54 protein-coding genes and 1 pseudogene (2 of these 55 cut by a window edge) are annotated in these 54,915 nt (G+C 71.8%); 32 read left to right on the forward strand and 23 right to left on the reverse strand.

Annotated features, from left to right (window positions below; all coding sequences use genetic code 11):
* On the forward strand, positions 1-32 hold the final stretch of the coding sequence (locus AB0E02_RS20105) for a metalloregulator ArsR/SmtB family transcription factor (RefSeq protein ID WP_362141171.1). The gene continues 376 nt to the left of window position 1, outside the view; 32 of the gene's 408 nt are visible here — the last part of the coding sequence; the start codon falls outside the window, past its left edge; the stop codon is at positions 30-32.
* Here the strand turns inward: AB0E02_RS20105 and AB0E02_RS20110 are convergent.
* The 5 genes from AB0E02_RS20110 to AB0E02_RS20130 all read right to left on the reverse strand — a co-directional run bounded on the left by AB0E02_RS20110 (position 25) and on the right by AB0E02_RS20130 (position 6,988).
* The gene (locus AB0E02_RS20110) at positions 25-903 is read right to left on the reverse strand and encodes a carbohydrate ABC transporter permease (protein WP_362141173.1); all 879 of its coding nucleotides are present in this window, start codon (positions 901-903) and stop codon (positions 25-27) included. The two genes, AB0E02_RS20105 and AB0E02_RS20110, sit on opposite strands and share 8 nt — an antisense overlap.
* Positions 900-2,306, reverse strand: a complete 1,407-nt coding sequence (locus tag AB0E02_RS20115; protein ID WP_362141175.1) for an ABC transporter permease subunit — start codon at positions 2,304-2,306, stop codon at positions 900-902. Before AB0E02_RS20115 ends, AB0E02_RS20110 begins: the two co-directional genes overlap by 4 nt.
* A gap of 17 nt (positions 2,307-2,323) precedes the next feature.
* Positions 2,324-3,658 carry an ABC transporter substrate-binding protein gene (locus tag AB0E02_RS20120; protein ID WP_362141177.1) on the reverse strand — a complete coding sequence of 445 codons (1,335 nt, stop codon included), beginning with the start codon at positions 3,656-3,658 and terminating at the stop codon, positions 2,324-2,326.
* A 53-nt stretch (positions 3,659-3,711) separates the two neighbouring features.
* The gene (locus AB0E02_RS20125; RefSeq protein ID WP_362141179.1) at positions 3,712-5,502 is read right to left on the reverse strand and encodes a glycoside hydrolase family 13 protein; all 1,791 of its coding nucleotides are present in this window, start codon (positions 5,500-5,502) and stop codon (positions 3,712-3,714) included.
* Between the two features lie 214 nt (positions 5,503-5,716).
* On the reverse strand, positions 5,717-6,988 hold the full coding sequence (locus tag AB0E02_RS20130; protein ID WP_362141181.1) for an ABC transporter substrate-binding protein: 1,272 nt from the start codon (positions 6,986-6,988) through the stop codon (positions 5,717-5,719).
* A gap of 172 nt (positions 6,989-7,160) precedes the next feature.
* Here AB0E02_RS20130 and AB0E02_RS20135 point away from each other — a divergent pair.
* Positions 7,161-7,382, forward strand: a pseudogene (locus tag AB0E02_RS20135) (PadR family transcriptional regulator); the annotation flags it as partial.
* Here AB0E02_RS20135 and AB0E02_RS20140 read toward each other — a convergent pair.
* On the reverse strand, positions 7,361-7,450 hold the full coding sequence (locus AB0E02_RS20140; RefSeq protein WP_362141304.1) for a hypothetical protein: 90 nt from the start codon (positions 7,448-7,450) through the stop codon (positions 7,361-7,363). The pseudogene AB0E02_RS20135 and the gene AB0E02_RS20140 overlap by 22 nt on opposite strands.
* Between AB0E02_RS20140 and AB0E02_RS20145 the strand changes: the two genes are divergently transcribed.
* From AB0E02_RS20145 to AB0E02_RS20160, 4 genes are all read left to right on the forward strand, one after another.
* Positions 7,449-7,667, forward strand: a complete 219-nt coding sequence (locus AB0E02_RS20145; RefSeq protein ID WP_362141306.1) for a hypothetical protein — start codon at positions 7,449-7,451, stop codon at positions 7,665-7,667. The genes AB0E02_RS20140 and AB0E02_RS20145 overlap by 2 nt on opposite strands.
* Positions 7,664-8,425, forward strand: a complete 762-nt coding sequence (locus AB0E02_RS20150; RefSeq protein WP_362141183.1) for an ABC transporter ATP-binding protein — start codon at positions 7,664-7,666, stop codon at positions 8,423-8,425. Before AB0E02_RS20145 ends, AB0E02_RS20150 begins: the two co-directional genes overlap by 4 nt.
* A 3-nt stretch (positions 8,426-8,428) precedes the next feature.
* Positions 8,429-10,750: an FtsX-like permease family protein gene (locus tag AB0E02_RS20155; RefSeq protein ID WP_362141185.1), complete on the forward strand. Its 2,322-nt coding sequence runs from the start codon at positions 8,429-8,431 to the stop codon at positions 10,748-10,750.
* 78 nt (positions 10,751-10,828) lie between these two features.
* Complete coding sequence (locus tag AB0E02_RS20160; RefSeq protein WP_362141187.1) at positions 10,829-11,734, forward strand: CPBP family intramembrane glutamic endopeptidase; 906 nt, start codon at positions 10,829-10,831, stop codon at positions 11,732-11,734.
* Between the two features lie 41 nt (positions 11,735-11,775).
* On the opposite strand, the gene AB0E02_RS20165 is transcribed toward AB0E02_RS20160, so the two are convergent.
* Positions 11,776-12,498, reverse strand: coding sequence for a transcriptional regulator (locus AB0E02_RS20165; RefSeq protein WP_362141189.1), 723 nt, complete (start codon positions 12,496-12,498; stop codon positions 11,776-11,778).
* Positions 12,499-12,627: 129 nt separating this feature from the next.
* Between AB0E02_RS20165 and AB0E02_RS20170 the strand changes: the two genes are divergently transcribed.
* From AB0E02_RS20170 to AB0E02_RS20190, 5 genes are all read left to right on the forward strand, one after another.
* Positions 12,628-13,173, forward strand: a complete 546-nt coding sequence (locus AB0E02_RS20170) for a DUF2231 domain-containing protein (protein ID WP_362141191.1) — start codon at positions 12,628-12,630, stop codon at positions 13,171-13,173.
* A 79-nt stretch (positions 13,174-13,252) separates the two neighbouring features.
* Positions 13,253-13,681 carry a hypothetical protein gene (locus AB0E02_RS20175; protein ID WP_362141193.1) on the forward strand — a complete coding sequence of 143 codons (429 nt, stop codon included), beginning with the start codon at positions 13,253-13,255 and terminating at the stop codon, positions 13,679-13,681.
* Between the two features lie 25 nt (positions 13,682-13,706).
* Positions 13,707-14,339, forward strand: coding sequence for a GTP cyclohydrolase I FolE (folE, locus tag AB0E02_RS20180; RefSeq protein WP_199812490.1), 633 nt, complete (start codon positions 13,707-13,709; stop codon positions 14,337-14,339).
* A gap of 68 nt (positions 14,340-14,407) precedes the next feature.
* A complete protein-coding gene (locus AB0E02_RS20185; RefSeq protein ID WP_362141195.1) occupies positions 14,408-14,764 on the forward strand; it encodes an ArsC/Spx/MgsR family protein in 357 nt (118 codons plus the stop codon).
* Between the two features lie 34 nt (positions 14,765-14,798).
* Positions 14,799-15,536 carry a nucleotidyltransferase domain-containing protein gene (locus tag AB0E02_RS20190; protein ID WP_362141197.1) on the forward strand — a complete coding sequence of 246 codons (738 nt, stop codon included), beginning with the start codon at positions 14,799-14,801 and terminating at the stop codon, positions 15,534-15,536.
* Between the two features lie 19 nt (positions 15,537-15,555).
* Here AB0E02_RS20190 and AB0E02_RS20195 read toward each other — a convergent pair whose 3' ends face one another.
* Positions 15,556-16,137, reverse strand: coding sequence for a TetR family transcriptional regulator (locus AB0E02_RS20195; protein ID WP_362141199.1), 582 nt, complete (start codon positions 16,135-16,137; stop codon positions 15,556-15,558).
* Between the two features lie 162 nt (positions 16,138-16,299).
* On the opposite strand from AB0E02_RS20195, the gene AB0E02_RS20200 reads away from it, so the two are divergent.
* Positions 16,300-16,524, forward strand: a complete 225-nt coding sequence (locus AB0E02_RS20200) for a hypothetical protein (protein ID WP_362141201.1) — start codon at positions 16,300-16,302, stop codon at positions 16,522-16,524.
* 22 nt (positions 16,525-16,546) lie between these two features.
* Here AB0E02_RS20200 and AB0E02_RS20205 read toward each other — a convergent pair whose 3' ends face one another.
* From AB0E02_RS20205 to AB0E02_RS20235, 7 genes are all read right to left on the reverse strand, one after another.
* A complete protein-coding gene (locus tag AB0E02_RS20205) occupies positions 16,547-17,980 on the reverse strand; it encodes an aminobutyraldehyde dehydrogenase (RefSeq protein WP_362141203.1) in 1,434 nt (477 codons plus the stop codon).
* Complete coding sequence (locus tag AB0E02_RS20210) at positions 17,973-19,292, reverse strand: NAD(P)/FAD-dependent oxidoreductase (protein WP_362141205.1); 1,320 nt, start codon at positions 19,290-19,292, stop codon at positions 17,973-17,975. The genes AB0E02_RS20205 and AB0E02_RS20210 overlap by 8 nt, the downstream gene beginning before the upstream one ends.
* A gap of 25 nt (positions 19,293-19,317) precedes the next feature.
* Positions 19,318-20,388 (reverse strand): ABC transporter ATP-binding protein, encoded by a 1,071-nt coding sequence (locus AB0E02_RS20215; protein ID WP_362141207.1) that lies wholly within the window; start codon positions 20,386-20,388, stop codon positions 19,318-19,320.
* Positions 20,389-20,392: 4 nt separating this feature from the next.
* Positions 20,393-21,274, reverse strand: coding sequence for an ABC transporter permease (locus tag AB0E02_RS20220; RefSeq protein ID WP_362141209.1), 882 nt, complete (start codon positions 21,272-21,274; stop codon positions 20,393-20,395).
* The gene (locus tag AB0E02_RS20225) at positions 21,271-22,161 is read right to left on the reverse strand and encodes an ABC transporter permease (protein ID WP_362141211.1); all 891 of its coding nucleotides are present in this window, start codon (positions 22,159-22,161) and stop codon (positions 21,271-21,273) included. Before AB0E02_RS20225 ends, AB0E02_RS20220 begins: the two co-directional genes overlap by 4 nt.
* Positions 22,162-22,164: 3 nt before the next feature.
* Positions 22,165-23,289 carry a spermidine/putrescine ABC transporter substrate-binding protein gene (locus tag AB0E02_RS20230; RefSeq protein ID WP_362141213.1) on the reverse strand — a complete coding sequence of 375 codons (1,125 nt, stop codon included), beginning with the start codon at positions 23,287-23,289 and terminating at the stop codon, positions 22,165-22,167.
* Between the two features lie 180 nt (positions 23,290-23,469).
* Positions 23,470-24,663, reverse strand: a complete 1,194-nt coding sequence (locus AB0E02_RS20235; protein WP_362141215.1) for an aromatic ring-hydroxylating dioxygenase subunit alpha — start codon at positions 24,661-24,663, stop codon at positions 23,470-23,472.
* Between the two features lie 421 nt (positions 24,664-25,084).
* On the opposite strand from AB0E02_RS20235, the gene AB0E02_RS20240 reads away from it, so the two are divergent.
* From AB0E02_RS20240 to AB0E02_RS20305, 14 genes are all read left to right on the forward strand, one after another.
* Positions 25,085-25,513 (forward strand): hypothetical protein, encoded by a 429-nt coding sequence (locus tag AB0E02_RS20240; RefSeq protein ID WP_362141217.1) that lies wholly within the window; start codon positions 25,085-25,087, stop codon positions 25,511-25,513.
* Complete coding sequence (locus tag AB0E02_RS20245) at positions 25,510-26,745, forward strand: NADH-ubiquinone oxidoreductase-F iron-sulfur binding region domain-containing protein (RefSeq protein ID WP_362141219.1); 1,236 nt, start codon at positions 25,510-25,512, stop codon at positions 26,743-26,745. Before AB0E02_RS20240 ends, AB0E02_RS20245 begins: the two co-directional genes overlap by 4 nt.
* A gap of 48 nt (positions 26,746-26,793) precedes the next feature.
* Positions 26,794-26,985, forward strand: coding sequence for a ferredoxin (locus AB0E02_RS20250; protein WP_362141221.1), 192 nt, complete (start codon positions 26,794-26,796; stop codon positions 26,983-26,985).
* Position 26,986: 1 nt separating this feature from the next.
* Positions 26,987-29,041 carry an acetate--CoA ligase family protein gene (locus AB0E02_RS20255; protein ID WP_362141223.1) on the forward strand — a complete coding sequence of 685 codons (2,055 nt, stop codon included), beginning with the start codon at positions 26,987-26,989 and terminating at the stop codon, positions 29,039-29,041.
* 20 nt (positions 29,042-29,061) lie between these two features.
* Entirely contained in the window at positions 29,062-30,234 is a 1,173-nt protein-coding gene (locus AB0E02_RS20260) for an acyl-CoA dehydrogenase family protein (protein ID WP_362141225.1), read from the forward strand.
* A gap of 34 nt (positions 30,235-30,268) precedes the next feature.
* Positions 30,269-31,441: an acyl-CoA dehydrogenase gene (locus AB0E02_RS20265; RefSeq protein ID WP_362141227.1), complete on the forward strand. Its 1,173-nt coding sequence runs from the start codon at positions 30,269-30,271 to the stop codon at positions 31,439-31,441.
* A 117-nt stretch (positions 31,442-31,558) separates the two neighbouring features.
* Positions 31,559-32,461 carry a 3-hydroxybutyryl-CoA dehydrogenase gene (locus AB0E02_RS20270; RefSeq protein ID WP_362141229.1) on the forward strand — a complete coding sequence of 301 codons (903 nt, stop codon included), beginning with the start codon at positions 31,559-31,561 and terminating at the stop codon, positions 32,459-32,461.
* 47 nt (positions 32,462-32,508) lie between these two features.
* Entirely contained in the window at positions 32,509-33,192 is a 684-nt protein-coding gene (locus AB0E02_RS20275; RefSeq protein ID WP_362141231.1) for a TetR/AcrR family transcriptional regulator, read from the forward strand.
* A 225-nt stretch (positions 33,193-33,417) separates the two neighbouring features.
* Positions 33,418-34,317 carry an oxidoreductase gene (locus AB0E02_RS20280; protein ID WP_362141308.1) on the forward strand — a complete coding sequence of 300 codons (900 nt, stop codon included), beginning with the start codon at positions 33,418-33,420 and terminating at the stop codon, positions 34,315-34,317.
* A gap of 331 nt (positions 34,318-34,648) precedes the next feature.
* A complete protein-coding gene (locus AB0E02_RS20285; protein ID WP_362141310.1) occupies positions 34,649-35,536 on the forward strand; it encodes an alkaline phosphatase family protein in 888 nt (295 codons plus the stop codon).
* A 5-nt stretch (positions 35,537-35,541) separates the two neighbouring features.
* Entirely contained in the window at positions 35,542-36,936 is a 1,395-nt protein-coding gene (locus AB0E02_RS20290; RefSeq protein WP_362141233.1) for an MFS transporter, read from the forward strand.
* On the forward strand, positions 36,933-37,964 hold the full coding sequence (locus AB0E02_RS20295; RefSeq protein WP_362141235.1) for a TolB-like translocation protein: 1,032 nt from the start codon (positions 36,933-36,935) through the stop codon (positions 37,962-37,964). The genes AB0E02_RS20290 and AB0E02_RS20295 overlap by 4 nt, the downstream gene beginning before the upstream one ends.
* Before the next feature lie 77 nt (positions 37,965-38,041).
* The gene (locus tag AB0E02_RS20300) at positions 38,042-38,758 is read left to right on the forward strand and encodes a TetR/AcrR family transcriptional regulator (protein ID WP_362141236.1); all 717 of its coding nucleotides are present in this window, start codon (positions 38,042-38,044) and stop codon (positions 38,756-38,758) included.
* Positions 38,759-38,865: 107 nt separating this feature from the next.
* Positions 38,866-40,083 (forward strand): acyltransferase, encoded by a 1,218-nt coding sequence (locus AB0E02_RS20305; RefSeq protein ID WP_362141238.1) that lies wholly within the window; start codon positions 38,866-38,868, stop codon positions 40,081-40,083.
* Positions 40,084-40,166: 83 nt separating this feature from the next.
* Here the strand turns inward: AB0E02_RS20305 and AB0E02_RS20310 are convergent, their stop codons facing one another.
* Complete coding sequence (locus tag AB0E02_RS20310) at positions 40,167-41,510, reverse strand: aldehyde dehydrogenase family protein (RefSeq protein ID WP_362141240.1); 1,344 nt, start codon at positions 41,508-41,510, stop codon at positions 40,167-40,169.
* Positions 41,511-41,574: 64 nt separating this feature from the next.
* On the opposite strand from AB0E02_RS20310, the gene AB0E02_RS20315 reads away from it, so the two are divergent.
* Together AB0E02_RS20315 and AB0E02_RS20320 are read left to right on the forward strand one after the other, a co-directional pair.
* The gene (locus tag AB0E02_RS20315) at positions 41,575-42,261 is read left to right on the forward strand and encodes a TetR/AcrR family transcriptional regulator (protein WP_362141242.1); all 687 of its coding nucleotides are present in this window, start codon (positions 41,575-41,577) and stop codon (positions 42,259-42,261) included.
* 42 nt (positions 42,262-42,303) lie between these two features.
* Positions 42,304-43,131 (forward strand): maleylpyruvate isomerase family mycothiol-dependent enzyme, encoded by an 828-nt coding sequence (locus AB0E02_RS20320; RefSeq protein ID WP_362141244.1) that lies wholly within the window; start codon positions 42,304-42,306, stop codon positions 43,129-43,131.
* Between the two features lie 100 nt (positions 43,132-43,231).
* On the opposite strand, the gene AB0E02_RS20325 is transcribed toward AB0E02_RS20320, so the two are convergent.
* Entirely contained in the window at positions 43,232-43,669 is a 438-nt protein-coding gene (locus tag AB0E02_RS20325; RefSeq protein ID WP_362141246.1) for a hypothetical protein, read from the reverse strand.
* A 125-nt stretch (positions 43,670-43,794) separates the two neighbouring features.
* The gene (locus tag AB0E02_RS20330) at positions 43,795-46,044 is read right to left on the reverse strand and encodes a heavy metal translocating P-type ATPase (protein WP_362141248.1); all 2,250 of its coding nucleotides are present in this window, start codon (positions 46,042-46,044) and stop codon (positions 43,795-43,797) included.
* Between the two features lie 178 nt (positions 46,045-46,222).
* Between AB0E02_RS20330 and AB0E02_RS20335 the strand changes: the two genes are divergently transcribed.
* From AB0E02_RS20335 to AB0E02_RS20345, 3 genes are all read left to right on the forward strand, one after another.
* On the forward strand, positions 46,223-47,128 hold the full coding sequence (locus AB0E02_RS20335) for a hypothetical protein (RefSeq protein WP_362141250.1): 906 nt from the start codon (positions 46,223-46,225) through the stop codon (positions 47,126-47,128).
* Between the two features lie 153 nt (positions 47,129-47,281).
* Complete coding sequence (locus AB0E02_RS20340; RefSeq protein ID WP_362141252.1) at positions 47,282-47,812, forward strand: hypothetical protein; 531 nt, start codon at positions 47,282-47,284, stop codon at positions 47,810-47,812.
* A gap of 89 nt (positions 47,813-47,901) precedes the next feature.
* Positions 47,902-48,297: a hypothetical protein gene (locus tag AB0E02_RS20345; protein ID WP_362141312.1), complete on the forward strand. Its 396-nt coding sequence runs from the start codon at positions 47,902-47,904 to the stop codon at positions 48,295-48,297.
* Here the strand turns inward: AB0E02_RS20345 and AB0E02_RS20350 are convergent.
* The 5 genes from AB0E02_RS20350 to AB0E02_RS20370 all read right to left on the reverse strand — a co-directional run bounded on the left by AB0E02_RS20350 (position 48,277) and on the right by AB0E02_RS20370 (position 54,026).
* Positions 48,277-48,723 carry a DUF6098 family protein gene (locus AB0E02_RS20350; protein WP_362141254.1) on the reverse strand — a complete coding sequence of 149 codons (447 nt, stop codon included), beginning with the start codon at positions 48,721-48,723 and terminating at the stop codon, positions 48,277-48,279. The two genes, AB0E02_RS20345 and AB0E02_RS20350, sit on opposite strands and share 21 nt — an antisense overlap.
* Positions 48,724-48,784: 61 nt before the next feature.
* Positions 48,785-49,606 (reverse strand): MBL fold metallo-hydrolase, encoded by an 822-nt coding sequence (locus AB0E02_RS20355; protein ID WP_362141256.1) that lies wholly within the window; start codon positions 49,604-49,606, stop codon positions 48,785-48,787.
* Between the two features lie 170 nt (positions 49,607-49,776).
* On the reverse strand, positions 49,777-50,259 hold the full coding sequence (locus AB0E02_RS20360) for an NUDIX domain-containing protein (RefSeq protein WP_362141258.1): 483 nt from the start codon (positions 50,257-50,259) through the stop codon (positions 49,777-49,779).
* Positions 50,260-50,483: 224 nt separating this feature from the next.
* The gene (locus AB0E02_RS20365; RefSeq protein WP_362141260.1) at positions 50,484-52,871 is read right to left on the reverse strand and encodes a collagenase; all 2,388 of its coding nucleotides are present in this window, start codon (positions 52,869-52,871) and stop codon (positions 50,484-50,486) included.
* A 189-nt stretch (positions 52,872-53,060) separates the two neighbouring features.
* Positions 53,061-54,026 carry a LysR family transcriptional regulator gene (locus tag AB0E02_RS20370; RefSeq protein WP_362141262.1) on the reverse strand — a complete coding sequence of 322 codons (966 nt, stop codon included), beginning with the start codon at positions 54,024-54,026 and terminating at the stop codon, positions 53,061-53,063.
* A 100-nt stretch (positions 54,027-54,126) separates the two neighbouring features.
* On the opposite strand from AB0E02_RS20370, the gene AB0E02_RS20375 reads away from it, so the two are divergent.
* A protein-coding gene (locus AB0E02_RS20375; protein WP_362141264.1) for a M6 family metalloprotease domain-containing protein crosses the window boundary here: on the forward strand, positions 54,127-54,915 show its 5' portion. It continues 423 nt past the right edge of the window; the window shows 789 of its 1,212 coding nt (coding positions 1-789); its start codon is at positions 54,127-54,129; its stop codon lies beyond the right edge, outside the window.

Consider the following 54,915-nt stretch of genomic DNA (forward strand, 5'->3'; position numbering starts at 1 on the left):
CCCGCGCCGTGCGGTCGCCCCGGACTACTTGACCGAACCGGCCATGATCCCCTGGACGAAGTGCCGTTGGAACGCGAAGAACACGATCAGCGGCACGATCAGGGACAGGAAGGCGCCGGGCGCCAGCACGCCGATGTTGCTGCCGAACTGCCGCATCTGCGACTGCAGGGCGACCGTCAGCGGCTGCGACTCGTTGTCCGCGAAGAGCAGGGCGACCAGCATGTCGTTCCAGACCCACAGGAACTGGAAGATGGCCAGGCTGGCGATGGCCGGGCGGCCCAGCGGAAGGATCAGCTGGGAGAAGATCCGCCATTCCCCGCCGCCGTCCATCCGCGCGGCCTCCAGCATCTCCTTGGGAATCTCCGCGAAGTAGTTGCGCAGCAGGAAGATGGCGAACGGCAGACCGTACGCGGTGTGGAACAGGATGACACCCGGGATGGAGCCGAACAGGCCGAGCGCGCCGAACAGTTTGGCCACCGGCAGCAGGCCGATCTGCACCGGCACCACCAGCATGGCGACCACGACCAGGAAGATCCAGTCCCGGCCAGGGAAGTCCATCCAGGCGAAGGCGTAGCCGGCCAGTGCGGCGATCACCACGACGGCGATCGTGGTGGGCACCGAGATCAGCACGGTGTTCCAGAAGGCCTGGACGATGCCCGAATCCTTCAGCAGCGCCGCGTAGTTGTCGAGCGACAGCCGGCCGGGCGCGGTCAGCGCGGTCCACCAGCCGCTGTTGGCGTTCGCCTCCTCCGTACGCAGCGAGGAGATGAACAGGCCGGCGGCCGGGGTGAGCCAGACCAGGCCGATGACCAGCAGGAACAGCTGGATCACGGCCCGGCTGAGCCGCTTCGCCGGGCGGGCCGACCGCCTGCGCGGCGGGACGGTTTGCTGGACGGTGGTCATGACTGGCTCCTGCGGAAGCGACGGATGTTGAGGGCCATGGCCGGCACCACCAGGAGCAGCAGCAGGACGCCGAGGGCGCTGCCCAGTCCCTGGTTGTTGCCGCCGCCGAAGGAGACCAGCCACATCTGCAGGGCCAGGACGTTGGCGTCCTGCTGTACGGGCCCGGGCGCGATGATGTAGACGAGGTCGAAGACCTTCATCACGTTGATCACCATCGTCACGAACACCACGCCCAGGACGGGCCCGAGCAGTGGCACGGTGATCCGGCGGAAGACCTGCCACTCGTTGGCGCCGTCCATCCGCGCGGCCTCCAGCACGTCCCGCGGCATCGAGGAGAGCCCGGCGCCGATGAGGACCAGGGCGAAGCCGGTCCAGATCCACATGTAGGCGCCGATGATGGCGGGGGTGATGAGGGCCGGGCCGAGCCAGGCGATGCCCTCGTACGGCGGGGCGAAGTCCTTCGCCGGGAGCTGCAGGGCGTACGACCCCGAAGCGAGACCGGTCAGCCGGTAGGAGCCGTCGGCCGCGGTGGTCGCCGTGCCGGCCACCTTGCCACGGGAGTCGACGGCCTCGACGGTGAGCTTCGGCAGCCCGCGTTCACCGCGGTCCACGGTGCCGGGCTTGCCGCCACCGCCGGGGGTGAAGTCGAGGTAGACCACACCGCGCAGTTCACCGTGGCCGGCCGAGGCCCCCGCGGCCCCGGCCGCGGGCCGCGCCTGGTGCGGCATGTCCTTCGGCGCGACACCGACCAGGCCGAGGTTGACGACCTGTCCGGGATCGGTGCGGCGCGTCGTGCGGTAGCCGCCGTCGGGGCGCTTGGTCAGCTGCTTGTCGCCGAGCCGGGCCTTGGCCGTCGGGAAGGAGGTGGACTCGCCCTGGAAGCTGTCGTGGATGCCGACGGTGACCGCGTTGAGCACACCGCGCTGCGGATCCTGCTCGTACGCGAGCCGGAAGATGATGCCGGCGGCGAGGAAGGAGATCGCCATCGGCATGAACATCAGCAGCTTGAACGCCGTCTTCCAGCGGATCTTCTCGGTCAGCACGGCCAGCACCAGACCGAGTCCGGTCAGCAGCGCGGGGGCGAAGACGACCCAGATCGCGCTGTTGCGGATGGCCCGGAGCGTGGCCGGGTCCTGGAACATCTGGGTGTAGTTGCCGACCCCGACGAAGGTGTCACCCGAGGCGTCGTACAGGCTGCGGATGACCGAGAACACGATGGGGTACGCGACGAGCGCCCCCAGCAGCAACAGCGCGGGGAAGAGGAACACCGCGGCGATCCGGCGGCGGCGCCGGACGGCGCGCCGCGCGGGGGCGGCGGCCGTCCGGCGGGGAGTGCCGCCCGGGGGGAGGGGCGGGCCGCCGCGCGTGGTGGCGGGCGGCACCGCTGAAGTGGTGGCAGGCATGGCTGGAGCCTCGGTCCTTACTTTCCGTACGCCTTGGCCGCGGCCGCTTCGAGCTTCGCAGTCGTGCCCTTGGGGTCGGACGGGTCACGCAGGAAGTCCTGCAGCAGCTTCCACTCGCCGGCGCCCTGGGTGCCGCCGAAGGCCGCCGGTGCCTGGTCGGACATGTCGAAGCGCACCGAATTCCCGGCGCCGGTCAGCGACTTGGCCGCGTTGCGGGTGACCTCGTCGTGGTAGGCGGACGCCGGCACCTTCTTGTTGGGCGAGATGTAGCCGCCCGCCTTGGCCCAGATCGCCGACGCCTCGGGCGTGCCCAGGTACTTGACCAGTTCCATGGCGGCCTTCTTGTTCTTGCCCGCCTTGAGCACCACCGCGGCGTCACCGCCGCTGACCACCGGCGCCTTGCCGCCGTCGACCGACGGGAACGGGAAGAACTTGGCGTCCTCGCCGACCTTCTTGTGCAGCTCGTCGGTGACCAGGGCGCTGACGAAGTCGCCCTCGTAGACCATGGCGGCCTTCTGCTCGGAGCCGAAGACCTGCTGGACGGACTCGGGGAAGTCGGTGCGCAGCGCGCCCGATCCGCCGCCGGCCACCAGGTTCTTGTCGCCGAAGAGCTTGCCGAGCGTGGTCAGCGCCTTGACCACGGAGGCGTCCGTCCACGGGAGCTTGTGGGCGGCCAGCTGGTCGTACTTCTCCTGTCCGGCCTGGGAGAGGTAGATGTTCTCGAACCAGTCGGTGAGCGGCCAGCCGGCCTCACCGGCGACCGAGAAGGCCGGGACGCCCGAGTCGGAGAGGGTGCGGCCGGACTTCAGCATCTCCTGGTACGTCTTCGCGGGCTTCACCCCGGCCTGCGAGAACGCCTCCGGGCTGTACCAGACCGTCGACTTGTGCGACGCCTTGAAGTACAGGCCGTAGTACGTCTTGTCGACCGTGCCGTAGTCCTTCCAGACCTGTGCGAAGTTCCGCTTGGCCTCGGCGCCGATCTCCGCCGAGAGGGGCGCCAGCCAGCCCTTCTTGGCGAACTGCTGCAACACGCCGACCTGCGGCACCATCACCACGTCGGGCGCGTTGCCGCCCTCGATCTGGCTGCCGACGACGGTCGAGACGTTGTCGCCGGTGGAGGAGAAGACCACCTTGGCGCCGGTCTTCTCGGAGAACCCGTCCAGCACCTTCTTGAAGTTGGTCTGTTCCACACCGGTCCAGACACCGGCCACGGTGAGCGTCTGGCCGCTGAGTTCCTGCTTGCCGCCGCCGGCCGAGGCGCCGCCGCCGCAGGCGGTGGCGGACAGCGCCAGGCCGAGCACGGCCGCGCCGGAGAGGGCGGCTCGGGTGTGTCGTACGGAGGGTCGTCTCATGGTGGTTTTCCCTTCGGGAGGACTGGCGGGGCGTCGGGGGGAGGGGTGTGGGGCTATCGGGGGGCGGGTACGGACGCGGATCCGGGGGCGTGCATCCACCAGGCGGCGGTGGAGCCGGGCAGCGTTCCCGCGGGGCAGTCGCCGCTGGCCAGCAGCGGGACGCCGGGGGCGGGGGCAGCTACCGGCTCGGTGCCGAAGTTGATGGCACAGACCAGACCGTCGCCGCGTTCGAAGGCCAGCACCTGGGGCGGGGAGGGGAGCCAGCGCAGCGTTCCCTCGCCGAGCTGGGGGAGGCTGCGGCGCAGCTGCAGTCCCTCGCGGTACAGGTGCCAGAACGACCGGGTGTCGGCCAGCGCCCGGTCCGTGGCGTGGTCGGCGAACCACTCCGGCTGCGGCAGCCAGGGCCGTGCCGCGTCGGTACCCGCGGTGAAGCCGAACGGGGAGGCGTGCCCGGACCAGGGGAGCGGCACCCGGCAGCCGTCGCGGATGTGCTGCCGGCTGCCGGTGCGGTGGAATATCGGGTCGGTCAGGACCTCGTCCGGCAGGTCGACGACCTCCGGCAGCCCCAGCTCCTCGCCCTGGTAGATGTACGCCGCGCCGGGCAGCGCCAGCATCAGCAGGGCGGCGGCCCGGGCCCGGGCGGGCCCGAGGCCTCCCCCAGACTTCGTCCGGGAGGTGCCCCCAGGACCACTGCTGGGTTCGGTCGCGTACCGGGTGACGGTCCGGACCTGGTCGTGGTTGTTGAGGACCCAGGTGACGGTGGAGCCGGTGCCCGCGATGTCGGTCAGCGCCTCGGAGATCACCGTGCGGAAGGTGTCGACGTCCCAGCGGGCGGTCAGCAGGTGGAAGAAGAACGCCTGGTGCAGCTCGTCGGGCCGGACGTACGCGGCCTGTTCGCTCGGGGTGCGCACCGAGACCTCGCCGACCAGCAGCCGGTCGCGGCCGTCGCGGGTGGTGTACTCCTCGCACAGTGCGCGCCAGTCGCGCCACACCTGGTGCACCTCGGGCTGGTTCCAGGCCAGCGGGTTGACCGAGTCGCGGGTCCGCTCGTCGGCCGCCGGGTCGGGGGAGTCGGGGAGCTCGGGGTGCTTGAACAGTCCGGCGGCCACGTCGATCCGGAAGCCGTCGACGCCGCGGTCCAGCCAGAAGCGCAGCACCTTGTCGAAGTCGGCGGGCACCGCGGGGTTGCGCCAGTTCAGGTCGGGCTGCTCGGGCGTGAACATGTGGAGGTACCACTGGCCCGCGGTCCCGTCCGCCTCGGTGACCCGGGACCAGGCGGGGCCGCCGAACATCGCCCGCCAGTTGTTGGGCGGCAGTTCACCGTCCGCCCCGCGCCCGTCGGCGAAGTGGAACAGCGCGCGGGCCTCGCTGCCCGGCCCGTCCTCCAGGGCCGCGCGGAACCACGGGTGCTCGCTGGAGCAGTGGTTGGGGACGATGTCCAGGAGGACCTTCAGGCCCAGCCGGTGCGCGTCGACCACCAGCAGGTCGAATTCGGCGAGGTCGCCGTAGACCGGGTCGACGTCGCGGTAGTCGGCGACGTCGTAACCGTGGTCGTGCTGCGGGGAGGGGTAGAAGGGGCTGAGCCAGATGCCGTCCACCCCGAGCTTCTTGAGGTACGGCAACCCCGTGCGGACACCGGCCAGATCGCCGATGCCGTCACCGGTGCTGTCGAGGAAGCTGCGGACGTAGACCTGGTAGATCACCGCGTCGCGCCACCAGCGCTGAGCCGTGTCCGGGGACGTGGTCCCGGTGGCCGGCCGGAACGCGGGGGCGGCCGGGCCGGTGAGGGGGAGGGAGGGCGCGTCTTCGGCCGGGGAGCCGTTGTCTGCGGTGGCGATGAGCATCTGCCGTGATCCCGTTCTTGCATGAGCATGCCGTGCGGCCTGCCGGGGTCGCTGTTATGCATGCATGTTAAGTAGGCATGTCTTTTCGGTGTCAACGAAAAGGAAAGAACTACTTGGCGGATGCCCCGATTTGTCCTGCATTCTGATGCGCGTCGACGCACGTCCGTTACTTAACAAGTAACTAGGCGAGAGAGGGGGAGAGGTCGGGCGAGGGTCAGCCGCGGCTGACGATGGCCCGCAGTTCGCGCTCCAGGCGCGCGACGGTGGCGTCCGTGCTCAGCCGGTGGACCAGCGCGTCGTGCATCACGGCCTGCACCGCCAGGCTCACCTGGTCGTAGCGCGGGCTCTTCAGTCGCGGCCGGGCGGTCAGCACCGCCCGCTTGAGCGTCGGCAGATACGGGAACCGCCGCACCAACTGCGGATCCGCGTACAGATCGGCCCACACCGGCGGCAGCGCGCCCTCGGTGAGCACCCGGCGCTGCACCGGCTCGGACGTCAGATAGGAGATCAGCGCGGCGGCCGTCTCCGGATGCCGCGAATGCGCGTTGACGGCCAGGTTGGAGCCGCCCAGCGCGCTGGCTCCCGGCCCGTCGGGACCCGGCAGCGGCACCGCGCCGAACTTCCCCGCCACCTTCGAGGTCGGGCCGCCGGCCAGCGCGTACGCGTACGGCCAGTTCCGCAGGAACAGCAGATGGCCGTCCTGGAAGGACTTGCGGGACTCCTCCTCCTTGTACGCCAGCGCCCGCTGGGGGATCCACCCCTCGCGCACCCCGTCGAGCAGGAACGACAGGCCCCGGCGGGCCGCGGGGGAGTCCACGGTCACCCGGGTGCCCTCACCGGCGAGCACCGAACCGCCCGCCGACTGCACCGCCTCGACGACGTTGGCGGTGAGCCCCTCGTACGGCAGGAACTGGCCCGCATAGCCGTCCAGTCCGTACTTGGGCGCGACCGTCTTCGCCAGCTGCGCCAACTCGGCCCAGGTGCGCGGCGGCCGGGCGCCCTCCCGGTCGAGGACGTCCTTGCGGTAGTAGAGCAGCCCCGCGTTCGTCACGTACGGAACCGCGTAGAGCCGGCCGCGGAAGGTGGCGGTGTCCACCACGGGAGGCAGGAAGCGCTTCAGCGGGAACCGCGCGCCGTCCACCGGCCGGATCCAGCCCGCGGCCGCGAACTCCGACGTCCAGGCCACGTCGATGTTCAGCACGTCGAAGCGGGCGCTGTGCGAGCGCAGCTCGGTGACCATCTGGGCCCGGACCTCGTCGGCCGCGTCCGGCAGCTCGACCAGCGTCACCTTCTCGCGCGGGTGGTGGACGTTCCAGCCGTCGAGGACGCCGCGCAGATAGCCCGTGAGGTCGCCGCCGGTCACGAGCGTGATGGGGCCCCGGCCATCCGGATCGCCGAGCGGCTCACCGGCCCGGGCGCCCGCACTCCCCGCGAACAGCAGCGAAAAGACCAGCAGAGCCCTCGTGGCGGCACGCTTCCACCGCATGGGCTCCTCCTTGAACCAGGCGTCGACGGGACACTGGACCGACAGCCCGCCCCATGTATACCTGTTAGCCATGCGGGATACTAGATGTCGCAGGGAGATACGACGACCGACCGGCTCACACCCGGATGAGTTCACATAACCGGCATGTAGGGCGGGGAGGGAGAGGAAGAGCGTGCGGCTGCCACTCCTTGCTCTGTTGGTCAGCGGACCCGCACACGGCTACGAACTCAAACAGGCCCTTGAGAACCTCCTCGGCGCGGCATACCCTCAGCCGAACGTCGGCCAGATCTACGTCACCCTGAGCAGGCTGGAGAAGGCGGGCCTGATCGAGGGAGAGGACGTCGAGCAGTCGGACCGGCCCAACAAGCGCATCTACCGGATCACCGCCGCGGGGCGGGAGGCGGTGGACGCCTGGTTCGACGAGGCCACCGCCGAACCACGGGTGCGGGACGAATTCTTCATGAAGCTCGCCGTCGCCTCGCAGACCGGGACCGCGGACCGGATCGCCCTGATCAACAAACAGCGCCGCCAGTACCTCAACACCATGCGCGACCTGTCGAAGCTCGCGGCGGTGGAGGACCGGGGCAACCCGATCGCACAGCTGCTGATCGAGGGCGCGATGCTGCATCTCCAGGCGGATCTGGACTGGCTGGAGCGTTGTCAAGAGGAGTTGGAATGAACCGGGACGAGCCGTCCGGCCCGATAGTGAGGGCAGCCGGCCTGGTCAAGACCCACCGGCCGGAAGGTGCCGCCCCCGTCCATGCCGTGCGGGGCGTCGACCTGACCGTCGAGCGCGGCGAATTCGTCGCCGTGACCGGCCCCTCGGGTGCGGGCAAATCCACCCTTCTGCACCTTCTCGGCGGCCTCGACCGCCCCGACAGCGGCTCCCTGTGGCTCGACGGCCGCCAGGTCGACGGCTACCGCGAGGCCCGCTGGGCGGAGCTGCGCCGCAACCACATCGGCATCGTCTTCCAGTTCTTCAACCTGGTCTCCAACCTCTCGGTCGCCGACAACGTCGAGCTCCCCGCGCTGCTGGCCGGCCGCTCCCCCCGGCAGGCCCGGACCGCCCGCACCGAGCTGCTGGACGAGCTCGGCCTGACCGGCAAGGAGAACTGCACGCCCGGCGAGCTCTCCGGCGGCGAACAGCAGCGGGTCGCCCTCGCCCGGGCCCTGGTCAACGCCCCCAGCCTGCTGCTCGCCGACGAACCCGCCGGCAGCCTGGACAGCAAGGGCACCCGGGAGGTGCTGCGGCTGCTCGCCCGCTTCCACCGGCGCGGCCAGACCATCCTCCTGGTCACCCACGACGCCAGGTTCGCCAGCGCCGCGGACCGGGTGATCAGCTTCTTCGACGGTCAGGTCGTCGACGACGCCCACCTCGGCAGCGAGCCCGGCCGCCCGGCGACCGGCGTGTCCGACGTACTGAAGCTCAAGGGCTGACCCGTGCGAGCGGCAGCACGTTGGACCCAGGCGCATCTGAGAGCACACCGCCCGGCGGCCGTGCTCATCGTGCTCGCCACCGCCGGGATCACCGTCTCCCTGCTCCTGGCCACCGCCCTCTTCTCCTACGCCACCGACCCCTGGCAGCGGATCTTCACCCAGTCCGCCGGCGCCCACGTCTGGCTCCACACCCAGGCCGGGGCCCGCGCCGGCTCGCTCGCCGCACTGGACGAGGTGCGGACCGCCGCCGGCCCCTACCCCACGGTGCGGACGACCGCGAGCCTGCAGCCCGGCGGCGCCCGGGCGGCACTGGAACTGCGCGGCGTCCGCGGGCGTCCCGCGACCGCCGCCCCGCAGACCGTCGCGGGCCGCTGGCTCGACCCGCACACGGATGCGGGGACCACCCGGGGCATCGTGCTCGACAGCTCGGTAGCCCGGGCAATCTGGGCCAAACCGGGTGATTCCCTTGCGTTGAGCGGCTTCCCGACGCCCCTGCATGTGGTGGGCATCGCCGACACCGCCGAAGCGCCCTTCCGGGCCGGTGAGACCCCCGGCGTCGCCTGGGTGCTCCCGCAGACCCTCGCCGCCTCCGACGCGGGCGCCGACCAGCGCGGCCGCGCCATCGGCCTCCGGCTCACCCACCCCGAGGACACCGACTACGTCGTCCAGCGGGCGGTCACCCAGCTCGGCGCCGACCAGATCACCGACGTCTCGACCTGGCGCCAGGCCAAGGCCGAGGCCGCCGGCGACAACGGTCTGCTCGCGCGGCTGCTCGGCCTCTTCGGCCTCGGTGCCCTGCTCGCCGCCGCGCTCGCCGTGGGCGGCGCCATCAGCACCAGGATCCGCGGCCACCTCCGCGACATCTCCGTCCTCAAGGCCATCGGCTTCACCCCGGGCCAGGTGGTCCGGATGTTCCTCGTCCTGCACCTCGGCTTCGCGCTGCTGGGCGTCACCCTCGGAGCCCTGGTCACCCAGCTGCTCGGCCCCCTGGTCCCCGGCCGGATCGGCGAGGCGACGGCCCTGTGGGCACAACTCCCCGCACACACCTGGCTGCCCCTCGCCGTATGCGGTGGCGTGGTGGCCTTCATCGGCGCGGCCACCTGCCTGACCGCATGGCGCGCCGGCCGGGTACCACCCGTCCCGGTGGCCCGCGCCGCCGCACCCGCCGCCGGCGGCGGATCCGGCCTGACCCGGCGCGCCCTCGGCCTCAAGATCCCCCCGGCCCTGGTCCTCGGCTGGCGCGGCGCCTTCCACCGCCCCCTGCGCTCCTGGGCGGCCGTGGCGCGCCTCGCCGTTCCCCTGCTGCTCATCACCATCGCCCTGGGCACCTGGAGCACCCTGGACCGCTTCACCTCCCGCCCGGAAAGCGTCGGCCTGGCCGCATCGCTCACCGTGCGCTCGGACTCCCTGAGCGACCAGCAGGTACATCAACTCCTCGCGAAACACGGCAAGTTGACGTCCTACCCCGGCGCCGAGGTGCAGGCGCTGGTCCCCGGCCAGACCGGCACGATCACCCTGCGCGGCCTCGGTACCGACGCCCACCCCTACCCCTTCGCCCTCACGGAGGGCCGCGCCGCCCACGGCCCGGACGAGGCGGTCGCCGGCGCCGGCCTGCTGGAACTCCTCGACGCACACGTCGGCGACTGGGTCCGGATGACCGTCGCCGGCCGCCCGCACGTCCTGCACCTCGTCGGCCGCAGCATCGAGACCGAAGACGCCGGCCGGGTCATCTCCACCACCCTCGACACCCTGCGCGACGACGGCCCCGGCGCCCCGGCGGCCCGCCCCGACTTCTACAACCTGGTCCTGCCCCACGGCACCGACCCCGCCGCCGTACGCGACGCCCTCACCAAGGCCTCCGCGGGCCGCCTCGAAGTACGCCAGATCCCCAACCCCGCCGACCAGCTCTCCGCGATCCGCGGCGTCGCCGCCGGACTGATCGCGGTGCTCACCCTGATCGGACTCGCGGAACTGGCGACCACGGTCGGCGCCGCCGTACGCGACCGCAGCCGCGACCTGCTCGCCCTGCGGGCCGTCGGCCTCACCCCCCGCCAGATCACCGCCGTCATCGTCTCGGCCACCGCCTTCATCACCCTGGCCGCCGCGCTCACCGGCACCGCGCTCGGCCTGCTCGCCTCCCAGTGGCTGATCGACCTCCAGGGCGAAACGAGCGGCTGGGGCACCGGCATCGCCCAACTCCCGCCGGCCGGAACCCTGGCCCTGGTCGTCGCCCTCGCCGTCACGATCTCCGCGGCGGCCGCCGCCCTCCCGGCCACCCGTACGGCGCGCCGACGCCTGGCGGACTCGGCGGCAGAGGTGCTGTAACGGGTGGGGAAATCCACCGGTCCAGCGGTGGGGCCAGCCGCATTCTCCTGCCGAAGGCCGGCTCATAGCGTCAGCGCCATGACCACTTCCCTCTCTGCGCCGGCGGCCTTACCCCGCGCTCGCCGTGGACTGCTGGTGTTCCTCGGCCTCGCGTATCTCGGCATGTGGCTGGCCATGTCGCCACTCCTGCTGAGCGGCTTCCGCCGGAGCGACGGCCGGGCGGAGACCGGAGATCTGGAGCACGTGTGCATCTCGGCGGCGATGCTGGCGCCGGCTCTCGCCGCGGTCCTCGTCATCCGCTTCATCGAGCCGGCCGGCAGGGGACGGGTGCGGGACGCCCTTGCCCTGCGGTGGCCCGCACCCCCGGGACGTGCGGTGCGGGCGTGCCTGCCGGCCGTCGCCGTCCCTGCCGTCCTCACCGTCGCGGCTCTCTGCATCGGCAGCGCGGCCGGCGTCTACTCCTGGGGCGAGCTGCGCCGGGACGAACTCGGTACGTGGGCAGCACGGATGCTGCCGGAGCTGCTGATCTCGCTGCCCCTGTTCTTCGGGGAGGAACTGGGCTGGCAGGGGTACCTGTTTCCGCGCCTGGCGCGGGACGGGCGGGGGCTGCGCCTGGTGTGGGCGTACGTGGCCACCAGCATCGCGTTCGCCCTGTGGCACCTGCCCACCCTGCTGGTGGGCGGGCAGTATCCAGGGCGGCCCTGGTACGTGTCCGTGCCCGCGATGCTGGTGAGTTGTACCCTCGGGCTGCCGATCTTCACCTGGCTGCGGCTGCGTTCCGGGTCGGTGATCCCGGCGGTCGTCGGCCATGCCTGCGTCAGCACGGTCAGTGTGAACATGGTCAAGGAATTCGCCGATCCGCACCTCACGCTCGACCCCCTGCACATGGGGCTCTTCGGCTGGCCCGGCTGGCTCACCATGGGCGCGTTCGTCGCTTTCCTCGCCCTCACGGGACGGCTCCGCCTGCCGTCGGCCCCTTCCTGAAGCGCACCGGCCGCGGCGCCGTGGCCGTCACTCCGTGGCGGTCACTCCGTGGTGGGGCCGAGTTGGACGCAGCATTCCCCCGGGCGGGGTGCGAGGACGGCCGCCACGCCGCTGACCTTCAAACCCTGCAGATATCCGGCGATGAAGGCGTGGTTCATCCCGCACACCAGGTCGGGGGCCCGGGCTGCCAGCGGGTGGAACGGGCAGTTGCGCAGCCGGAGTTGGGTGGACGTTTCGCGGAACGGCTCGAAGCCGTGCTGGTCGAGCATCCGCTCGCAGACGTTGAGCCCGCGTTCCGTGCCGAGCCGGCCGGGACGGGTCTGCTCCCGTTCGGCCTCGCCCAGTTCCCGGCCGCGCCGGCCGGCCGTGCGTACCGCGGCGTGGGTCGCGGTTTCGCCCTCGTCCTCGCTCAGGACGGCCTCCAGCAGGAGGTCGGCGAGGAGCTCGTGGCGGCGGTCGGGGATGCTGACCCGGATCTCGCTGTCGGTGGGTTCGTAGACCTTGGGCTGCCGGCCGACCTTCCGGATGCCGCCGGGCGAGGCGTAGCGGGCGCGCAGCAGACCGGCGTCCACCAGCTTGTCGAGATGGAAGGCGGCGAGCTTACGGGAGATGCCCACACTGGCGGCCGCCTCGTCCCGGGTGACGGGGCGGCCCTGGCGCCGGATGAACGCGAACATCTGCCGCCGGGAGTCCTCATTGAGGACGCTCACGGACTCGATCGCGGCGTCGTCCGGGCGCCTCTGCGGCGTTGCGTCGGGATCCACCCCTCCACGATAACGCGCACACCGGTAGGTCCAACCGGTAAATCGTCACGATGTGCGGCGCTCACCTGCCCGTCTTGACGCCCCTCCGGAATAAGACCAAGATTTGTTGGTGAAAAGGAGGTGGTCGGCATGGCTGATCCGTTGTCCGGCCGTGCCAAGCGGCCGGTGAGTGCCGCACTGGCCGGTCCGTACGGGCACCCGTTCCATCCGATCCTGGTCACGGTCCCCATCGGCGCCTGGGTGGCCGGCGTGGTCTTCGACATCGCTTCGCACCTGGTGCACGATCCGGCCTTCCTGGCCCAGGGCGCGATGTGGCTGATCGCGCTGGGCGTGGTCGGCGCGCTGGTCGCCGCGACGGTGGGGTTCCTGGACCTGTTCGCGATTCCGCCCGGGACCCCGGCGTTCCGCGTCGGTCTGCTGCACATGACGCTGAACCTGCTGGTCACCGCCGCTTACGTGGGCAACTTCCTGTGGCGGCACGCCGGTCACGGCCCCGCGGGCAGCGTCGGGGCCGGGATGCTCACGCTGAACGCCGTGAGCCTGGTGGTCCTGGGCGTCTCGGGATACCTGGGCGGCAAGCTCGCCTACCGCTACGGGGTGCGGGTCGCCGACGAGACCACGCAGGCCGAGGGCTTCGTTGCCGGACGACCCGGAGCGGACCGAAGCACCGGCTGACCCTTCCCCTCCACCGCGGTCGCGCGTCGTCGCGGCGCGGTGGCCAACCCGTTCACCAAGAGGCGCAAGAGGAGTCCCGATGGACATCGCCGCACTGATCGCTTGGCTGATCACCGCTTTGGGCGGCTTCTACATGCTCGGCACCTGGCTCTCCCGCGGAGGGGCCTCCGGCGGCACCAGCCGGCTGCCCGTCCCGGTCGTCTTCGGACACTTCGCGCTGGCCGCGGCCGGCCTGGTCGTCTGGATCATCTACTTGATCACCGACAAGGACGCGCTGGCCTGGACCGCCTTCGGCCTGCTCGTGCCCGTGGCCCTGCTCGGCTTCACGATGCTGGCCCGTTGGATCCCCGTCCACCGGGCCCGCGCCGCCGCCGAGGCCACCGCGGGGACGCAGGCCGAGCCCGCCGAGCGGCACTTCCCCGTACCGGTGGTCGTCGGCCACGGACTCTTCGCCGTCATCACGGTCGTCCTGGTCCTGCTCACCGCCCTGGGTATCGGTGGCAGCTGAGATGACCCACCGACCCCAGGCCGCCATGGACCTCGCCCCCGAGGATCCGGAGATACCGATACCCGCCCCGGCCGCGCTGCGCGTCGTCCACGAAACGGACGGCATCGACCTGGCCGCCGCGGAACGCGCGGCGGGACGGTTCCTGCAGGCTCTCGGCATCTCCACCGAGAACGAGAGCCTGCGCGGGACCCCCGGCCGCATGGCCCGCGCGTACGCGGAGCTGTTCAGCCCCCGCCCCTTCGACCTCACGACCTTCCCCAACGACGAGGGGTACGACGAACTCGTGCTGGCCCGCAGCATCCCGGTGCGGTCGGTGTGCGAGCACCATCTGCTGCCGTTCGTCGGTACCGCCCACGTCGGCTACCTGCCCGGACGGCGGATCCTGGGCCTGTCCAAACTGGCCCGGGTGGTCGAGCACTTCGCCTGCCGTCCCCAGGTCCAGGAACGCCTCACCAAACAGGTCGCCGACTGGTTGCAGACGCAGCTGGACCCCAAGGGCGTGGGCGTCGTCATCGAAGCCGAACACACCTGTATGACGCTCCGCGGCGTCCAGGCCACCGGCTCCAGCACCCTCACCTCCACCCTCCTGGGCACCCTGCGCAACGACGCCCGCTCACGCGCCGAATTCCTCGCCCTGAGCGGCCTGCCCACCCGATAGCCGGTACCCAACAGGCCCCTGAAAGCCAAGACTTCACCTCGTCACGGAACGGACCGAAAGACCGCCGCATGGAAATCTGGATCAATCCCGCTTGCTCCAAGTGCCAGTCCGCCCTGTCACTGCTGGACGCGGAAGCAGCGCAGTACACGGTGCGGCACTACCTGGAGGACCCGCCGACCGTGGACGAACTCGCCGCCGTCCTCGACCGACTGGGACTGGAGCCGTGGGACATCACCCGCCTCGGCGAACCCGCCGCGGCCGAACTGGACCTCGCCACATGGCCGCGTGAACCCGCCGACCGCACGCGGTGGATCGAGGCACTGGCCGCCCATCCCGCGCTGATCCAGCGCCCGATCATCACCGCCGACGACGGCACAGCGGTGGTGGCCCGCTCACCGGAATCGGTGCGCTCGGCGCTGCGGTAGCCCGGCACAGCGGGGGCTGGCACGATGAGCGTCCATGGATGATCACGTCGCCCCCACCACCCAAGCGCTGGACCTGATCAAGGACCGCTTTCCGCACGCCCTGGGTGCCGTTCTCGGGGGCTCGGCCGCCCAAGGCCGGGCCACCCCGACCAGCGATCTGGACGTGGCGGTTCTCCTCCCGGACGGCGACACCAGCCGCCGCGAGGTGGTACGCCACGGCGGCCGCCTGGCCGAACTCTTCCTGCACACACGCGCGGATGTCCCGGAACACTTCGAGAGGGACAGACTCCTCCGCCGGGGCACCCTCCTCTTCATCTACGACCAGGGTCTTCCCCTGGCCGACCCGCACGGCCATCTGGCCCGTATCCGTGAACAGGCCCGAGCAGTGCTCGCGGCGGGCCCTCCGCCGCTCACCCCGGCGGAGTGGGAACGAGGACGCTATGTCCTCACCTGTTTCCTGGACGACCTGACCGATACGTCACCTGCCACGTCACCGACCGGGCGGTACGAACAGCTCTCCCTCGCCGACTTCACCTTCCGTGAGGCGGCGCACCTCCTCATCGCTCACCACGGCTGCTGGACCGGCATCGGCAAATGGCTGCCCCGCAGGCTGCTGAGTGCGGACCCGGTACGAGGCAAGGCCCTGCTGGACGGCCATCGGGCCGTGGCCGAACACGCGGACCCAGCCCCCTTGGCGGTGGCCGCCGAGCAGGTGCTCGACGTTCTCGGCGGGCCGCTCAGGGAGGGGTACACACAACGCTGGCGCGCCTGAGCCGGCCCGTCATGGCCGGTCAGGCGGTCAGCCGGCGGACCAGGGTGACGAGGCTCTCGCGCTGGGCTTCCGGTCCCGCCTCGGCGACGGCAGGCATGAGCATGCAGGCCAGTTGCGGCAGCGTGAACCAGGATGCGGTCAGTGCGATCACCGCGTGCATCAACTGGCCGGCGCTGACCTGGTCGTTGAGGGCCCCGGACTTCTGGGCCCGGGCGACCGCGGCGATCTTCTCGTCGTAGTGGCCGGTGCGTTCGGACTCGGCGACCACCCGGTCCTGGTACTGCAGGCCTTCCCAGGCGAGCAGCCGCACGAAATGCGGGTGCTCGCGGTGGTAGTCGAAGACCCGGCCCGCATAGTCGCCCAGGTCCCGGGCCTGTTCGGCGGTGAGGGGTACCGCGGCCGCGATCTTCTGCAGTTCGGATTCCTGCACCGCCACGAACAGCTTTTCCTTGCTGCCGAAGTACTGGTAGATCCGCTCCTTGTTGACGCCCGCCCGGGTCGCCACCCGCGCCACCCGGGCGCCTTCCGGGCCGAACTCGGCGAACTCCTCCACCGCCGCATCGAGCAGCAGTTGTTTCGTACGTGCGGTGTCCCAGGCCATGCCGCCACCCTAACTCACGTCCAACCAAAGGGTTGGATTCTGTGGCGGGCCTGTGCCAAACTCCAACCTGACGGTTGGAGAATCTGCTCCGGCCCATCTGACCAGGGGGAATCCATGTTCATGTCCACGTCCACCGGCCCGTGCACGACCAGGTCCAAGTCCATGAGCGCGCCTGCCCGTGTCCCGTCCGTCCATCGTCGGGCGCTGATCACCTGGATCGCCGTCTACCCCACGATCACGGTCGTCCTCGGCCTGCTCGGCCCGGCCACCGCCCCTCTGCCACTGGTGCTGCGGACGCTGATACTCACCGCGATCGTCGTCCCCGTCGCCGCCTACGTCCTCATCCCCTTGCTGATGAAGGCCAACGCCGCGCTCACCCGCCGCTGACCCCCCTTCACCTCGCGGACCGTCACAACATGACGTGCTTGACCTGGGTGTAGTCGAGCAGCCCGGTGAGCGAGAGGTCACTGCCGTGGCCGGAGTGGCGTACGCCGCCGTGCGGCATCTCCGAGACCGTCGTGCCGTGGGTGTTGATCCAGACGATGCCGGTGTGCAGTGCGCGGGTCGCGCGCATGGCACGGTCGTGGTCGCGGGTCCAGACGCTCGCGGCGAGTCCCTGGCGTACGTCGTTCGCCAGGCGGAGGGCCTCGGGCTCGTCGGTGAAGGGCTGCACGGTGACGACCGGGCCGAACACCTCGCTCTGGACGATCTCGTCCCCTTGCCGGGCGCCCGTGACCACCGTGGGCCGGTGGAAGTAGCCGGGGCGGGGAAGGCCGGCGCCGCCGGTGACGACCTCGGTGTGGGGTGGGAGGCGCTGCAACTGCCCCTGCACAGAAGCGAGTTGGTCCGCACTGGCAAGAGGTCCGAAGTCGGCGCGGTCGTCGTCGGGTGGTCCGGGACGCAGCCGTGCGACCCGGTCGGCGAAGGCGGCCACGAAGGCGTCGTGGACCCGCTGGTGGACCAGGATCCTGGTGGCGGCCGTGCAGTCCTGCCCCGCGTTGTAGAAGGACAGCGACGACAACTGCGCGGCCGTCTCGTCGAGATCGGCGTCGTCGTACACCAACACCGGTGCGTTTCCGCCCAGTTCCAGGTGGAGCCGCTTGAGGTCGGCGGCCGCCGCGGCGGCGATCTCCTGCCCCGCTCGGACGCTGCCGGTGACGGCCACCAGCCGGACCCGCGGGTGGGTGACGAGGGAGCGCCCGGTGTCGCGGTCGCCGCACACGACGTTGAGCACGCCGGGCGGGAGGTGTTCGGCGGCCAGACGGGCGAGGAGGGCGGCCGAGGTCGGCGTGGTGTCGGACGGTTTGAGGACCACGGCATTGCCGGCGGCCAGCGCGGGCGCGATCTTCCACGCGGCCATCATCAGGGGGTAGTTCCACGGTGTGATCTGGGCGCAGACACCGACCGGTTCGCGGCGCAGGACGGAGGTGCGCCCCGGGGTGTACTCGGCGGCCGCCGCGCCCGGGAGGTTCCGGGCGGCTCCCGCGAAGTAGCGCACCACGTCCACGACCGCGGGAAGTTCGTCCGCCAGGAAGAGGCGGCGCGGCTTGCCCGTGTCGGTCACCTCGGCGCTCGCCAGCGTCTCCGCCTCCCGCTCCAGGGCGTCGGCGATGCGGAGCAGTGCGGTCTGCCGGTGCGCGGGAGTCGTCATCGACCAGCCGTGCAACGCCCTTTCGGCGGCCCGGCAGGCCGCGTCGACGTCCTCGGGTCCGGAGCGCGCGGCCGTGCCGTGCTTCCGGCCCGTGGCCGGGTCGACCAGCGGCAGCGTGGCACCCGAGGCGGCCGGCACCTCGTGGCCGTCGATGTGGTTGAGGACGGTCGTGCGGCGGTCGGGGTCAGCCACGGCGCAGTGCCTCCTCGGCGGCGGCGCGGCCGGTGCGGACGGCGCCCTCCATGTATCCGGCGACCCACTGGTCGGAGCCGCAGACGTAGAACGGCGGTTCGTGGGTGCCGTGCAGCGGGCCGACCGCCATGACCTCGCCGGGCGGCCACTGGGTGACATACCCCTGGGTCCACGGATCGCTGCCCCACAGCCGCAGGTGGCAGGCGGTCGGCCGGTGGGCCTGGTCGCCGAACATGGCGGCCATCTCGGCGAGCAGTTCGGGGGCCCGGAGGTGGGGTGGGGTGCCGAGCAGGACGCCGTAGCGCTCGGGCGGTACGAGCGCCGACAGGATGCCTTCGTTCTGCGGCCAGGTGCTGCCCAGCACCCCCTCGGACTCGGACAGGCCGTTCAGATCGTCGGCGCGCCAGAAGGGGCGGTCGTAGACGGCGGTGAACTTGGCGGCGGTCGCGTGGCGTTGGCGGTGCAGGGAGGCGAGCCGGGCCTCGCTCACGCCCGTGACGGCGACGGAACGGAGCGGGCCCACGGGCAGGGCGCTCACCACGGCCCCGGCGGTGAGGACTTCGCCGGTGGCCAGGCGTACGGTGCACCGGCCGGGGAGGACATCGACCGCGGCGACCGGCGAGCCCAGCCGGACGCGGGCCCCCAGCTCGCGGCCCATGACCTCGGCCAGCGTCGCCGAACCCGCCGCCGGCCGCAGTCCCTCCCACTCCGCGTAGTCGTAGTCGCCCGTGCCGGAAGCCGGGACCGCGGCGCTCTTGCGGAGCGCTGCCAGCAGCGAGATCCGCTCGTACGAGCCGCCGGCCAGGGCGAGTTGGCCGATGTCCCACAGACGGACCACGGCCGGGGTGGCGTGCCGGGAGCGCAGCCAGCCGGCCACGGAGAGCCGGTCCAGTGCGGTGGCGTCCGGATGCGACCAGGGGTCGTCGGGGTCGACGGTGGCGGCCAGGGCGGTGAATTCCGCGCTGAGCCGCTCATGCAGCAGCGCGTCGCCGGGGCCGAACCAGTGCGGCGGGTCGCCGGCCGAGCGGCCCTCCGGTGTGGCCCGGGTGATGCGGCCGGGTTCGGCGACATAGCTGGGGACCAGTGCGAGGCCGAGTTCCTCGGCGAGTCGGAGGTAGGCGGTGTGCCCCTGGCCGACCACCTCGCCGCCCAACTGGACGGTGCGGCCGTCGGGCGTACGGGTCTGCTCGACCCGGCCGCCGACGCGGTCCCGGGCCTCCAGGACGAGCACGTCGGTGCCTGCGCCCGCCAGATCCCGGGCGGCGGCGAGCCCGGCCAGGCCGGCGCCGAGCACGATCACGTCGTGATGCATCGTGGTCACTTTTCTGTGGGAGGGCTCAGGCCAGGACCAGGCAGTGCTCGGGCCGCCAGCCGAACTCCACCGTCTCGCCGCCGCCCCAGCGGTCCTCCATACGCGCGCGGTCCGTGTTCTGCTCCAGGACGGACAGCGTGACGCCCGGGGCGAGTTCGATGAGGTAGGTGGTGGTCGGGCCGCTGTAGACGGTCTCGCGGATCACCCCGCGCAGCACCGGCATGTCCGGTTCGAAGTCCGACAGCCAGATCTTCTCGGGGCGCACGGACACACTGACCGCCGTGCCGTCCGCGATACCGGTCCGGGCGCCGACGGGCAGGGCGGGCCCCTGTTCCAGGGCGACCTCGCCACCCCGGTACGTGCCGGTCATCAGGTTGGAGGTGCCCATGAAGGAGGCGACGAAGCGGGTGGCGGGGTGCTCGTAGACGTCCTCGGGCGTGCCGCACTGTTCGATGCGTCCGTGGTTCAGCACGGCGATCCGGTCGGACATGGTCAGTGCCTCGTCCTGGTCGTGGGTGACGAAGACGAAGGTGATGCCGACCTCGCGCTGGATCTGCTTCAGCTCCACCTGCATCTGCCGGCGCAGCTTGAGGTCGAGGGCGGCCAGCGGCTCGTCGAGGAGCAGGACGGCGGGACGGTTGACCAGCGCGCGGGCGAGGGCGATCCGCTGGCGCTGGCCGCCGGAGAGGGTCCGGGGTGCGCGGTCGGCGAGGCCGTCGAGCTGGACCAGCTCCAGCATCTCGCCGACGCGCTGCCGGATCTCGGCCTTGCCGACGCCCTTGCGCTTGAGGCCGAAGGCGACGTTGTCGGCGACGTTGAGGTGGTCGAAGAGCGCGTAACTCTGGAAGACCGTGTTGACGTTGCGCTTGTTCGGCGGCAGTGCGGTCACGTCCTCGCCGGCGAGCAGCACCGAGCCCTCGGTGGGGTCGCTGAAGCCGCCGATCATCCGCAGGGTGGTCGTCTTGCCACAGCCGGAGGGACCGAGCAGGGAGAAGAAGTGGCCGGCTTCGATGTCGAGGTCGAGGTGGTGCACGGCGTAGGAGTCGGCGAACTGCTTGGAGACGCCGTCGAGCCGGACGGCGGGGGTCGCGTCCATGGAGTCACTCTCCGGAGAGGATGTCGAGGCCGCCGCGGCGGCCGAAGAGGCGCGGGATGAACAGCGCCAGGGCGATCAGGCAGATGGAGCCGACGAGCATCAGGGTGCCGACGGCGTTGATGGTGGGCTGCACGCCGAAGCGGATCGCCGAGTAGATCCGTACCGACAGCGGCTGCGGGTCGACGCCGGTGGTGAAGTAGGCGAGGACGAAGTCGTCGAAGACCAGCGCGAAGATCAGCACGGCGGAGGCGAGCACGGCGGGCAGCAGGGCCGGCAGGGTCACCAGGCGGACCGCCTGCCAGCGGGTGGCGCCGAGGTCCATGGCGGCCTCCTCGACCTCCGGGTTCAGCGCGGCGACCCGGGAGCGCAGGATGACCGTGACGTAGGAGATCGAGAAGGTGATCTCGGCGAGCATCACCGTGCCGGTGGAAAGGGCCACGCCCAGGCCCTTGAACAGCAGCATCGACGCGACGCCGGTGACGATCTCCGGCGTGATCAGCGGCACCAGCATGACCAGGCCGGCCAGCGAGCCGAGCCGGGTGCGGCAGCGGACCAGGCCGAGCGCGAGCGCGACGCCGAGGACGACCGAACCGGCCATCGCCACCAGGGAGATCCGCAGGCTGGCGCCGAGCGACGAGAGGAGGACGTCGTCGTGGACGAACGCGTGGTACCAGCGCAGGCTGAACCCGCCGAAGACGGTCAGGGACTTCTTGGTGTTGAAGGAGAAGAGCGCCACGACGGCGATGGGCAGATAGAGCAGCGCGAAGAACAGCCCGGTGACGGCGAGGAGGATCCGCGGCCTGCGCTCGGTGCGGCCGCGCCGTGCCCGGGCCCGGGCGGCCGGGCGGGCCGGGGCGGTGGCGGAGGGCGTACGCAGCAGGGTCATCGGCGGGCCTCCGCCTCGTCCTTGCGGGTGCGGCGCAGATAGCCGAACATCCCGATCAGCAGGACCAGCATCAGCAGCATGGTGAGCGCGGAGCCCAGCGGCCAGTTCTGGCCCTGGAAGAACTTGTCCTGGATGAGGTTTCCGATCATGATCTGGTCCGGGCCTCCCATGAGCTGTGCGCTGACGAAGTCGCCCATGGCGGGCAGGAAGACCAGTACGAGGCCGGCCGCCGCGCCCTGCCGGGTGGCGGGCAGGGTGACGAACAAGAAGGTGCGGACCGGGCCGCCGTACAGGTCGCGGCCGGCTTCGATGAGCGAGACGTCGAGGCGCTCCAGGGCCGCGTAGAGCGGGATGATCATGAAGACGACGAAGCCGTAGACCAGTCCCGCGACCACGCCGACGCCGGAGTTGAGGATCTTCGTGCTCCCGTCGGCCAGTCCCACCGCGCGCAGGGCGCGCAGGACGGGCCCGTCGTCGGAGAGCACCACCGACCAGCCGTACATCCGCACCAGGTAGTTGGCGAAGAACGGCACCACGATCGCGGCGATCAGCGCGTTCTTGTACCGGCCGCCGTACCGCGCGAGGGTGTAGGCCACCGGGTAGGCGATCAGCAGGCAGATGACGCAGGTCAGCAGGGCGTAGCCGAGGGAGCGGGCCAGCACCTCGGTGTAGGCGGGGTCGGCGAGGGCGCGGATGCCGGCGAGGTCGAAGCCGAAGCGCGGGTTGCCGAGTTCGTCGGTGGTGCCGACCGCGAGAACGGCGACGAGCACCAGGGAGGCGATCAGGAATCCGGTCATCCAGAGGGTGCCGGGCAGCATCAACCAGACCCACATCCGGTTCCCGCCGGCGTCCCGGCGGCTGCGCGAGGACTGTCGGAGCAGTGCCATGGATCAGCCCGCCTTCACATGGGTCCAGGCGGTGTCGCGGGCGTCCTCCGCCGCACGGCTGCCGTTGCGGAAGAACAGGTCCGCCTTCAGGTCGTCCTCGGTGACCAGACACTCGGGGAAGGGTTTGACCAGGTCGGCGTAGGTCTTCTCGGAGCCGGCCACCGGCATCGGGTAGCCGATGTACTCGATGTTCTTCTTCACGTTCTCCGGCCGCAGCATGTAGTCGATGAAGAGCATCGCGGTGCCGGGGTGCGGGGCGTTCCAGGGGATGGCGTAGCAGTCGGAGTTGATCGGCGTGCCCTCTTTGGGGGCCTGGAAGCCGAACACGGACGGGTCCTTGGCCTGCTGGAGCATGGCGGCCATGTCGCCGCTCCATGCCTGGGTCATCAGCGCGTTGCCGTTGAGGAGGTTGTTGTAGCTGTCGCTGGAGAAGCCGCGCAGGCGCGGGCGCAGGGTGCTCAGCAGGGAGGTGATGCGGTCGAGGTCGCCGGTCCCGCCGGTGCTGACGCCCAGACCGAGTTCGAGGGCGCCCATCCCGAGCACCTCGTCACGGTCGTCGAGCAGGAAGACCTTGCCCCGGACCCGGTCGCTCCACAGGTCCTTCCAGGAGCCGCTCAGTTCGCCGATCTTGTCGCGGCGCCAGCCGATGCCGGTCTTGTACGCCGTGAACGGGACGGTGTGCGCGGAACCGGGGTCGTACCAGGGGTCGGCGAAATAGCCGTACCTGCCGAACACGGCGTCCGCGCGGTCGAGTCGGGAGTGGTCGATGCGGCGCAGCCGGCCGCCGCGGACCAGGCGCTGGGCCCATTTGGCGGTGGGGAAGATGATGTCGTAGCGGTTGCCGGCGTTGAGCTTGGCGACCATGCCTTCCATCGAGTCGAAGTTCGACTGGACGACCTGGACGCCGTACTCCTTCTCGAAGCCCTTGAACACGGACGGGTCGACGAAGTCGGCCCAGTTGAAGTAGACGAGATCGCCGTCGACGCGCGGCCGGACCGGCGCGAGGGCCTTGGCGTCGGGGGTTTTCGCGGGCATGAACCCACAGCCGCCGGCCGCGGCGCCCAGCAGGCCGCAGGCGGCCGCCCGCAGCACGGTGCGTCGGGACGGCGGGGGTACCTCGGGGGACATGGAGCGTCCTCTCCGTCGAGGAACGGCACAAGTCCAGGGCGGGACCGGCTGGTCGGCTCACTTCAGGCCCTGATTCCGCAGTGAAGACCGGTCTGGGGAGGGTGCGCGGGTGCGTGGGTCAGCGGGGGAGGGGTAAGCCCGGCGGGAGGAACACCGGCTGCGGCTGTGGTCCGGCCGGCGTCACCGCGCGTCCGCTTCCAGGTCGTCCCGGACCCGGCGGGCGAACCAGCCGACGGCGGCCTCCCGGCCGGAGAGCGGCCCGGGCTCGAAACCGGGCGTCGTCAGACCGGCCTGCACCCGCTCCACCAGCTCGGCGTCCTCGTCGTTGGTGACCCAGCCGATGTGGATGTTCAGCCGCCGGGCCAGCCGGGTGCGCAGGCTCTCGCCGTGCCGGGTGTAGAAGGCGCCGGGGATCGCCGCCCGGTCCTGGGCGGTGGGCAGGGCGGTCCACGCGAGCACGTGGTCAGGGTAGAAGTCGATGAGCGTGTTGGGATAGATCACGGCGTACCGCCACACCCGCCGGTCGTCCTCGGTCAGCCCCGGCATCGGGGCCGCCAGCCGCTGGTAGAGCCGCTCGGTCCAGTTCGAGGAGGGCTTGTCGCGCAGCGGTGACTCGAACAGGACGTAGTCCTCCTGCACGTCCACGGTGTACGCCTGGTAGTCCAGCAGCCGCATCAGCGCCGGGTGGGCGACGGGGACGTGGTAGCCCTCCAGATAGTTGTCGACGATCACCTTCCAGTTGGCGTTCTGCTCCTCGCCGCCCGCCAGGTCGTGGATGCGGTGCTTGCCGACGGGCACGAGACCCGGCCCGGCGTAGCGGCCGACGGCCTCGGCGAGCCCGGCGCAGCTCTCGGCGAGCGGGACGGCGTCGAGGTCGAGGTTGACGAAGACGAAGCCGAGGAAGGACTCCGCCTTGACCGGGTGCAGCCCGAGCCGGGGCTTGTCCAGGCAGGGGATCCGGCGCGCCTCGGGGGCGCCGACGAGCCGCCCGTCCAGCTTGTAGGTCCAGCCGTGGTACGGGCAGCGGATCGCCTTGCCCGCCGGTTCGGGGGCGCTGACCAGGCGGGTTCCGCGGTGCCGGCAGACGTTGAGGTGGGCCGCGAGCCCGCCGTCCTCGGTACGGACGACCAGTACCTCCCGGCCGGCGGCGGTGGCGGTCAGGCGGGCGCCGGGGCCGGGGAGGTCGGATTCGTGGCAGACGAGCTGCCAGGACCTGGCGAATATGCGCTCGGTCTCGGCCTCGGCGACGGCCGGATCGGTGTAGTAGCGGGCGGACAGTGCTTCCCCGGGGTGCTCGGTCTCGGGGGGCGGTACCGGCGGGGCAGGGGAGTGGGTGGCTGACCGGGTGGTCGAGGTGTGCATCGGGGTGTGCATGGGGTCCTCCTCCGCGCCGCGCGGGGGCGGCGATGGGCGGTGAGGCGGCGTGGGTGAACGCGCGGCAGACCGCGGCTTCGGTGGCTATCGGGCCGCCGACCTGCCGGAATCCGACTGACTGATTGGTTAGTCAGAGTGCGACTGTCGGGGCGACACGTCAAGTCTTGTGGACTGACTAATTGGTTAGTTAGTCTCGGAGCAGGCGGATGGCCCGGGACTGTACGTGGTCGCCCAGGCGCATTCCGTAAAGCCGCCCGCGGACACTGTCCGCGCCTCGGGCGTCCGGATCCGGACGCCCCCGGTCCGGCAGGCGGAGGGCCGGGTCCGGACCTCCGCACCGATCCGGACACCTTCCGTCCCCGCCCTTGCCGCGCCACCCCGTCTGCGGACACCCGCAGGCCGTGCGCCCTCGGAGGCACGCATGAGCGCTCGCCGACATCTGGTCTGGCTCGGCCTGACGCCCGAGCCCGAACAGGAACTGCCCACCGCGGTGGCCGCCCTGCGTGCCCCGGCGGACGGCCGCCCGCCGTCGGCCCTCGTGGCCGCGGAACGGCACCGCGTCGAGCGGCTGGTGCTGCGCGGCACCCAACGCGGCTGGCTGCGCTATCTCGGCGAAGTCACCGCCCTCGTCGTCGAGGCCGCCGCGGGAGCAGCACCCGCCGACCCGCGGCCGGCCCTGGTGGCCGGCGAGGTCGTCCTCGACCACCACCGCATGCTGATCGGCCTGCCCGGGGCCGGCTACGCACGCACGGCCGCCCAACGGCGGGCGCTGGAACGGGCCTTGGCGCGACTGAGGTCCTGCCGCGGACCCGCACCCGCCGGCCACTTCGCACCGAGGAGCACCGTATGACCGGCGTGTTCTCCCTCCTGCCCGACGGGCGGCACGGCCTCCTCGGCCCGCCGTTCGACGGCGGTGCGGACCTCTCCCGCCACCTCGCCGCGGGCGGCTACGCGCCGTTGCCCGCGCCCGGCCGGCTGCTCGACCGGATCGCCGCCGTGGGACTCCGCGGCCGCGGCGGTGCCGGATTCCCCGCCGCGGTCAAGCTGCGCACCGTCCGCGACGCGGCCGGCCCGCCCGTCGTCGTCGCCAACGGAGAGGAGGGCGAGCCGGGTTCCGTGAAGGACCGCTGGCTGCTGCGGCACCGGCCGCACCTGGTCCTCGACGGGCTGCGGCTGGCCGCGGCCCTCACCGGTGCCGCGCGCGGCCATGTGTACCTCTCCGACGCCCCGGCCGAGCAGGCCGTCCGGCAGGCGCTCGCCGAGCGGCCCTTGGACCTGCCCGTCGACGTCGTACGGGCGGAGCACACCTACGTGGCGGGGGAGGAGACCGCGGTCGTACGGCGGATCGACGGCGGGCCCGCGCTGCCCACGGCGAAACCGCCGCGACCGTACGAAAGCGGTGTCGGCGGCGCGCCCACCCTGGTCGCCAACGTGGAGACCCTGGCCCGGATCGCCGCGCTGCACGCGCGCCCGGACGACGCGGACCTGGTCGCGGGCGCTCATCTGGTGACGCTCTCGGGTGCCGGTGGTGCGGCCGCGCTGGTCGAGGTGACCGCCGGTACGCACCTGACGGTCCTCGCCGACCTGGCCGGGCACGGCAGGGCCGGGGCGGTCCTGCTGGGTGGACTGTTCGGCGGGCTCCACGGCGCGGGCTGGCGGGACCTGCCACTCGATCATGACGGCCTGAGCGCGGCCGGCGGCGCGCTCGGCTGCGGGGCGTTGTACTTCCTGCGCCCGGAGGACTGCCCGGTCGCCGTGGCCGCCGAGGCCACCGCATACCTCGCGGCACAGAGCGCCCGGCAGTGCGGGGTGTGCGTCTCGGGCACCGGGGCACTGGCCACAACCCTCGGTGCCGTCGCCCGCGGGGAGGCGAGCGACGGCACGGCCGAGACGCTGCGCCGCTGGTCGCGGCAGCTCCCCGGCCGTGGGGCCTGCGGGCTGCTCGATGCCGCCGCCCACCTCGCCGCCACCCTCCTCACCCACTTCCCCGACCGGGTCGACGCCCATCGCGGTTCCGCCTGCCCGGCGTGCGCGGACCCCGCACCCTGCGACGGACGCCGCTTCACGGTGCCGGTGCCCTGAGCCCCCGCCGCACCTCACCGACCGAACCGCCGCACGGAAAGGACCGCCATGAAACTCCTGCTGGACTCCACCCGCTGCCAGGGCTACGGCCTCTGCCAGGAACCCGCGCCCGAACTGATCGCCCTCGACGACTGGGGCTATGCCCAGGTGCGTGCCGCCGACGTGCCGGTCGACGGCGCGGAAGCCGCCGCTGCCGCCGTCGCCGCCTGCCCCAACTCCGCGCTGCGGCTGGGGAAGTGACATGGGACGTGACCTGTCGGCACTCTTCGACCCCGTCTCCGTCGCCGTCGTCGGAGCCAGCGACGACCCGGCCAAGTACGGCCACGCCATCGCCGCGCAGGCCGTCCGCGCGAACGGCCGCCGCCCCGTCCACCTGGTCAACCGCCGTGGCGGCACGGTGCTCGGCCGTCCCGCCGCCCCCAGCCTGAGCGCGATCGGCGAGTCCGTCGACCTGGCCGTGGTCTCCGTGCCCGCCGCCGGCTTCGAGGAAGCCGTCGACGAGGCCCTGCGGTGCGGGGCCCGGGCGATCGTCGCGATCACCGCCGGCTTCGCGGAGACCGGTGACGCGGGCCGGGCCCGCCAGCAGGCCGTCGCCGAACGCGTACGCGCCGCGGGTGCCGTGATGGTCGGGCCCAACTGCCTGGGGATCGCCGACAACACCACCGACCTCTTCCTGGCCTCCGACACCTTCACCCCCGGCGGCGTGGCACTCCTCAGCCAGAGCGGCAATCTCGCCCTGGAACTCCAGCTCCGCCTCGCCCCGCACGGCCTCGGCTTCTCCCGCTTCGTCTCGCTCGGCAACCAGGCCGACGTCACCCTCGTCGACCTGCTGGCCGACTGCGCCCGCCACGAGGGGACCCGGGCCATCGCGGTCTACGCCGAGGACTTCGGCGACGGACGTGCCTTCGCCGAGGCGGCCGCCGACGCCGGGAAGCCCGTGGTGCTGCTCACCGCCGGCCGCGGCGACGCCGCCGCGCGCAGCGCCCAGTCACACACCGGCGCGCTGACCACCTCGGCCGACGTGGTGACCGCGGCATGCCGCGACGCGGGCGTGGAACTGGTCGCCACGCCCCGTGAACTCGCCGTCGTCCTGGCCGGGTTGAGCGGTGGACGGCGAGCGGCCGGCCGCCGGGTCGCGGTGCTCACGGACGGCGGCGGGCACGGCGTCATCGCCGCCGACGCCGTCGAGGCGGCCGGGCCGGCCGTGCCCGAACTGGCGGAGCCGACGCGGCAACGGCTGCGCGAGGTCCTGTGGGAACAGTCGGCCGTCGCCAACCCGGTGGACCTCGCCGGGATGGGCGAACAGGACCCCGGCTCGTACGCGGCGACCGTCGCCGCGCTGCTGGCGGCCGAGGAGGTCGACGCCGTCCTGATGACCGGCTACTTCGGCGGCTACGCGGACGCCGGCAGCGGGCTCGGCGGAGGCGGGACGGTGCTCGCGGACGGGGAACAGGAGGCCGCCCGCCTCATCGCCGCCCGCCACCGCGCCACCGCCAAACCCCTCGTCGTCCAGTCGATGTACCCCGAGTCCCCCAGCTGCCGCACCCTCGCCGCGGCCGGCATCCCGGTCTTCGCCGCCACCGAGGACGCCGCCCGCGCCCTCGCCACCACGACACCCCGCGCACTGCGCACCGGTGTCACCCCCCTCCCGCCGCCCGCCTCGCCCCTGCGCGAGAGCGGCTACCTGGAGACCCGCAGGGCCCTCGAAGCGGCCGGACTCGCCTTCCCCGCCGCCCGGGAGATCCACGACGAGGCCGAACTGCGCGCCGCAACGGCCGAGTTCGCCGGTCCGTACGTCCTCAAGGCCCTCCACCTGCTGCACAAGTCCGACGCGGGCGGGGTGGCACTCGACCTGGCCGGGCCCGACGAACTGCTCGCCGCCTTCCGCGAGATGCACGCCCGGCTCGGCGCCTTTGCCTACTCCGTCGAGGCGATGGCGGACCTCACCGACGGCATCGAGCTGATCGTCGGCGTCAACCGGGACCCGCGTTTCGGCCCGGTCGCCATGGTGGGCCTCGGGGGAGTACTGGCCGAGGCACTGCACGACGTCGCCTTCACCCTGGCCCCGGTACCCGCCGACCGGGCCCTGGAGCTGCTGCGCGGACTGCGCACCGCCGCCCTGCTCGACGGCGTGCGCGGCCGCCCGCCCGTCGATGTCGCCGCCGCCGCGGAAGCCATCGGGACGATCACCGCATTCGCCGCCGCCCACCCCGAAATCGCCGAGATCGAGGTCAACCCCCTCCTCGTACGCCCCGACGGAGCCCTCGCCCTCGACTCCCGCGCCGTACTCGCCTGACCCCACTGGAAGAGGCCCCCATGGACATGCGCTACACCCCCGAACAGGCCGACCTCAAGCGCCGCGCCGCCGGGTACGCCCGCCTGCTGATGCGGTACGAGGACCAGTCCGAGCAGGCCGGCGGACCCCTGCCGCAGCAGCTCGTCACCGAACTGACCCGGGCGGCCATGGACGCCGGTGTCTACGCCATCAACATGCCCGCCGAGTGGGGCGGCGCCGGCCTCAGCCTGCTGGACCAGGTCATCGTGGAGGAGGAGTTCGGCAAGGTCACCAACTGCCTGTGGGACATCCCCTGGCGGCCGGCCAATGTCCTGGCCCAGGGGGATGAGCGGCAGCGCGAGAAGTACCTGCTGCCCGTCATCCGCGCGGAGAAGTTCGACGCGTTCGCCGTCACCGAGCCGGGCGCGGGCTCGGACCCGTCCTCCGGCACCTCCACCGCGACGCGCACCGAGGGCGGCTGGCTGCTCAACGGCGAGAAGTGGTTCGTCACCTGCGGCGACATCGCCGACTTCCTGCTGGTGCAGGCGGATGCCGGCGCCGAGCGGCTGCCCACGCTGTTCTTCGTGGACAAGGCCGCGCCCGGGGTCGAGATGACCCGGGTGCCCCGCTTCATGCACTCCGCGGTCAACGGGCACCCCGAATTCACCTTCTCCGAGGTCTTCGTGGCCGACGAGGACGTGCTCGGCGGCGTCGGCAACGGCTACGAACTGACCAAGGAATGGTTCACCGACGAACGCCTGATGATCGCGGCCCGTACGGTCGGCGCGGCCGAACGCGCCCTGCAGCTCGCCCGTGACTGGGCCGTCGAGCGCGAGCAGTTCGGCGCCCCGATCGCCTCCTACCAGCTGATCCAGGGCATGTTGGCCGACTGCGCCGTGGACATCGCCGTCAACCGGGCCTACACCCACCAGGTCGCCTGGGAGGCCGACCAGCCGCATACCGACCGCAAGACGCTGCACGCCAAGGCCGCCACCGCCAAGCTCGCCGCCAGCGAGGCCGCCGGCCGGGTCGCCGACCGCTGTCTGCAGATCTTCGGCGGCCGCGGCTACGACCGCGGCTACCCCGTCGAGCGCATGTACCGCGAGCTGCGCGTGGACCGGATCTGGGAGGGCACCTCCGAGATCCAGCGGCTGATCATCGCCAACGAGCTGATCAAACGCGGCACCCGCGCCCTGGCCCTGCCCACCCACTGACCCCTCCCTCCCACACCGCACAGCGAGGACTTCCATGGACTTCCGCCTCACCCCGCGCCAGGCACAGCTCAAGGCCACCGCGCACGACCTCACCGACTTCATCGCCACCTACGAGCTGCAGTGCGAGGAGAACAACGGCCTGCCGGCGAACGCCCACGCCATGATCCGCGACGCGGTGCTCGACGCCGGACTCCAGGCCGTCAACATGCCGGCCGAATGGGGCGGCGCCGGCCTCACCATCGCCGAACAGGTCACCGTTCAGGAGGAGTTGGGACGCCTCACCGGTGCCCTGTGGGACATGGTGTGGCGCCCCGCCAACGCCCTGCGCTTCTGCACCCCCGAGCAGCGCGAGCGCTTCCTCGTCCCGGTCATCAAGGGCGAACGGCGCGACTGCTATGCCGTCACCGAGCCCGGCGCGGGATCCGACCCGCAGAACCTCGCCACCACGGCCACGAAGAACGACCACGGCTGGGTGCTCAACGGCGAGAAGTGGTTCGTGACGGTCGGCGACCACGCCGACTTCCTGATCGTGCTGGCCGCGGCCGGACCTGACCGGGCGCCGACGCTGTTCCTCATCGACAAGGACACCCCCGGCATCGAGATGACCCGCGTCCCGCGCTTCATGCACACCTTCGTCTACGAGCACCCCGAATTCACCTTCACCGATGTCCAGGTCGGCGCGGATGCCGTGCTCGGCGGCATCGGGGAGGGCTACGACATCACCCGCTCGTGGTTCACGGAGGAGCGGCTGATGATCGCCGCCCGTACGACCGGCGCGGCGGAACGGGCCCTTGAGCTGTCCCGCGACTGGGCCGTGGAGCGCGAGCAGTTCGGCGCGCCGATCTCCTCGTACCAGCTGATCCAGGGCATGTTGGCCGACTGCGCCGTGGACATCGCCGTCAACCGGGCCTACACCCACCAGGTCGCCTGGGAGATCGACCGGGCCCCGGCCGAGGACCGCAAGACGCTGCACGCCAAGGCGGCCATCGCCAAGCTCTCGGCGAGCGAGGCCTCGGGCCGGGTGATCGACCGGTGCCTGCAGATCCACGGCGGCCGCGGCTACGACCGGGCGTACGCCGTCGAGCGGCTCTACCGCGAGCTGCGCGTGGACCGGATCTGGGAGGGCACCTCCGAGATCCAGCGGCTGATCATCGCCAACGAGCTCATCCGGCGCGGTTCGGGGGTCCTGGACCTGCCCGTCGCATGACACCCGGCGACACCCGGCGACACCCGGCGGCCGGGGTCACCACGCGCCCCGGCCGGCCGTAGCCGGCACCGCCCGGAACCGGACGGTTCGCTCCGGATCGGAGAGGAAGGAAGACGGATGACCGACATCAAGCGGGTAGGGGTCGTCGGCTGCGGCCTGATGGGCGCCGGGATCGCCGAGGTCTGCGCACGCGCCGGCGTGCCGGTCACGGTGGTGGAACGCGACGCGGAGGCGGCCCGCGCGGGCCTGCTGCGCCTCACCCGCTCGCTCGACCGCGCCGCCGCCCACGGCAAGCTCGGCGCCGAGCGGCGCGAGGCCGCCGCGGCCCTGATCACCGTGGTCGACCAGCTGGAGGCCCTGCACGACCACGACCTGGTGATCGAGGCGGTGGCGGAGGACCAGCGCCTGAAGGTCGAGGTGTTCACCCGCCTCGACGCGCTGATCACCCAGGACCACACCCTCCTCGCCACCAACACCTCAGCCATCCCGGTCATCCGGCTCGCCGCCGCCACCGGCCGCCCCGACCGCGTCATCGGCCTGCACTTCTTCAACCCCGTACCGGTCCTGCGGCTCGTCGAACTCGTCCCGTCGCTGCTCACCTCGCCCAGCACCACGGCACGGGCCGAGGACTTCGTGACCCGGACCCTCGGCAAGGAGGTGGTCCGCACCCGGGACAAGGCCGGGTTCGTCGTCAACGCGCTGCTCGTCCCGTACCTGCTGGCCGCGATCCGCATGGTGGAGACGGGCAGCGCGACCGTCGAGGACGTCGACCGCGGCATGGTCCTCGGCTGTGCGCACCCGCTCGGTCCGCTGGCCCTGGCGGACCTGATCGGCCTGGACACCACACGGGCGATCGCCGAGTCGCTGTACGCGGAGTTCCGCGAGCCGCAGTACTCGCCGCCGCCCCTGTTGTCCCGGATGGTGGAGGCCGGCCTGCTGGGGCGGAAGTCCGGGCAGGGCTTCCACACGTACGACAGCCAACCGGAGCGCGAGAGGGCGGCACCGGCGAGTCAGCGGTGAGGGAGGACGGCCATGGCGTACGCCCACCGAACGAGGGGAGGCGCAGGGTGTCCAGCGACCGGAGGGTGTCCGGCGACCGACAGGCGTCCACCCACCTCAGGGTGCCCAACGACCTCAGGGTCTCCACCCGAGCGCGTACGGCGGACACGCGCGAGCGCATCCTGGCCGCGGCGTGCGAGGTCATCGCCGACATCGGCTCCGAGAAGATCCGGATGCGGATGGTCGCCGAGCGGGCCGGTGTGTCGACGGCGCTGCTGCACTACCACTTCGACACCCGCGAGAAGCTCTTCACCGAGGCGATGACCCACTCCTTCGCCACCACCGCCGTCGACGTCGAACGCGACGCGGGGACGGCTCCGGCGGCGGTCGTGCTCGCCCGCATCCTGCGCAACCTCCTGCCGACCGACCCCCAACTCCACCAGGACTGGCGGCTGTGGCAGGAACTGTGGGTGCGCGCCCTGCGCGACGGGACCACCCGCGCCTTCGCCGTGGACCTGTACGCACAAACGCACACCTGGGTCGCCGACGCGATCCGCCGCGGCATCGCCTCCGAGGAGTTCACCCCGACCGACGTGGACGCCCTCAGCACGCTCGTCCTCTCCCTGAGCGACGGCTACGGCATCCGCCTCATGCTGCGCGACCCTACGGTCACCCTGGACACGGCACTCACGTCCATCTGGCGCCAGGTCTCCGCGGCGCTCGGCCTGCCGGACAGCATGCCGACGGACTGAGCACCCGGGGGCGCAAGACCGCCCGCGAAGCCGGGAGGAAGCGCTCAACTTCTCTCTTGGAGAACTCCTCGTGACCTGTCCCGGTTCCCGGATGAGCTGTGACATTCCTCCGCCGCTCCGCGCCTTCCCGGCATCCCCGCCACCGGCGCATACTCCAGGACCGCCTGGCCCTCAACTGTGATGGGGCAGGGCGATTGGACGGAGTGGATGGAGCGGATGGGAAAGTTGACAACGGACACGGTCTCCGCGGCGGCCGCCGGCACCTGGCTGCTCGGTGATCGTGAGATCAACCGGCTCGGCCTGGGCGCCATGCGTCTGACCGGCAGCGCCGCCTTCCACGAGGGCGTCCCCAGCGACCGCGCCCAGGCGACCGCGGTGCTGCGGCGCGCGGTCGAGCTCGGCGTGAACCACATCGACACCGCGGCGTTCTACTTCTCCCGGCTGCGCTCCGCCAACGAACTGATCAACTCGGCGTTGGCGCCGTACCCGGACGACCTCGTCATCGCCACCAAGGTCGGCCCGGCCAGGGACGCTTCCGGTGAGTGGATCGCCCCCGCGCGGCCCGACCAGCTGCGCGGCCAGGTCGAGGAGAACCTGCGCCAACTCGGCCGCGACCACCTCGACGTGGTCAATCTGCGCCTCATGGGCCAGGACTCCCTCAGCGAGCATTTCGGTGCCCTCGCCGAGCTGCGGACCGCCGGCCTCATCCGCCACCTGGGCATCTCCAACGCCCGCCCGGAGCACCTCGCCGAAGCCCTGACGATCGCCCCGGTGGTGTGTGTCCAGAACCGCTTCGGCCTCGACGCGCCCCACGGCACGCGGATGCTGCGGGAATGCGCCGCACGCGGCATCGCGTTCGTGCCCTTCTTCTCCCTCGCCGGGGAGGGACGCGAGGCGGGAGCCGTGCGTGCCGAGCACGACGAGGTCCGCGCCGTCGCCCGCACACACGGTGCCTCACCGGCACAGGTACGGCTGGCCTGGACCCTGAAGCAGGGCACCCATGTGCTGGCCATCCCGGGGACGGGAAACCCGGATCACCTGGTCGACAATGTGGCGGCCGGCGCACTGCGGCTGACGGAGGACGACTGCCGGCTCCTCGATGCGATCGGCCGTGCCGCCCCCTGAGGCCGGCCACGGGCACCGTGCGTGATCCCGTTCCGGCCCCGGCCCCGCCTTTTCCCCGTTCCGAACGCGGTCGAGGGCTCCGGGGCGAACGCCCATGGGCGTTCCGCTTCCACCCGGAATGCCGTACTCGTCGTCGTCCGCGCCCCCCGTGAACGCCGGGTGAGGTACGCGCCGGTAGCCGGGTCCGGTCTTCAACTGTTCGGTTCCGCTTCACTTTTGAAGTTCTGACAACTTCACGACGGCCCTCCTACGGTTGCCTCGCTTCACACGAGAAACGCCACTCCCCGCACCGTGCACGGCTCTTTCTCGGAGGTCCGCTGTGTCCCTGTCCATGCTCTCCCGCATCCGACGACCCCGCCGGTCCGTCTCGCTCTTCGGTGCCACCGGCCTCGTGGCCGCCTCGCTCGGGCTGTGGGGCAGCGCCCCCGGTGTCGCGCAGGCCGCGGCGCTGCCGACGCCCGACCACGTCGTGGTCGTGGTGTTCGAGAACCACGCCTACGAGCAGGTCATCGGCAGTTCGAGCGCTCCGTATCTGAACAACACGCTCAAGGCCGGCGGTGCCAACCTCACCAACTCCTTCGCACTGACCCACCCCAGCCAGCCCAACTACCTGGACCTGTTCTCGGGCGCCACGCAGGGCGTCACCGATGACAGCTGCTACACCCCGCAGTTCTCCGGCGCCGCCAACCTCGGCTCGGAGCTGACAGCCGCCGGCAAGTCCTGGGGCAGCTACAACGAGGGCCTGCCCTCCGAGGGCTCCACCACGTGCACCAACAGCGCCACCAAATACGCCCGCAAGCACAACCCGTGGTTCGCGTTCAACAACGTGCCGCTGAACACCGCCCACACCTTCAGCCAGTTCCCGACGAACTACAGCACGCTGCCGAAGGTCTCGTACGTCGTGCCGAACCTGTGCAACGACATGCACGACTGCTCGATCACCACCGGCGACAACTGGCTGAAGAACAACCTCGACGCCTACGCCCAGTGGGCCAAGAACAACAACAGCCTGCTCCTGGTCACCTTCGACGAGGACGACCGGGCCCACAACAACCACGTCGCCACGGTGCTGTACGGAGCGCACGTCACCCCGGGCAGCTCGTCCTCCGCGACGTACAACCACTACAACGTCCTGCGGACCGTCGAGGACCTGGCCGGTCTGACCACGCACGCCGGCAACGCCGCCTCCGCCTCCGACATCACCGGCATCTGGAACTGACCACCGTGTACGTAGCAGACAGCCGCACCACCCCTGCTCCGGCCGACCCGGGTACCCGCCCGGGCGGCCGGGGCAGGGCCCTGCCGCACACCAAGGCCGCGACCGCGCTGCGGGCCGTGCCCCGGACCGTGTTCGTGCTCGGCACGGTCAGCCTCATCACCGACATCTCCTCCGAGATGGTCACCGCCGTCCTCCCGCTGTACCTGGTCGCCGCACTGGGCCTGTCCCCGCTGGGCTTCGGCCTGCTGGACGGGGTCTACAACGGCGTCAGTGCCCTGGTCCGGCTGGTCGGCGGCCATCTCGCCGACCGCGGTGGGCGGCACAAGGCCGCTGCCGCTGTGGGGTACGGGCTCTCCGCGCTGTGCAAACCGCTGCTGCTGCTGGCCCACAGCGTGCCGCTGATCAGCCTGGTGCTCGCCGCCGACCGCACGGGCAAGGGGCTGCGTACGGCACCGCGCGACGCGATGATCTCGTTGGCCTCCTCCCCCCGGACGCAGGGGCGTTCGTTCGGGGTGCACCGTGCGATGGACACCGCCGGAGCCCTGCTGGGGCCGGTCACCGCCTTCGCCATCCTGCGGGTGGCGGCCGGGGGCTACGACGCCGTGTTCACCGTGAGCTTCTGCGTCGCCGTGACGGGTGTGCTGGTCCTGCTGCTCTTCGTGCCGGGCCGCACACCGACGGCCGGCACCGCGGCGCCTCCCGCACGGGTCTCCCTGGCCGCGGCGGTCGGCCTGCTGCGCCGGACCGAGCTGCGCCGGCTGACCTTGTGCGCGGTGCTGCTGGGGCTGGCCACGGTCTCCGACTCCTTCCTCTACCTGCTGCTCCAGCGGCGCCTGGACCTGCCCCAGGAGTACTTCCCGCTGCTGCCGGTCGTCACGGCCGGCTCCTTCCTGCTGCTGGCCGTCCCGCTGGGGAAGGCCGCCGACCGCTGTGGTCGCCGGCGGACCTTCCTGGCCGGCCACCTGGGCCTCCTCGTCGCGTACGGACTGGTGCTGGCGCCGTTCCACGCGCCGGCGTTGCCCCTGGTGGCCGCGGTGCTCGTGCTGCACGGCGGGTTCTACGCCGCGACCGACGGGGTGCTGATGGCGGCGGCGGCCGGCGTGACGCCGCCGGAGCTGCGCTCCAGCGGCCTGGCCCTCGTCCAGACCGGACAGGCCGGGGCCCGCTTCGCCTGCTCCGTACTCTTCGGCGCTGCCTGGACGGCATGGGGCGACCGGACCGCGCTGTCCGCCGCCGCGGTGGCGCTGGCGGCGAGCGCCGCGGTCTGCGCCCTGCTCCGGCCGCTGCGTACGACGACGGAGGTGGCGGCGACGGAGATGGCGGCGACGGAGGAAGCCTCTTCGGCACCGTCCACCGCGCCCACGACCGACCCCGCGCCCACGACGGAGGCCGCCGGATGAACGCCCGTACCCGCATCGTCGTCCTGCTCGTCGCCGTGCTCGTACTCGGCGGCGTCGCCGTGGGCGCCGTGCTGCGGGCCGCCGACCAGGCACATCGCAAGGACCAGCAGCAGACCACCGGCCCGCAGGTGACCGCAGGGCGGGTGGCACTGGCCGGAGCGGCCTCCGCGCGGCAGCCCCGGCTGGTCTTCCGCAGCACCCTGTGGGGGCCGCACCGCGACGAGCTGGTGTCCGTACCGGCCTCCGCCCCCGCCGGTCCACGCACCGCATCCGGCCTCCGCTGCCTGCGCTTCTACACCGCCGCCGGCACCGGCAGTTGTCTGCGTGCGGTGCCCGGCGCGATGGCCGGCCACTACGAAGCCGTGGTGCTGGACTCCCGGCTCCGGGCCCGCAGACACGTCCCCCTGGTCGGGAGCCCCACCCGGACCCGGGTCTCGCCCAGCGGGCGGACGGTGGCGTGGACCGTGTTCGTCAGCGGAGAGTCGTACACCGGGCTCAACTTCTCCACCCGCACCTCGATCCTCGACACCCGCACCGGAACGTTCCAGTCCAACCTGGAGTCCTACCGCGTCAGCAAGGACGGGCAGCCGTACCGGAGCCCGGACATCAACTTCTGGGGAGTGACGTTCGCCGACGACGGGCACTTCTACGCCACCATGGCCACGCGCGGGACCGCCTATCTGGTGCGCGGTGACATCGCCCGGCGCACGGTGACCACCCTCCGCGGCAACGTCGAATGCCCGTCGCTGTCGCCGGACGGGACCCGACTGGCGTTCAAGAAGCGGGTGCCGGGCCTTCCGGCGGACGCGCCCTGGCGCCTGTACGTGCTGGACCTGCACAGCATGCGCGAGCACCCGCTGGCCGAGCGGCGCAGCGCCGACGACCAGGCCGTCTGGCTGGACGACCACACCGTCGCCTACGCCCTGCCCGGCGACTTCGAGACCGACGCCTGGTCCGTCCCCTCCGACGGCACCGGCCACCCCCACCGCCTGATGCCCGCGGCCCAGGCCCCGTCCGCGGTCCGCTGACGTGCCGTCACGGCCGGGCCGGGCGCTCAACCGACCCCGACTGGACGGCGGTTGGTCGCCCGGCTAAGGTTTTGGCCATGCGGTCAGAAAATAGTTCGGGCGGCCAGACGGGCTCCGCCTCCGTCCCGGCGGGTGGGGGCGGCGACCTGACGTCGCAGGAGCCCGAGCGCTCCTTCATCGAGAAGGCGCGTCGCGCCCAGATCATGGATGCGGCCGTCGAGACCATCGCGGTACGGGGGTTCGCGAAGGCCTCGCTGGCGCAGATCGCCGAGCGGGCGGGGATCAGCAAAGGGGTGATCTCGTATCACTTCGCCGGCAAGGCCGAGTTGATCGAGCGGCTCGTCGAGCAGATCTACGAGGGGATCGGCGCGTTCGTCGAGGCCCGGCTGGAGAAGGAGGCCGGGGCAACGGCCTGGCTGCGGGTCTATGTGGAGTCGGTGGCCGCGTACATGCAGGACCACCGGTCCCAACTCGCCGCGCTCGGCGAGATCTTCGTCAACTTCCGCACCGAGGACGGGACCCTGCGCTACGGCGTCGCCTCCAGCGAGCCGCTGTACGCCGGACTGGAGGAGGTCTTCCTGGAGGGACAGCGCAGCGGCGAGCTTCGTGACTTCGACGTGCGCGTCATGGCCGTCAGCCTCCAGGCCGGGATCGACCACATGTTCGCGTACTGGAGCGCCCATCCCGAGCACGACCTGGCGGCCCATGCCCGCCAACTCGCCGACCTCTTCGAGCACGCCACCCGGGCGGAAGCACCAGGGGACACGACCGGCAGCGGCACCGAACCGCACTGAACGACACACCAACAGCGCTGCACCACACACCCACACCACTGCACAGCCATGAACTGCACGGCTGTGACCTACACGGCCGTGAACTGCATTGCACGGGAAGGACTTTCATGACGGACCATCTGGCCCGCCCGGCCCTGGCGGTGGGGCCCGAGCCGGCCACCGGGCGGCCGAAGGCCGCCGCCCGGCTGCTTTACATCGACAATCTGCGCATCGTGCTGACGGCACTGGTGGTGCTGCACCACACCGCCGTCACCTACGGCAACATTCCCGCCTGGTACTACACCGAGCCCGCCAAGGACGGCTCCGGGCTGCTCCTGGATGTGTTCGTCATGTTCAACCAGGCGTTCTTCATGGGGTTCTTCTTCATGATCGCCGGTTTCTTCACGCCGGCCTCCTACGAACGCAAGGGCACCCGGCCGTTCCTCCGTGACCGCCTCAAGCGGCTGGGCATTCCGCTCCTCGCCTTCCTCCTGCTGATACGTCCGCTGGTGGGCTTCGGCGGGTTCGCCGATCTGCGGGCGGAATTCGCCGAGCAGGGCAAGGACCTTCCCTACTGGCTCTACTACGTGCTGAGTTGGGACGCGGGGCCGATGTGGTTCGTCGAGGTGCTGCTGGCGTTCTCGCTGGTCTACGCCCTCGTGCGGCACCGGCGGGCGCGCCGCCGCACGGGGGGCGACGGGGAGCTCGGCACGGCCGGGCGCGCGCCCGAGCGGGCCCCGCGGCCGCTGCGGCCGCTCGCCATCGTCGTCTTCACCCTCGGGCTGGCCCTCGCGACGTACCTGTGGCGGATCGTCGTTCCGAACGGCAGCTACCTGCCCGTCCTCGGCCTGCCCACCCCCAGCTTCATGCCGCAGTACGCGAGCTTCTTCGTCATCGGCGTGCTGGCCCACCGCCGTGGCTGGCCGCAGAGCCTCTCCCGGGGCGCGGGGCGGGTGGGGTTCGGCGTCGCCACCGTGGCCACGCTCGCGTATCTGCCCGTCGTCCTCACCGCCGGGGACGGCGCGCTCGACGGACACGGCAGCTGGCAGTCGCTGGCCGGGGCCGCGTGGGAGTCGACGTTCGCGGTCGGCGTCGTCCTGGGACTGACCGTCCTGTTCCGGGAGCGTTTCCAGCGGCAGGGCACGTTCGCCACGTTCCTCTCCCGTCATGCCTTCGCCGTCTACCTCACCCATGCGGCCGTGCTCGTCGGCCTCGGCTACGCCTTCCGCTGGCTGCACGCACCGGCGGCGGTGAAGTTCGCCCTGGTCGCCGCCCTGGCCCTGCCGCTGTGCTGGGCCGTGGCCTACGCCGTCCGCTCCCTGCCCCGCGCGGACCGGGTGCTGTGACGCCGTAACCGTCCTTCGGTGGCAGTGGCCCCTGTTCCTGGCCCAAGTCAGGAGCGGGGGCCTTTCCGGGTCGACCGCCCCGCTCACCTCAGCGGCTTGTCCAGGACTGCCTTGGTGTGGCTGAACGTCTCCAGTGAGTACTCGCCGTGGTAGCGCCCCATGCCGCTCTCGCCGACGCCGCCGAACGGCAGGTCGGGCGCGGTGAGATGGGCGACCGGCAGCCCGAAGGTGAGCGCGCCGGAGGAGGTCTCGGTCAGGAGACGGTGCTTGGTGGCGTCGGAGTCGGTGAACGCGTACAGCGCCAGCGGCTTGTCCCGGTGGTTGATGAAGGCGATCGCCGCGTCCAGGTCGGGCACCGGCACGATCGGCAGGATCGGGCCGAAGATCTCCTCCTGCATCACCGGGGCGTCGGGGGAGACGTCGGCGAGGACGGTGGGCGCCAGGTAGCGGTCGGCGCGGTCGTGGGTGCCGCCGATGACCGTGCGGCCGCTGTCGAGGAGGGCGGTCAGGCGGTCGAAGTGGCGCTCGTTGACGATCCGTCCGTACTCGGGAGCGGTGGCCGGGTCGGCTCCGTAGGCCTCGCGTACGGCCTCGGCAAGGTGCGGTTCGATGTCCCGGGCGGTGTCGCCGACGGCCAGGACGTAGTCCGGGGCGACGCAGGTCTGGCCGGCGTTGAGGAACTTGCCGGTGACCAGCCGCCGGGCCGCCGCGGCCAGATCCGTACCGGGGTCGAGGACGACGGGGCTCTTGCCGCCCAGTTCCAGGGTGACCGGTGTCAGGTGCCGGGCGGCGGCGGTCATCACGATCCGGCCGACGGTGCCGTTGCCGGTGTAGAAGATGTGGTCGAAGCGCTGGGCCAGCAGTGCCGTGGTCTCCGGGACGGCGCCCTCGACGACGGCCACCGCGTCGGCGTCCAGGTGGCGCGGCAGCAGCCGGGCGAGCGCGGCCGAGGTCGCGGGGGCGAGCTCACTGGGCTTGACGACGGCGCAGTTGCCCGCGGCGAGGGCGCCGACGAGCGGGGCGAGCGCGAGCTGCAGCGGGTAGTTCCAGGGCGCGATCACCAGGACGACACCGAGCGGTTCGCGGACGACCTGCGCGGTCGCCGGCAGCAGCCGGTCGGGCAGTGCGGCGGGCCGGGGTGCCAGCCAGTCGTCGAGCCGGTCGAGGGTGTGGTCGATCTCGTGGAGGGTGAAGCCGATCTCGGTGCGGTACGCCTCCTCGGGGCCCTTGCCGAGGTCGGCGGCGAGCGCGGCGAGGAGCTCGTCGCGGTGGTCGGTGAGCAGCGTGCGCAGGGCCGTGAGCTGGCCGCGCCGCCAGTCGGTGGCGGCGGTGCGGCGGGTGGCGAAGGTGGTGCGGAGCCGGTCGACGACGGCGGCCGCGTCGAGGGCGCCCGTGTGCAGGTCAGGGGTGGCGGTGTGGGAAGTCATGCCGCCGAGGCTACAGGAAACGAAAACTTTTCGTTTCGTAATGGTGGGTCGGTAGACTCCCGGTGTGGGCGAACGTACCGAGAGCAACCAGACCGCGGCGGCCGGGCAGGGGCCCGCGCGTGGCCGCCCGCGGGACACCGCACGCGACCGGGCCCTCCTGGAGGCCACCGTCCAGGTCCTCCAGGAGAGCGGCTACGGCGGGCTGACCACGGCCGCCGTGGCCAAACGGGCCGGGGTCTCCACCGCGACCCTCTACCGTCGCTGGCGTTCCAAGGAAGACCTGGTCGTCGGCACCGCCGTGCGCTGGGCGAGCGACCTCGGCCCGCAGCCGGACACCGGCAGTCTCGAAGGCGACCTGGCCGCCCTGCTCCGGGACAAGGCCGAGACGCTGGAGGGTCCCGGCGGCCGGCTGCTGCACGTCCTGATCGGCGAGTCCGCCCACAACGAGGCGCTGGCCCGGGTGCTGGACACCGCGATCATCGAGCCGGTCCGCGACCGGGCCGCCACCGTCGTGCGCCGCGCCGTCGACCGCGGCGACATCCCGCCCCTGGAGAACGCCCACGTACTGGCCGACCTGGTCGTCGGCTCGATGGTCAGCCGCCTCTTCCTCACTCCCGATGCGGCGCACCGGGCCACCACGGACGGGCCGTCGTCCGGTGAGGCCGCGATCGCCGAGCTCCTCCCGTTCCTGCTGCGCGCCCTCGGCGCACAGCAGGATTTGCCTTCGAGTGGACTCCAACCTCCACACTGACCACGACGGCATCCCGTGCCGTGGACGGAAAGGCGGCAGCTGATGGAGACGACGAACGGAACGGGGCACCCCCTGCCCTACGACACCTACCGGCAGGCGATCGAGCGGGAGACCCTGCGCTTCGCCGAGGTGGTCCGGGGCGCGGACCCGGCGACCCCCGTGCCCTGCTGTCCCGACTGGACGCTGGCCGAACTCGCCCGGCACGTGGGATCGCTGCAGCGCTGGTTCTGCGCGCTGCTGACCCAACTGGTGCAAGAGCCGCCGCGCAGCCGTGACGTGGAACTGGGGCTGCCGGACCGCGCGGAGGAGTACGCCGGCTGGGTGGCCGCGGGGGCGCCCACCGTGGCCACCGTGCTGCGTGGCACGGACCCCCAAGCGGCCATGTGGGCCTGGGGAGAGGACCAGCACGCGCGGTTCTGGGCCCGCCGGATGCTCTTCGAAACGCTGGTGCACCGGGTGGACGCGGAGCGCGCCGTCGGCCACGAGTCGGACCTCGACCCCGCGCTGGCCGCGGACGGGGTGGACGAATTCCTCGTCAATCTGCCGTATGCGGGCCTCTTCGCCCCGGAGGTGGCGAAGTTGCGGGGCGACGGCGAGATCATCGCCTTCCGGTGCGCGGACCCTGCCGACGCAGGCGACGAGGAGTGGCGGGTGCGGCTGGACCCGGACGGTTTCCGCCTGCTGCCCCGGGCCGGAGCCGACGCCGACCCGGATGACACCGCGTCATCCGCGCCTCAGGCGACGGTACGAGGACCGGCGGCGGACCTCCTGCTGCTGCTCTACGGGCGGCGTACGTACCAGGACCCCGCCTTCGACGTCTCGGGCGAGGCCACGACCCTCGACCGCTGGTTCGCCCACACGGCCTTCTGAAACGGCCTTCTGAACCGCCCTGCGTCGCCCCGGACGGGAGGACGGAGGGCGCCTCATGGCCGCAGGCGCCCTCCGTTCCTCCCGGACCTTCGCTCGGCACTCATTCGAGAAAGTCCTCGGTCCTCCACCTCGTGCCGGTGAACGGGGGAGCGGTGTTGGGCGCGAGGCCCACGGTGCCGTCGCCGGTCCGGCCGTCGAGGAAGCGATTGCCTTCCACGGTGCCGAGGCACTTGTAGGTGATCGCGCCGTGTTCGAGCCGGGTGGCGAGCCACCGCGTGCCGGTGAACGGAGGATTGGTGTGGGGCGCCAGCCCCACCGTGCCGTCGGCGGTGCGGCCGTCGAGGAAGCGGTTCCCGGGCATCTCCCCGAGACACTCGAAGACGACCACGTCAGGGCCGTGGGAAATGGTCTGGACGTTCCACTGCGTGCCCGAGAGCGGTGGACCGATACGGGGCGCGAGGCCCACGGTGCCGTCGCCGATGCGGCCGACCAGGAAGCGGCTGCCCGGTATGTCTCCCAGGCATCTGAGGAAAGTCATCGTGGGCCCCCTTGGAGCTGGGTTCCCCTTTCCACCATGCGCTCACCCCGGCAGGACCTGCAACCGGGCGGCGGCCGATCAACTCTGCCCGTGCGGAGCCGACTTCCTTCCCGGCCGCCCGTCGTTCAGGACCGGGCGCGGAAGGCGCGCAGCCGCAGTGAGTTGCCCACCACGAAGACCGACGAGAAGGCCATCGCCGCGCCCGCGATCATCGGGTTGAGCAGACCGGCCGCCGCGAGCGGCAGGGCCGCCACGTTGTAGGCGAAGGCCCAGAAGAGGTTGGTACGGATCGTGCCGAGCGTCTTGCGGGCGAGCCGGATCGCATCCGCCGCGGCCCGCAGGTCTCCTCGTACGAGGGTGAGGTCACCGGCTTCGATCGCCGCGTCCGTGCCCGTCCCCATGGCCAGTCCCAGATCGGCCTGGGCGAGCGCGGCGGCGTCGTTGATCCCGTCACCCACCATGGCGACGCTGCGACCCTCCGCCTGGAGGCGCTTGACGACGTTCACCTTGTCCTCGGGCAGCACCTCGGCGATCACCTCGTCGATGCCGACCTCCGCGGCGACCGACCCGGCCACCGCCCGGTTGTCGCCGGTGAGCAGAATCGGGGTCAGGCCGAGGGCCCGCAGCCGGCGGATGGCCTCCGGGCTGCTTTCCTTGACGGCGTCCGCCACTTCCAGCACCGCCCGCGCCGCACCGTCCCAGGCGACCGCGACCGCCGTACGCCCCGCCGCCTCCGCCTCGGCCTTGGCACGCTCCAGTTCGGCCGGCAGGTGGATCGCCCACTCGGCGAGCAGCTTCGGCCGGCCGACGAGGACCGCGTGCCCCTCGACCACGCCCTGGACGCCGAGCCCGGCGACATTGGCGAAGCCCTCCGGAGCGGGCAGGACGCCGACCTTCTCCCGGGCCCCCTCGGCCACCGCGCGGGCGATCGGATGCTCGGACGCGTGCTCCAACGCCCCGGCGAGGCGGAGGACTTCACCCTCGTCCTCACCGGTGTGGACGTCGATGAGGGTCATCCGTCCCGTCGTGACCGTGCCGGTCTTGTCCAGCACGATGGTGTCGACCTTACGGGTGGTCTCCAGCACCTCGGGCCCCTTGATCAGGATGCCCAGCTGGGCACCGCGCCCGGTCCCGACCATGAGGGCGGTCGGAGTGGCCAGGCCGAGGGCGCACGGGCAGGCGATGATCAGGACGGCGACGGCAGCGGTGAACGCGGCCGTCAGGCCCGCCCCGTTGCCGAGCCAGAAGCCGAAGGTGGCGAGCGCCAGCCCGATCACGATCGGTACGAAGACCGCAGAGATCTTGTCCGCCAGCCGCTGGGCGGCGGCCTTCCCGTTCTGCGCGTCTTCAACGAGCCTGGCCATCCGGGCCAGTTGGGTGTCGGCGCCGACCCGGGTGGCCTCGACCACCAGCCGTCCGCCGGCGTTCAGCGTGGCACCGGTGACCGCATCACCGACGAAGACCTCGACCGGGACCGACTCCCCGGTGAGCATCGACGCGTCCACCGCCGCCGAGCCCTCGACCACCGTCCCGTCCGTGGCGATCTTCTCCCCGGGACGGACCAGGAAACGGTCACCGACCTGCAACGCGGCGGTGGGCAGGGTGACTTCGCGCCCGTCCCGGAGAACGGTGACCTCCTTGGCCCCCAGCTCCAGGAGCGCCTTGAGCGCCGCACCCGCCTTCCGCTTCGAACGGGCCTCGAAGTAGCGCCCGGCCAGAATGAAGGCGGTGACGCCGGCAGCGGCTTCGAGGTAGATGTTGCCCGCGCCGTCGCTGCGGGCGATGGTCAGCTCGAAGGCGTGCGTCATACCGGGTGTGCCGGCGGTCCCGAAGAACAGCGCCCACAGCGACCACAGGAAAGCCGCCGACGTGCCGACCGATATCAAGGTGTCCATGGTTGCCGCGCCGTGCCTGGCGTTCGTCCAGGCGGCGCGGTGGAAGGGCCATGCGGCGTAGGTGACGACGGGCGCGGCGAGGGTGAGCGAAAGCCACTGCCAGTACTCGACCTGCAGCGCCGGAACCATCGCCATCGCGACCACCGGCACCGCGAGGACCACGGCGGTGACCAGCCGCTGCCGGAGCGGCCGGAGCTCATCGGGCGCCGCGTCCGCGCCGCCGGTCGCCGGCGCGTGGTCCGTACGGGCCGGGGCGGGCTCCCGCGCGGTGTAACCGGTCGCCTCGACGGTGGCGATCAGATCGCTGACCGAGACGTCTGCGGCCCGGTAGCTGACCTTCGCCTTCTCCGTCGCGTAGTTGACGGTGGCTTCGACACCGTCCATGCGGTTGAGCTTCTTCTCGATGCGGGCCGCGCACGAGGCGCAGGTCATGCCGCCGATGGCGAGTTCGACCTCGTGGGCTTCGGTGAGGGTCGTCATCACTGCTCCTCGCAGGATTGATACCCCTGGGGGGTATGGTGGGCCGCGGAGCAAACATATACCCCCTCCCCGTATTCATGGCAAGGCCTTGCGGTCGCTCTTGCGTATACCCCTAGGGGGTATATTCTCCGTGCTGGCCGGTTGGCCGACCGGCACCCTCCGACCTGAGGAGAACCCCATGAACACCCCGGTAAGAATCACGGCGTTCGCGGCCGCACTCGCCGCGTCCCTCGGCGTCGCGTACGGCGTCGGCAGCGTCGTGACCCCCCTCGCCGCGGCCCCGGAGGCCGCGGCGCACGCCGGACACGGAGGCAGTGGTGCGGCGGGCGGGGGAGGGGAGCACGCGGAGGGCGGCCACCGCACACCCCCCGGCGGGCTGCAGATCTCCCAGGACGGATACCTGCTCGACCTCAAGACCCCGCAGGTCCGCGCGGCCCGGGCGACGGAGCTCCGCTTCGCCGTTCGCGACGGTGCCGGCCAACTGGTCACCGCCTACCGGCGCGAGCACGGCAAGGAACTCCATCTCATCGTCGCCTCCCGTGACTTGGGGACCTACCGGCATGTGCACCCGACCCGCGCGGCCGACGGCACCTGGAGCATCAGGACGGAACTCCCGACGGCCGGCGCCTATCGGCTCTTCGCCGACTTCACCCCGGCCACCGGGCCGGCGAAGAACCTCACCCTCGGCGCGGATCTCGCGGCCACCGGCACCTACCGCCCCGCCCCGCTGCCCGTGCCGTCCACGGTCGCCGAGGTCGACGGCTACAACGTCACCCTCGACGGCCGACTCCGCGCGGGGGAAGAGAGCGAACTGACCCTGAAGGTCACCAAGAACGGCCGACCGGTCACCGACCTCCAGCCCTACCTCGGCGCCTACGGCCATCTCGTCGCCCTGCGCTCGGGCGACCTGGCCTACCTGCACGTCCACCCCAACGGTGCGCCCGGCGACGGCAGGACGAAGCCCGGGCCCGGGGTCTCGTTCACCGCCATGGCGCCGAGCGCCGGCGCATACCGTCTCTTCCTCGACTTCCGGCACGAGGGCAAGGTCCGCACCGCCGCCTTCACGGTCAACGCGGGGCGCTGACGCCATCACGACAGGCGATGACCGGGAGGCCGGTGACGGGCCCGGCACGGCCACGAGCCGCCGGCGGGCCCGGCACGGCCGTGATTCGCTAGGCTGAAATTGGCCGCTCAGGCGCAGGGAAAGATCACCCATTCCCAGCGAGGGAGGTCGATCATGGACGGTCGGCTTGCGGAGTCGCGGATGGTCGCGGTCTACCTCAATGATCACCTGGCCGGTGCCACGGCCGGTGTGGAGCTCGCCCGGCGCATGGCCCGGGAGCACCAGGGTTCGGACCTCGGCGGTGAAGTGAAGGACCTCGCCGCGGAGATCTCGCTGGACCGGCAGGCTCTCCTGCGGCTCATGGCCGCCCTGGGCGTTCCGGTTCGGCGGTACAAGGTCTACGGAGCCTGGGCGGGCGAGAAGGTCGGACGTCTGAAGCCCAACGGCCGTGTGGTCCGTCGCTCCGGCCTCAGCACGCTCATCGAGCTCGAAGGAATGCGTCTCGGCGTCGAAGGAAAGGCGCTCCTGTGGCGCGCGCTCCTCGAATGGGCTCCGCGGGAACCCCGTCTGGACACCCGACGGCTTCAGGAGCTCCTGTCCGGAGCGCGGCAGCAGGCCGAGGTACTGGATGCCCTGCACCGCAAGGCCGTGCGGAGGTTCCTGACCGAACGCTCCGACCAGCGGCGGTCGGAGGCCGCCCGATGACCCACCCCGGCCGACCGCCGCGCACGGGCCGTCCCCGTCCCCGTCCTGGGCAGCACCGCCTCGCAGGTGAGGGCCCCCTCGTGAACCCGATGCAGGTCGCGCGTGCCCAAGGATTGTTCCACGCAGGCGGCGGCGCCTGGGCTCTGCTGTCCCTGCGCGGCTTCGAGCGCCACTTCGGGCCGCGGAGGATGAAAGAGGAGCAGGACTGGCTGGTCAGAACGGTGTCAGGGCTACTGGTCGCCTGCGGCTGGAGCCAGCTCCGGACCTGCCCCGCGCCCGAATGCCTGGCCCAGGCACGCCGGATCGGCGTCGGCACGGCGCTGACCCTGCTCGCCATCGACCTGGTCTACGTACCGAGGGGCAAGGTGCGCCGCAGCCATGCGCTGGACGCCGTCATCGAGGCCGGCTGGCTCGTCGCCTGGTGGCGGTGCGGTCCCCTGCCGTCCGCACCGGTCGCCCGCTGCTCACCTCTTGCGCTGCAGTGATCCCCAGAGTCCGGCCTGCCGGTCGACCTCGGCCTTGGCCTGCTTCAGCACGCGGGAGGAAATCCAGGCAATGGGCTGCACGGAGCGGACGAGGGGTTCGTTGTCGGGACCGCGCCCCGCCTCACGCCCGTGCAGCACCCACGGACGCACCGCTGAGCCCTTCTCCCGCGGCAGATGGGAGTAGTCGTGGAGGCGTCGCGCCACCCATACGCGGGTAGGGCGCCCCTGCCACCAGGGAGGGACGTCAAGGGCGTTGGCGGACAGGCCCGGCAGGGACGCGCCGGTGAGGTCGTCCGTGCTGGAGGACCGGCCCAGATCGGCTTCCGGTCCGCGTGACCAACGGACGTAGAGGTGCGGACGGCGTTCGACGAGTGCGGCCAATTCGTCCAAGGTGTGCAACGTGGGCAGGCGGCCCGAGTCCGACATGCGCGCGGCCCTCCTTCCCCCTTCCTCCCTCCTCTTTCCACCGTCTCGCCGGGGAACGGCCTCAGCCGGGGGCCAAGGTGACACTCGCACCCCTCTCGCAGCGCACGATCCGGTCGGTCAGACCGCGCTTCCCGGCCTCGGCGAGGAAGTCTTGGAGCGGTGAGCTGAAGACGGTGTAGTCGTCGTAGTGGACGGGCAGAGCCCGGCTCGTCGGCAGGCGGTCGGCGAGCTCGGCGCCCTGCGCCCCGTCCATGGTCACCATGAAGCCACCCGGCAGCCGGGTCCCCCCGAGGTGGAGCACGGTCAGGTCCACGTGCGGGTACCGGCTCGCTATCTCGGTGAGCCCGTCGAACAACAGGGTGTCACCGGTGATGTACAGCCGGAACCGGACCGGGCCGCCCGCCGGCCCGAATTCCAGCAGGCTGCCCATCACGGGCGGCAGCAGCAGGCCCAGCGCCCCCATGGCGTGCCGGCCCGGCAGGGCGGTGATCCGGACCTGCGTGCCCTGGCGCGTCACGGTGTGGTCCTGCCAGGTACGCAGCCCCACCGCGCGGTGGAAGCGGTGAAGCCCCTGCAGGCGCCGGGAGGCGTGCGGCGTGGTGACGACCGGCACGGAGGTGTCGAGGCCGCGCCGGGCCGTCCGGTCCCAGTGATCACCGTGGAGATGCGACAGCACCACCGCGTCGAGGTCGTCCGGGAGATCGTCGATGGATACGGCCGGCTCGGTGAGACGGCGGCTGAGGAGCCCGTAGCCCAGATACGCGTACTGTCCGCGGTGCAGGAAGTTGGGATCGGTCAGCAATGTCAGATCGCCGTACGTCAGCACCGTGGTGGCATTGCCGACGAAGCGGAGGGTGACCGAGTCGCCAGAAGGATCCGTCATCATGCTCCTCCCCGGGGTGCGCGCACATGAGGCGCCCGATGACCGGCACTCCTCTCATTGTCGCCGCCGACCGCCGCCCCCGCGCAGGCAACCGGTCCCCGCTCCGGACGGCCGTCTGCCCCTACCGGCATCGAGCGACCCGGGCGTTCGGCCATCGGCCGTGTGCATGGTCAGGCCACGTCGCCGAGGTAGGCGTCGGGGGCGGGAGGGGTGCGGGACAGGTCGGCGAGGGGCTGCCGGATGGCCCGGGGCAGCAGATCGGTGGCGGGGACCTTCCGCAGCGGGACCCATTCCAGGCCGATCTGGGTGGCGTCCTGGGAGTGTCCGCCGAGTTGATGGGGATCGCTGGTGGGGGTGCAGAGGAAGATCGCTTCGATGCGGTGGGTCTCGGATCCGTCGTCCGGCTCACCGTGGTGGGCGCCGATGTATTCGCGCAGCCACAACAGGCGGTCGACCGTCACGGTCAGGCCGGTTTCCTCGTGCACCTCGCGGCGGACCGCGTCACCGAAACTCTCACCGGGGCGCTGGCCTCCTCCCGGCAGGAAGGCGTACTCCCGGTCCCGCCAGTGGGCGCGGGTGAGGAGGACATGGTCCTCGTGGAGGACGACGGCCTTGGCAGAGGTGCGGATGGTGGGGCTGGGGGGCTGGGGCACGGTGGTGGTCACCTTCCTGTCGTTACGGCATGTCCCGTCGCGGCCGCTCGGGCGGGCCGACCACCACGATGCCTGGTCCGCCCGAGAACGGGACACCATCAGCCCGTATCGCTGCGCGGGGCCGCCCGGACGCGGCAGCCCACCCATGGCCGGCCGGTGGGCCACCGGCCGTGGGGAGGCTGCCGCAGAGGGGGCGCTGAGCAGTGGCGAACGAGCCCGGCCGGTCAGCTGCGCAGGGGGCCTTCGCAGTGGAAGGGGCTCGTGCCCGCGCGGCCGTTGGACCAGATGTCGACCTCGCCGAAGGAGCAGTTCATGTCGGTGAGGTTGTTGTCGCCGTGGGCGGCCCGGTCCAGGATGAAGAAGTCGACGGTCTCGGACATGTCCTTGAAGACCCGGTCGGCGTTGCCGGCGTCGGCGAGGTTCGCCGTGATGCGGCCGTTGCAGGTGAACCGCGGACGGTCCTTCGAGCCGGAGGCGTGGCACTCGTCGGGGTTGTTGTAGGTGCTCTTGGCGAAGGACGAGCGGACCTGGTCGGGCGTGCTGTCGGTCAGCTCGGCGAGCGGGACGTGCTTGGTGTCGGGGACGAAGAGGTCGTCGACGTGGGCGATGTTGGTGTCGAGGAAGGCGTCGTACTCCCGCTGGAGGCCTTGGTCCTTGCCGAGGCGGGCGCGCCAGGCGTCGAAGGCCGCCGGGTCGTCGGCCCGCAGGTTCCGGTACATCTCCTTGAGCAGGGCGGGGTGTTCGGTCCACAGGAACTCGAAGAACGTGCCCGCGTAGTTGTAGAAGCGGAAGCCGTCCCCGTCGTACGTGGCGTGCAGGAGCTGGTCGACGGTCATGCGCGGGCCGCCGTTCGCGGTGTCGGCGATGATGCCCCGCACCAGTGACTTGCGGACCTTGATGCCGTCGTCACGGGTGCCGCCGTCGAAGAACTCGGCGGTGCCCTCGTCCATCGCCGTGGTCCGGTCGCCCTCGTACCAAGGACCTTCGCCGAACGTGCCGGGCACCGCCCAGCGGCCGTTGAGGTAGTGCGTGTACTCGTGCCGGAAGAGCTCCTCCAGGGTGAGTGTGGAGTCCTGCGGGACGCGGCGCTGGTAGGTGTAGAAGGTCGCGCCCTGCTCGATGTACATGCCGCCGTTGCTGGTGCTCAGGCCGGTCAGCAGCGGCTGGAAGTTCTCGTAGTCGGCGCGGGAGGCGTACAGGACGATGTGCAGGGTGGAGTTGGTGTCTCCGGCCAGCGGCTCCTCGGTGCCGACCACCCGGTGGAACTGCGTCTTGACCTGCTTGCTGGCGTAGTAGAGCTGGTCGACGGTGCCGCGGTCGAGGGCGGTGCGGACCGTGATGCCGTCCGTCCCGTCCTTGCCGTACGTGTAGGTCTGGGGGAAGAGGCGCTTCTCGATGTCCGCACGGCAGACCTTGTACGGCGCGCAGGCGTCGAATTCGATCAGCCAGGTGGCCACCTTGGCCCAAGGGGCGCTGTACGCGCCGAAGTTGCGGGCGGTGGTGTTCAGGAGCGGGCCGAGGCCGGCGACGATTTCGTCGTGCAGCCGGTCGATCTGCCCGGTGCGGCCGTACTCGCCGACCGCGTCGCGCACCACCCAGGCGTTGGCCGTGTTCTTGAGGTGGGTGTAGTTGGCGAAGGCCTTGAAGGCGGCGCGGTAGGACGGGGCGGCCACGACCGCGTCGCGGAAGGCGGTGTCCTGGTTGCCCGGGTAGACGCCGAGGTAGTGCACGGAGAGGGCGGCGAGGGCGGCGCCGCCCCAGGAGGAGTCCTTGGCGGTGTCCGGGTGGGCCGGGCCCATGGTGGCGAGGACCCGCTTGACCAGCGGGAGTTGGTACTGGCGCAGGCCCTTGGCGCTGGCCGCGTTGAGGGCCTCGCGGAGCGTCTCGGCGTTGCTGCGGGTCACGTCGAAGGTGTGGGCGGCCGAGCCGAAGGCGGCGACGGCCCGGCGCATGGCGTCCAGGGTCGCCGGGTCGGTGAGGTCGACCTCCCGGTGGGAGAAGCCCAGGTACGAGACGGCGTGGAGGTAGGTGAACATCTCCAGCAGGTGGCTGCCGTTCCGGCCGTCGTGCGCGGCGGCGAGCCGGCCGATGCGGTTCGCGACGGCCTGGATGTGGGCCTTCGACATGACGGGCGCGAGGCGCTGGTCCCAGTTCCAGATCAGGGTGCGCAGACAGCCGTCGGCGCTGACCTCGGGGGCGGCGAGGAACTCGGTGAACTGTTGCGGGGACAGGCCCGTGATGCCGTCGAGGGTGCACGGCACGGCGGCCTTGCCGATCGTGGCGTGCGGGGTGGGGGCCGATGCCTTCGCCGTTGCCTTCGCCTGTGCCTTGGGCGTGTGGGGTCCGGGGACGCGGCCGTTGCCGAGCCCGCCGGGGCCCGGTGTGCGCAGGGCCGGCGATGTGGGCGCCTTGGCCAGGCGGTCGACCTCGTCGTGCGGGGTGGGCGTGGCGCCCGTCGGGCCGGCGAAGGCGGCCGGGTGCGGGGCCGCGGCGGTTGCGCGCGGGGCGGGGGAGGGGCTGAGGGGATATCCGGTTCCGGCCGCCGTGACGCAGAGCGTCACCGCTGTCGCGGCCGTGAGGAGGGATCTGCGAAGGGTTCTTGAAGGGAACACGAAGCTCTCCTGTGTGGGGGCGGTGAAGCGTGCGCGGGGTCCGCGGTGTTCGGGGACCTGGCTGCCGTACAGGTGCCGACTGACGGGCAGGTGCACGCCATGTGATGCGTAACGTAATAATGTGAAATTGCACTGACAAGCCCTTTGTCGGGGTGCATTTCACGGAAATCCCTTGCGCAGCCCCTTGGTTCAGACCAGAGGCCGTGCCGCGTCCGGATACCGTTGCCGCCAGCGCGCGTACGCGGGGCTGTCGTCGCAGTCGCGCACATAGCCCTCGCGCACCCGCCGCAGGACCGTCCGGCCGTGCCGGGCGAGCGGGCCGTCGCGGTGCCAGGCCAGCACATGGCGGTACCACAGGGGGTTGCCGGCCAGCGGGCGCACCGCCACGCCCGGTACCTCGATGAAGGTGGCCTGACAGAGGCTCACCGCCAGGCCGGCCCGGACGATCTCGATCAGCTGCCGCCCCTCCGCCTCGTAGGGCACCCGGGGCCGACGGTCGGTCAGCGCGAAGACCGACGACCAGTACTCGCGGGTGCGGTCGCTGTCCGGGCGGGGCGCGGCCCAGTCCTCCCCGGCGAGCTCGGACAGGCTCACCTCCTCCCGGCCCGCCAGGCGGTGGCCGGCGGGCAGCAGGGCGAAGACGGGCTCCGTGACGAGCGGGTGCAGCAGCACGCCGTCACGGGGCGGCGGCTCCTGGCCGGGGTGGTCACCGAGGACGGCGGCCTCCAGACGGCCGGCGCAGAGGTCGTCCAGCAGCGGCCCGGGCGCGTACCGGCAGCGGGCGGTCACTTCGGCGTCCGGCAGCAACTCCCGTACGGCCAACAGGAGATGGCCCAGCAGCGGGGCGCCCACCGAGCCGACGCGGAGGCGGGCGGGCGCCGTGGCCCGCCGCGCGGCCCGGTCGGTGTCGGTGAGGAGCTGGTCGACGCCGGGCAGGAGGGCGCGGGCGTGGGCCAGCACCAGATCGCCCAGCGGGGTGGGCGCGGAGCCCGCCCGCCGGCGGTCGAACAGCGCGCCGCCCAGGAGGGTTTCGATGCGCCGCAGCTGGGCGCTGAGGCCCGGCTGGGTCATCCCGAGCGCCGCGGCGGCCCGGGTGAGGCTGCCGGCCTCGGCGATCGCGCACACCACCCGCAGATGCCGTATCTCCAGATCCATGGCGCGGATGTTATGGACCGGCGGGAGGTTCCCGACAGGGTGTGGCAGCCCTCAGTCTCATGTGACATCTCACACTGCACCCCCCAGGGAAAGGTCCCCGATGACGAAGGCGTTGCACCCCGCCCGCCGCCGCCCCGCACCGCTGCTCGCGGCCGCACTCGCCGGCCTCCTCCTCCCCCTCACCGGAGCCCCGCACGCCGAGGCGTCCCATGTGCCCAAGCCGGCGACCCGCGCCGCCGACTGTGCGCTGCCGGGCGCCACCGGATGGACGGACGAAGGCCATGACACCGACCGCTCCGTGTTCCAGCGCCCCTCCGGGACCCGCAAGGTCGGCATGATCTTCGTGGACTTCCCGGACGCCCCCGCCACCGAGTCCCCGGCCGGCGACGCGGCCCGGATCACGCCCGGCGCGGACTGGCTGCGGCAGGCGTCGTACGGCAAGGCGTGGCTCGCCATCTCCCAGCACCGGCACTGGGTACGGATGCCGCACAAATCCACCGACTACGGCTTCGCACGCGGCCTCAGCCACGAGGCGCACGAGGCGTACATCAAGGACGCCGTGGCCGCCGCCGACCCGGACGTGGACTTCTCCGCGTACGACATGCTCTACGTCGTCCCGACCAGGAACGCCTCGGCCATCTCCTTCACCCCCACCTATGTGTACGAGCCGGGCACGGCCGGCGTCGTCGCCGACGGGAAGCGCATCAAATGGGCCGTCACCTTCGGCCAGGACATGTGGCACTGGGGGCCCAAACTGGTCGGCCACGAGACCGCGCACACCTTCGGGCTGCCCGACCTGTACGCCTTCGACCCGGGCAAGGACACGCACCGTTTCGTGGGCGGCTGGGACGTCATGGGTCTGATCAGCGGGGCCGGACCGCAGTACTTC

It is taken from the genome of Streptomyces sp. NPDC048196, from assembly GCF_040652715.1.
Lineage (GTDB): Bacteria > Actinomycetota > Actinomycetes > Streptomycetales > Streptomycetaceae > Streptomyces > Streptomyces siderophoricus.

Excerpts from the sequence above, each read along its gene's own strand:
- AB0E02_RS20110 (WP_362141173.1), bottom strand. The coding sequence starts at position 903 with ATGACCACCGTCCAGCAAACCGTCCCGCCGCGCAGGCGGTCGGCCCGC.
- AB0E02_RS20115 (WP_362141175.1), bottom strand. The coding sequence starts at position 2,306 with ATGCCTGCCACCACTTCAGCGGTGCCGCCCGCCACCACGCGCGGCGGC.
- AB0E02_RS20120 (WP_362141177.1), bottom strand. The coding sequence starts at position 3,658 with ATGAGACGACCCTCCGTACGACACACCCGAGCCGCCCTCTCCGGCGCG.
- AB0E02_RS20125 (WP_362141179.1), bottom strand. The coding sequence starts at position 5,502 with ATGCTCATCGCCACCGCAGACAACGGCTCCCCGGCCGAAGACGCGCCC.
- AB0E02_RS20130 (WP_362141181.1), bottom strand. The coding sequence starts at position 6,988 with ATGCGGTGGAAGCGTGCCGCCACGAGGGCTCTGCTGGTCTTTTCGCTG.
- AB0E02_RS20145 (WP_362141306.1), top strand. The coding sequence starts at position 7,449 with ATGAAGCTCGCCGTCGCCTCGCAGACCGGGACCGCGGACCGGATCGCC.
- AB0E02_RS20140 (WP_362141304.1), bottom strand. The coding sequence starts at position 7,450 with ATGAAGAATTCGTCCCGCACCCGTGGTTCGGCGGTGGCCTCGTCGAAC.
- AB0E02_RS20150 (WP_362141183.1), top strand. The coding sequence starts at position 7,664 with ATGAACCGGGACGAGCCGTCCGGCCCGATAGTGAGGGCAGCCGGCCTG.
- AB0E02_RS20160 (WP_362141187.1), top strand. The coding sequence starts at position 10,829 with ATGACCACTTCCCTCTCTGCGCCGGCGGCCTTACCCCGCGCTCGCCGT.
- AB0E02_RS20170 (WP_362141191.1), top strand. The coding sequence starts at position 12,628 with ATGGCTGATCCGTTGTCCGGCCGTGCCAAGCGGCCGGTGAGTGCCGCA.
- AB0E02_RS20175 (WP_362141193.1), top strand. The coding sequence starts at position 13,253 with ATGGACATCGCCGCACTGATCGCTTGGCTGATCACCGCTTTGGGCGGC.
- folE (WP_199812490.1), top strand. The coding sequence starts at position 13,707 with ATGGACCTCGCCCCCGAGGATCCGGAGATACCGATACCCGCCCCGGCC.
- AB0E02_RS20185 (WP_362141195.1), top strand. The coding sequence starts at position 14,408 with ATGGAAATCTGGATCAATCCCGCTTGCTCCAAGTGCCAGTCCGCCCTG.
- AB0E02_RS20190 (WP_362141197.1), top strand. The coding sequence starts at position 14,799 with ATGGATGATCACGTCGCCCCCACCACCCAAGCGCTGGACCTGATCAAG.
- AB0E02_RS20195 (WP_362141199.1), bottom strand. The coding sequence starts at position 16,137 with ATGGCCTGGGACACCGCACGTACGAAACAACTGCTGCTCGATGCGGCG.
- AB0E02_RS20200 (WP_362141201.1), top strand. The coding sequence starts at position 16,300 with ATGAGCGCGCCTGCCCGTGTCCCGTCCGTCCATCGTCGGGCGCTGATC.
- AB0E02_RS20210 (WP_362141205.1), bottom strand. The coding sequence starts at position 19,292 with ATGCATCACGACGTGATCGTGCTCGGCGCCGGCCTGGCCGGGCTCGCC.
- AB0E02_RS20215 (WP_362141207.1), bottom strand. The coding sequence starts at position 20,388 with ATGGACGCGACCCCCGCCGTCCGGCTCGACGGCGTCTCCAAGCAGTTC.
- AB0E02_RS20220 (WP_362141209.1), bottom strand. The coding sequence starts at position 21,274 with ATGACCCTGCTGCGTACGCCCTCCGCCACCGCCCCGGCCCGCCCGGCC.
- AB0E02_RS20225 (WP_362141211.1), bottom strand. The coding sequence starts at position 22,161 with ATGGCACTGCTCCGACAGTCCTCGCGCAGCCGCCGGGACGCCGGCGGG.
- AB0E02_RS20230 (WP_362141213.1), bottom strand. The coding sequence starts at position 23,289 with ATGTCCCCCGAGGTACCCCCGCCGTCCCGACGCACCGTGCTGCGGGCG.
- AB0E02_RS20235 (WP_362141215.1), bottom strand. The coding sequence starts at position 24,663 with ATGCACACCCCGATGCACACCTCGACCACCCGGTCAGCCACCCACTCC.
- AB0E02_RS20240 (WP_362141217.1), top strand. The coding sequence starts at position 25,085 with ATGAGCGCTCGCCGACATCTGGTCTGGCTCGGCCTGACGCCCGAGCCC.
- AB0E02_RS20245 (WP_362141219.1), top strand. The coding sequence starts at position 25,510 with ATGACCGGCGTGTTCTCCCTCCTGCCCGACGGGCGGCACGGCCTCCTC.
- AB0E02_RS20250 (WP_362141221.1), top strand. The coding sequence starts at position 26,794 with ATGAAACTCCTGCTGGACTCCACCCGCTGCCAGGGCTACGGCCTCTGC.
- AB0E02_RS20255 (WP_362141223.1), top strand. The coding sequence starts at position 26,987 with ATGGGACGTGACCTGTCGGCACTCTTCGACCCCGTCTCCGTCGCCGTC.
- AB0E02_RS20260 (WP_362141225.1), top strand. The coding sequence starts at position 29,062 with ATGGACATGCGCTACACCCCCGAACAGGCCGACCTCAAGCGCCGCGCC.
- AB0E02_RS20265 (WP_362141227.1), top strand. The coding sequence starts at position 30,269 with ATGGACTTCCGCCTCACCCCGCGCCAGGCACAGCTCAAGGCCACCGCG.
- AB0E02_RS20270 (WP_362141229.1), top strand. The coding sequence starts at position 31,559 with ATGACCGACATCAAGCGGGTAGGGGTCGTCGGCTGCGGCCTGATGGGC.
- AB0E02_RS20285 (WP_362141310.1), top strand. The coding sequence starts at position 34,649 with ATGCTCTCCCGCATCCGACGACCCCGCCGGTCCGTCTCGCTCTTCGGT.
- AB0E02_RS20295 (WP_362141235.1), top strand. The coding sequence starts at position 36,933 with ATGAACGCCCGTACCCGCATCGTCGTCCTGCTCGTCGCCGTGCTCGTA.
- AB0E02_RS20300 (WP_362141236.1), top strand. The coding sequence starts at position 38,042 with ATGCGGTCAGAAAATAGTTCGGGCGGCCAGACGGGCTCCGCCTCCGTC.
- AB0E02_RS20305 (WP_362141238.1), top strand. The coding sequence starts at position 38,866 with ATGACGGACCATCTGGCCCGCCCGGCCCTGGCGGTGGGGCCCGAGCCG.
- AB0E02_RS20310 (WP_362141240.1), bottom strand. The coding sequence starts at position 41,510 with ATGACTTCCCACACCGCCACCCCTGACCTGCACACGGGCGCCCTCGAC.
- AB0E02_RS20320 (WP_362141244.1), top strand. The coding sequence starts at position 42,304 with ATGGAGACGACGAACGGAACGGGGCACCCCCTGCCCTACGACACCTAC.
- AB0E02_RS20325 (WP_362141246.1), bottom strand. The coding sequence starts at position 43,669 with ATGACTTTCCTCAGATGCCTGGGAGACATACCGGGCAGCCGCTTCCTG.
- AB0E02_RS20330 (WP_362141248.1), bottom strand. The coding sequence starts at position 46,044 with ATGACGACCCTCACCGAAGCCCACGAGGTCGAACTCGCCATCGGCGGC.
- AB0E02_RS20335 (WP_362141250.1), top strand. The coding sequence starts at position 46,223 with ATGAACACCCCGGTAAGAATCACGGCGTTCGCGGCCGCACTCGCCGCG.
- AB0E02_RS20340 (WP_362141252.1), top strand. The coding sequence starts at position 47,282 with ATGGACGGTCGGCTTGCGGAGTCGCGGATGGTCGCGGTCTACCTCAAT.
- AB0E02_RS20345 (WP_362141312.1), top strand. The coding sequence starts at position 47,902 with ATGCAGGTCGCGCGTGCCCAAGGATTGTTCCACGCAGGCGGCGGCGCC.
- AB0E02_RS20350 (WP_362141254.1), bottom strand. The coding sequence starts at position 48,723 with ATGTCGGACTCGGGCCGCCTGCCCACGTTGCACACCTTGGACGAATTG.
- AB0E02_RS20355 (WP_362141256.1), bottom strand. The coding sequence starts at position 49,606 with ATGACGGATCCTTCTGGCGACTCGGTCACCCTCCGCTTCGTCGGCAAT.
- AB0E02_RS20370 (WP_362141262.1), bottom strand. The coding sequence starts at position 54,026 with ATGGATCTGGAGATACGGCATCTGCGGGTGGTGTGCGCGATCGCCGAG.